The sequence below is a fragment of the Streptomyces sp. NPDC032822 genome (assembly GCF_055578825.1).
In genome coordinates this window covers 396649-452718 of the sequence record NZ_JBVIOL010000007.1, presented here as the reverse complement: position 1 = coordinate 452718, position 56070 = coordinate 396649, and the positions used below count along the sequence as shown (strand labels likewise).

Here is a 56070-nt window from a genome sequence, read left to right as displayed (position 1 = left end):
GGACGTCCCGACGGTGGCCCACTGCGAGGACCCGGATGATCAGCTGCCCGTCCTCGACCGTGTACACGACGCGGTGGTCACCGACGCGGAGCCGCCGGCGGGCGTTGTGGCCTTGGAGCGCTTTGATGTCGAAGTCAGCGGTGTCGTGCGCGTCCAGGGCGCGTGGGAGTTCGATGAGCCGGTGCAGGATCCGCAGGGCATCGGGGCGCGGGATCTTCAGCAGGTCGCGTTGAGCGTGCGGCGTGAACCGCGTGACGTGACTCATCGGCGTCAGGCCTGCTGAGCGCGGAGCAGGGCGGCCATCGCTTCGAGAGGGACGGAGCCGTCCAGCCCTTCGGACTCCGCCTCGTCGGCCAGCCGGTTCAGCCACTCGTCCTCGGCCCGTTCCGCCAGGTCGCGCAGTCGCCGGTACTCGTCGATGTCGATCAGCACCGCTTCCTGCCTGCCCCGGCGCGTGACGATCGTCGGGGTGGCCTCCCGGTGGGCTCGGTCCATGGCGTCTGCCAGATGCTTGCGTACCTCAGCCATGGACTCGATCACAGGCTCACTCATGTACTGAATGTGTCAGGTGTACATCTGGCGCGGGTCTCCTGGCGTCGCCTCAGGAGCTTCCCGGTGTGAGGCCGCGTTCCAGGACATCCAACGCGCGGTCGAGGAGGTCACGGAGATCGTCCCGGAAGTCGGTCTCGGCCCAGTACTGGGTGATCTCCGAGAGCCCGCCGATCAGCGACATCGTGTAGACCCGGACCTCCAGGCTGTTCTCCGGACGGCCGGTGCGTTCCGCGACGGCCGCGGAGAGCATCCTGCCGGTGACCGACATGCTCTCCACCATGCGGGAGCGCACCGCGGGCACCTCGACCATCAGCCGTGACCGCAGCCGGATGACCGCGGGTTCCTCGCTCTCCCCGGCGTCGACGGCCTTGTGCATGAGGTACCGCAGGGAGTCGGCCCAGGACTCTCCCTCGGGCCGGGACCGCAACTCCTCCAGGAGGATCGGGTCGTACTCGTCCGTGAGGACGATGTCCTCCTTCGTGGGGAAGTACCGGAAGACCGTGGACGGCGACACCTCGGCGCGCTCGGCGATCTGCTCGATCGTCGTGGCGTCGTACCCCTGCTCCTCGATCAGCGCGTAGGTCGCGTCGCGGATCGCCGTCCGGGTCTTGATCTTCTTCCGCTCACGAAGTCCCAGCTGGGGACGGTCGGTGGGGGGAGAGGTGTGTGCGGGCGTCATGACGCTCATTGTCGGGCATCGGCCCGCGCACCGGCCATGTCCGGGCTCGGCCCGCTCTGTGCGATGGGGGTGCTCGGCAGGAACGCGGCGGCCAGCAGCGCCGACACCAGGGCGGCCACCCCGCACACCAGCAGGACGATGCCCATGCCGTGGACGTACGCGCTGTTCGCGGAGGCCGCGAGGTCGGCCGCGCCGGTCCGCCCGGCGACGAGGTGGGCCGCGACCACGGAGTCCTGGGCGGTGTCGGCGGCCCCCGCCGGCAGGCCGGTGACGTCGAGCCGGTCGCGGTAGGCACCGGACAGCAGGCTGCCGAGCAGGGCGATACCGATCGCGGCGCCGACCTGGCGGAGCGTCATGAGCAGCCCGGAGCCGCTGCCGGCGCGGTCGCGGGGCAGCGCGCCGAGCGCGCCGGTCATCGAGGGGACGACGGAGAAGCCGAAGCCGAGCCCGGCGACGGACAGCCACAGCGCGGTGAAGCCATAGCCGGAGTCCACCGTCGTACGGCTGCCGAGAAGGGCGGCGAACGCCAGGACCACCAGGCCGGCGCTGGTCACGGACCGGGCGCCGAACCGTTCGACAACGCGTGGCGCGGTGCGCGCGGCGACCAGCAGGCCGCCCATCATCGGCAGCAGCCGGACACCGGTGCCGAGGGCGTCGTGGCCGAGGACGGCCTGGAGGTAGGGCGGCAGCACGAAGAGCAGGCCGGACAGGACGAACATCACCAGGGTCGCGGCGACCGTGTTGAACAGGAAGCCGCGCTGCGCGAGGAGCGTCATGTCGAGCATGGGCCGCTCCATCCGCCGCTCGCGCAGCACCAGACCGGCGAGCAGGACGAGTGCCGCGCCGAACATGGCGAGGACCAGGGGGTCGCCCCAGCCGCGGGTGGGCGCCTCGATGATCGCGTAGACGAGGGCGCCGAGGCCGCCCGCGGTGAACGCGGTGGAGGCGGTGTCGACCTTGGGGGAGGCGGGGTCGCGGGTCTCCGGCAGCAGGAGGACGCAGGCGGCGATGCCGATCGCGGCCATCGGGACGTTGACGAGGAAGACCGAGCCCCACCAGAAGTGGTCGAGCAGCCAGCCGCCGATGATCGGTCCGAGCGGCAGGCCGAGCGCGGAGGCGGCGGAGATGATGCCGACGGCCTTGGTGCGCTCGTCGGGCCCGAAGAGCGAGGGCAGGACGGACAGGGCGAGCGGGGTGACCAGCGCGGCACCGACGCCCATCACCGCACGGGCGACGATCACCGCGTTCACGTCGCCGGCGAGGGCGCCCACGACGGAACCGGCGAGGAAGATCCCCAGCCCGGTGATCAGCATGGACCGGCGCCCGAACCGGTCGCCGAGGAGTCCGGCGGGGAGCATCAGCGCGGCGAAGACGACGACGTACGCGTCGGCCATCCACTGCTGTTCGCCGGTGCCGGCGCCGAGTTCGCCGGCCATCGTCGGCAGCGCCACGTTGAGGATCGTCATGTCGAAACCGAGGGTGAGCATGCTGGCGACCAGGGCGGCCAGGGCCCACCAGCGACGTGGATCGGGTGTGACGGCAGGAGGAGTGACAGTAGCCATAAAATGAGAGTAGCTCTCAAAAGGTTGTGACTGTCAATCGTCGGTCGCCTCTTGGGGAACGCGAAAACGGCCACGGCTCGAAAGCCGTGGCCGTCGTCTCCGGGGTGCTCCCCGGGGAGGGCTACGCGTGCTGGTACGCCACCAGGGAGATTCCGACGTAGTGCGCGACGAACGCCGCCAGGGTGAAGGAGTGGAACACCTCGTGGAAGCCGAACCAGCGCGGTGACGGGTTCGGGCGCTTGATGCCGTAGATCACTCCGCCCGCGCTGTAGAGCAGGCCGCCCACGATGACCAGGACGAGGACGGCGATGCCGCCGGCGCGCATGAAGTCGGGCAGGAAGAAGACGGCCGCCCAGCCCATCGCGATGTAGCACGGCGTGTAGAGCCAGCGTGGGGCGCCGACCCAGAAGACGCGGAAGACGATGCCCGCCGTGGCCGCCGCCCAGATGCCCCACAGGAGCACCTCTCCCTTGCCGCCGGGCAGGAGCAGCATCGTCAGCGGGGTGTAGGTGCCGGCGATGATCAGGAAGATGTTGGCGTGATCCAGCCGCCGCAGGATGCCGTCCATCCGGGGGCTCCAGTCGCCCCGGTGGTACAGCGCGCTGACGCCGAACAGCAGACAGGCCGTCAGGGCGAAGATCCCGCAGGCGATACGGCCCCTGGTCGAGTCGGCGAGGGCGGTGAGGATCAGACCCGCGACGAGTACGGCCGGAAACATTCCGAGATGGATCCAGCCGCGGAGCTTGGGCTTGACCGGATGCGGCAGGGAGAGCGCGACGGGGCCGCGGCCTGCTGGCGGCGTGTCCGTGGGCGCGTCGGGGACGGACGCAGTCATAGGGGGCATCGTACCTACGGAACCGTAAGTACGGAGTCAGCGCGACGCGTTGACCGAACAAGAGTGGCCATCGTCTCACGCGCACCGGGCGGCGCCCTCGCGTCAAGGAACCGCCAGACGAATCCCATGGGGACGTAAAACGGCGGCTCTACACGTGGCGATCCTCACTCCGCTCACCTGTGCGGCCCTCTGGACAGATGGGCGCGCTCGTCGGATGATCAAATGAGTGCGGTCGGCACCGGATGAGCGCCAGGCAGATCGAACACCGTGAAGCGTCCGGGTCGCAGCCCCCACGGGGCATACAAGGACAGAATCCCTCACTTAGGAGCAATCGTGGCGCGCGACATCGCGGCTCCCCCCGTCGTTCCCACCACCCACAAGGAACTGGTCTCGTGGGTGCACGAGATCGCAGAACTGACGCAACCGGACAGTGTGGTCTGGTGCGACGGATCCGAGGCCGAGTACGAGCGCCTGTGCGAGGAGCTCGTCGCGAAGGGCACCTTCCGGAAGCTCGACCCGATCAAGCGCCCCAACTCGTACTACGCCGCCTCCGACCCGACCGACGTCGCCCGGGTCGAGGACCGGACCTTCATCTGCGCGGAGAAGGAAGAGGACGCCGGCCCGACCAACCACTGGAAGGCTCCCGCGGAGATGCGCGAGATCTTCCAGGGCGAGAAGGGCGTCTTCCGCGGCTCGATGAAGGGCCGCACGATGTACGTCGTGCCCTTCTGCATGGGCCCCCTCGGCTCCGACCTCTCCGCGATCGGCGTCGAGATCACCGACTCCGCCTACGTCGCCGTGTCGATGCGCACCATGACCCGCATGGGCCAGCCGGTCCTGGACGAACTCGGCTCCGACGGCTTCTTCGTCAAGGCCGTCCACACCCTGGGCGCCCCGCTGGCCGAGGGCGAGACGGACGTCCCGTGGCCCTGCAACAGCACCAAGTACATCTCGCACTTCCCCGAGAGCCGCGAGATCTGGTCCTACGGCTCCGGCTACGGCGGCAACGCCCTGCTCGGCAAGAAGTGCTACGCCCTGCGCATCGCCTCCGTCATGGCCCGCGACGAGGGCTGGCTCGCCGAGCACATGCTGATCCTCAAACTCACGCCGCCCCCCTCCGCTTCCGGCCGGGTCGAGCCGAAGTACGTGGCCGCCGCCTTCCCGAGCGCCTGCGGCAAGACCAACCTCGCGATGCTGGAGCCGACCACCCGCGGCTGGACCGTGGAGACCATCGGCGACGACATCGCCTGGATGCGCTTCGGCGAGGACGGCCGTCTCTACGCCATCAACCCCGAGGCCGGCTTCTTCGGCGTCGCGCCCGGCACCGGTGAGCACACCAACGCCAACGCGATGAAGACGCTGTGGGGCAACTCCGTCTTCACCAACGTCGCCCTCACCGACGACAACGACGTCTGGTGGGAGGGCATGACGGAGGAGACCCCGGACCACCTCACGGACTGGAAGGGCAAGGACTGGACGCCGTCCTCGGACACCCCGGCGGCCCACCCGAACGCCCGCTTCACCACCCCCGCCTCGCAGTGCCCGATCATCGCGCCCGAGTGGGAGGACCCCAAGGGCGTGCCGATCTCGGCGATCCTCTTCGGCGGGCGCCGCGCCACCGCCGTACCGCTGGTGACGGAGTCCTTCGACTGGAACCACGGCGTCTTCCTCGGCGCCAACGTGGCCTCCGAGAAGACCGCCGCCGCCGAGGGCAAGGTCGGCGAGCTGCGCCGCGACCCCTTCGCCATGCTGCCGTTCTGCGGCTACAACATGGGCGACTACATGGGCCACTGGGTCGACGTCGCCAAGGGCAAGGACCAGGCGAAACTCCCGAAGATCTACTACGTCAACTGGTTCCGCAAGAACGACGAGGGCAAGTTCGTCTGGCCCGGCTTCGGCGAGAACAGCCGCGTCCTGAAGTGGATCGTGGAGCGCCTGGACGGCACGGGCGAGGGTGTCGAGACCCCGATCGGCGTGCTGCCGGCGAAGGGCGCGCTGGACACGGACGGTCTCGAACTCTCCGAGTCCGACCTCGACTTCCTCCTCACCGTCGACAAGGAGGTCTGGCGCGAGGAGGCCGCCCTGGTCCCCGAGCACCTCAACACCTTCGGCGAGCACACGCCGAAGGAACTGTGGGACGAGTACCGGGCGCTGGTGCAGCGGCTGGGCTGACGGTCCCCCAAGAACGCCGCGGCCGGCTCCGATCGTGCCCTGACCAGGAATATCGTCACGGTCGGCCGCGGTGCGTCACGGCGAAGTCGCGCACAATGGAGTGTGTGGCTCCAGGCCTGTCGTTGTTCCCCGTCCGCCCCGACGGGGGTGGCAACGGCAGGCCTTCGCCGTTTTCCGGTGCGGGTTCCTCGTGGCCGACCGCGCCCACGAGGCGGAGCCGCATGCGGATACGGCCCGCCGCCCCTCTGCGGCGCTGCGCGCCGCCAGGGGCGCGGGGAACCGCGCGACCGGCCACGGACTGCCCGCAGCCGCCCGGCCCCCGGACCGGCTACGGCGGGCGCATCGCACGGCGACAGCCCGGCGCTTCATCACGGACGAGAACAACACCCGCCGCTCAAGCGAACGCAGTGCCATGGCGCCCGGTCCGCGCGTCGCTGCGGGTGCACGCGGACCGGGGCCGTTCAAGGGAGCCGCAGGGCTCAGTGGGCCGCGAGTTCCCGCGGGTCCAGGGCCGCCGCGTGGGCGTCCATGCGCTCGGCGGACAGGATCGCCGCCGCGGTGTCGGCGCGGGAGGCCGCGACGAGCAGGGCGCGTCCGGCGAGGTCGTGCGCCCGCTGGTGCAGGGGTGCGAGGTTCGCCCGGCCGGTGGCGGCCGTGCGCGGTGCTCGGGCCGGCATGCGGCCTCCCCGGAGCCGGGTCACCTGGTCGGTGAGCCGGTCGGTCGCGGTGTCCAGGTCGGTGGACGGTGCCAGTGCGCGCAGTTCGTCGGTGACGGTGAGCAGCGCGGCGAGATGGCCCGCGAGCTGGATGTCCAGCTCTTCCTCACGGGAACGGTGGGGGAAGTCGGAGGTCGTGCCGGCCATCGTGCTGTGGACCGACTTGGTGCGGATCGGCTCGTACATGGGATGGCCTCCTGGGTAATCAGGAAACCATCCTAGCTTAGATTTCGTCTAAAGTTGAGTGATCGGGGAGATTCCCGGCCCGGGGCGGTTTACCGCCTGCTCAGGGCTGGCCGTACCCGTCCAGGAACGTCCCGATCCGGGTGATCGCCGACCGCAGGTCGGTCACCGTCGGCAGGGTCACCACCCGGAAGTGGTCCGGTTCGGGCCAGTTGAAGCCGGTGCCCTGGACGACCATGATCTTCTCCTGCCGGAGCAGGTCCAGGACCATCCGCCGATCGTCCTTGATCTTGAAGACCTTGGGGTCGAGGCGCGGGAAGAGATACAGCGCCCCCTTGGGCTTCACGCAGCTCACCCCCGGGATCTGGGTCAGCAGTTCGTGCGCCACGTCCCGCTGCTCGCGCAGCCGCCCGCCCGGCAGTACCAGGTCCTCGATGGTCTGCCGGCCGCTGAGCGCGGCGACCACCCCGTGCTGGCCCGGCATGTTCGCGCACAGGCGCATGTTCGCCAGGATCGTCAGGCCCTCGATGTAGGAGTCGGCGTGCGCGCGCGGCCCGGAGATCGACATCCAGCCGACCCGGTAGCCGGCGACCCGGTACGCCTTGGACATCCCGTTGAAGGTGAGGGTCAGCAGGTCCGGGGCGACCTTGGCGGTCGGGGTGTGGGTGGCCTCGTCGTAGAGGATCTTGTCGTAGATCTCGTCGGAGCAGACCAGCAGGTTGTGGCGGCGGGCGATGTCGGTGAGGCCGCGCAGCATCGCCTCGTCGTAGACCGCGCCCGTCGGGTTGTTCGGGTTGATGACGACGATCGCCTTGGTGCGGTCGGTGACCTTCCGCTCCACGTCGGCGAGGTCGGGCATCCAGTCGGCCTGCTCGTCGCAGCGGTAGTGCACGGCCGTGCCGCCGGAGAGGGACACGGCGGCGGTCCACAGCGGGTAGTCCGGGGCCGGTACGAGCACTTCGTCCCCGTCGTCCAGCAGTCCCTGCATCGCCATCACGATCAGCTCGGAGACGCCGTTGCCGATGAAGACGTGCTCGACGTCGGTCTCGATACCGAGGGTCTGGTTGTGCATGACGACGGCCCGGCGGGCGGCGAGCAGGCCCTTCGCGTCGCCGTAGCCGTGCGCCGAGGAGACGTTGCGGAGGATGTCCTCCAGGATCTCGGGCGGTGCCTCGAACCCGAAGGCGGCGGGGTTGCCGGTGTTCAGCTTGAGGATGCGGTGACCGGCCGCTTCCAGCCGCATCGCCTCCTCAAGAACCGGGCCCCGGATCTCGTAACAGACATTGGCGAGCTTGGTCGACTGGATCACCTGCATGTCTGGGAGCTTACGGCCCGGTAACGCTGGGTGGGTCGTGTTTTCCGCCACGCCACCCGTGGCCGGAATCAACTCCTTGCCCACCCGCCCCTCCGGCCTAACAATGCGCATGACAAAAACGCCGGGTGGCCGGAAGACCTCCGGTCGCCCTCAGCCGTTCCAGAGGGGACCCCCCGCATGAGAAAGCCTCTCGTCGCCGCGCTTTTCGCCCTGGTCATCGCCGGGGCCGGCGCGGCACCGGCGGTCGCGGCTCCCGCGCCCGCCACGACGGCGGTCACCGCCGCCGCGTCACCGGCCGTGGACGCCAAGGCCGCCTCGCCGACGCTCAAGGCCGTGACCCTCGCCGGGACCGTCGCGCTCAGCAACTGTTCCGGCTCGGTCGTCCGCTTCCCGAACTCCCTCGACACCGCCCCGGCCCTGGTCCTCACCAACGGCCACTGCCTGGAGAGCGGCTTCCCGGAGCCCGGCGAGGTGATCGTCAACCAGGCGTCCACCCGCACCTTCGGCCTGCTCAACTCCGCCGGCACCCGGGTCGCGACGCTGCGTGCCAACAGGATCGCCTACTCGACGATGACCGACACGGACGCCACGATCTACCGCCTCACCACGACCTACGCGGCGATCCGCAGCTCCTACGGCATCAGCGCGCTGACCGTGCAGAACACGCACCCCACCGCCGGCACCGCGATCACCGTCGCCTCCGGCTACTGGAAGCGGCTCTACAGCTGCTCCGTCGACGGGTTCGTGCACACCATGAAGGAGGGCGACTGGACCTGGAAGGACTCGGTCCGCTACACCTCGGCCTGCAACACCATCGGCGGCACCTCGGGCTCACCGGTCGTCGACCAGGCCACCGGCAACGTCGTCGCCGTCAACAACACCGGTAACGAGGACGGCGAGCGCTGCACGGTCAACAACCCGTGCGAGGTCGACGCGAGCGGCAACGTCACCGTCCGCCAGGGCATCAACTACGCCCAGGAGACCTACCAGTTCCCGGCCTGCTTCACGACCGGCAACGTGCTCAGCCTGAGCGCCTCCGGATGCACCCTGCCCAAGCCGTAGCGGCTCAGTGCCCGGCCGGGGCGGTCCTGCGTACCGCCCGCCCCGCCAGCACGTCCGTCCGCCGGCCGTCCGCCATGACGAAACGGCCGTCGACCAGGACGTACGGGATGCCCGTCGGGAGCACCCGCGGGTTCTCGAAGGTCGACCCGGCCGCCACCGCGGCCGGGTCGAACAGCACCAGGTCCGCCCGGTAGCCCTCGCGGACCAGCCCGCGGTCCGGCAGTCGCAGCCGGGCCGCCGGGCGGCCGGTGAGGTGGGCGACGCACTCCTCCAGCGAGAGCACGCCCAACTCCCTTACGTACCGGCCGAGATAGCGGGGAAAGGTGCCGTACGCGCGCGGGTGCGGCTTGCCGCCCTGGAGGATGCCGTCCGAGCCGCCGGTGTGGACGGGGTGGCGCATGATCGCCCGCACGTTCTCCTCGTGGCCCACGTGCTGGAGGATCGTCGACCCCAGCCGGTCGTCGAGGAGGAGGCGGCGGGCGGTCACCCAGGGGGCTTCGCCGCGCAGCGCGGCGGACTCCCGGACCGTACGGCCGACGAAGTCCGCGAGAGCGGGGTCCCGCACGCCGGAGATCTCGATCGTCTCCCACTCCACGGGCACCCCGTGACAGCCGTCCGCGCCGACGACCTCCAGATGGTGCCGGATCCGCTCCGCCGTCCCCTCGTCCGCCAGCCGCTTCAGGATCTCCGCCGGGCCGCCCTCGCTCGCCCAGCTCGGCAGCAGGGCGACCAGCGTGGTCGAGCCGGGCGTGTAGGGGTAGGTGTCGAGGCTGATGTCGGCCCCGGCGGCGAGCGCCTCGTCCAGCAGGGACAGCAGCTCCGGTGCGCGGCCCTTGTTCACGCCGAAGTTCATGGTGGCGTGGGCGAGATGGAGCGGGCAGCCGGCCTCCCGGGCCAGGGCCACCATCTCCTCGTACGCCTCCAGCGCCCCGGCCCCGTACGAGCGGTGATGGGGGCAGTAGTAGCCGCCGTACGACGCCACCACCCGGCACAGCTCGGTGAGTTCGGCGTCCTTGGCGTACATGCCGGGCGTGTAGGTCAGGCCCGAGGACAGGCCGACCGCGCCCTGCTCCAGGCCCTCCGCGACCAACCGCCGCATCCGGTCCAGCTCTTCGGGTGTGGCCTCCCGGTCCTCCCAGCCGACGGCGAGCGCGCGGACCGTGCCCTGGGGGATCAGGTAGGCGGCGTTGACGGCGATGCCCTGCCCGTCGACACCGGAGTCCAGCCGGTCGAGGTACTCGCCGACCGACCGCCAGTCGAAGTCGAAGTCGATGTCGTCGCCGTCGCCGTTCCAGCCGGTGATCGCGCGGCGGACCTCGGCGAGCGTACGGTCGTCGACCGGGGCGTACGACAGCCCGTCCTGGCCGAGGACTTCGAGGGTGACGCCCTGCGCGGCCTTCGCGCTGTGGTCGGGGTCCCGCAGCAGCGCCAGGTCGCTGTGCGCGTGCATGTCGATGAAGCCGGGGGAGAGGACCAGCCCCTCCGCATCCAACTCCCTTACCGCCTTCGGCCGTTGGCAGCCCGCCGCCGCGGCCTCCTGGACGATCGACACGATCCGGCCGCCGTCCACGACCACGTCGGCGCGGTACGAGGGGCCGCCCGAGCCGTCCACCACGTCCGCGTCCCGGATGACGAGCTCTTCCACGTCCGGTCTCCCTAGAAGAACGTACGGATGTAGTCGACGACCGTGCCGTCCGCCTCGGCGAGCGGGATCAGCTGCCACTTGTCGAAGGACGTGCACGGGTGGGACAGCCCGAGGCCGACCCAGTCGCCGACCTCCAGATCCGCCTCCGGGCCCGTCCGCAACCAGGCGTGCTGGTCGGACAGGGACGTCACCTCGATGCCGGTCGCCGGACGCTCGACACCGCCCCCTTCCCCCTCCCCGTTCCTGCGGACGACCTGGGCGACGGGCAGGTCGAGGTCGTACGCCGCGTCCCGCTTGCCCGCGTTCAGGAAGGCCTGCTCGGCGGAGGGCCGGGACACCACCTGTGCCCAGAGCCGGAAGGCGGGCTCCAGGGCACCCTCCTCGGGCACCCGGTTGAAGGGGGTGATCTTCCGGTAGTGGCCGTCGTCGTGCGAGACGTAGGCGCCCGAGCGCAGCACCTTCAGGACCGGGAGGGAGAGTCCGGGGATCTCGGTGAAGACGTCGGCCACCGCGTCGAACCAGGCGCTGCCGCCCGCGCTCACCACGATCTCCTCCGCTCCCGTGCCCGCGAACCGGCCCGCCTTGTCGAAGTCCGCGGCGAGGGCGACCAGCCGCCGGAGCCAGCCGCGCACCCGCTCCGGGGTGGCCTGCGGGACCTCGCCCTCGTAGCCCGCCACGCCGACCAGCCGCAGCGTCCGCGTCCCCGCCACGGCGTCCGCGACCGCCGCGCACTGCGCCTCCGTACGGACGCCGGTGCGGGCGCCCTCGCCGGCGGCCAGCTCGACGACGACGTCCAGGGGGCGGCGCGCTCCGCGCAGGGCCGCGTCCATCAGCTCGACACCGCGCACGGAGTCGACGTAACAGATGACGCGGAAGTCGTCGTCGGCGTCGAGCTCGGAGGAGATCCAGCGCAGGGCGGGCGCGTCCACCAACTCGTTCGCGAGGAAGACCCGTTGGACGCCGAACGCCCGGGCCACCCGTACCTGGTGCGGCACGGCGAGGGTGATGCCCCACGCCCCGTGCTCGATCTGCCGCTGGAACAGCCGGGGGGCCATGGAGGTCTTGCCGTGCGGTGCGAACGCCAGGCCGTGGCGGGTCGCGTATGTCTCCATGAGCCGCAGGTTGTGCTCCAGGCGCTCGGCGGAGAGGGCCAGCACCGGGGTGGCGAAGCCGCCGGTGAAGAGGTTGCGGCGCTCGGCGGCCAGCTCGCCGACGGTGCGGCCGTCGGCGTCCGGAGGGAGGCCCTTGAAGCGGTGGTCGACGCGTTCCTCTGCCAGGCGGGCGAGCGCCTCGGTGGCCATGGAGCCTCCCTGATCAGGTGCGTTGCATTTCTTGCAACGCTCGTTGCGTATATTGCTTACGGCTGTCTAACATCTCGCCCAACGCGGGGTCAACGGGGCCGCCGCCCCGCACCAGGTTCGAGGAGCTACGACGATCGTGACCAACACCGGACCCCGCAATGCCTTTGACGTCGTGGACGTCGTCGCGCTCGGCGAGTCCATGGTCACCTTCCTGCCCTCCGGCCCCGGCCGCCTCGCCGACGTACCGTCCTTCGAGCGGGCGATCGGCGGGGCCGAGTCCAACGTGGCGTGCGGGCTGGCCGCCGCCGGACACACGGCGAGGTGGGTCAGCCGGGTCGGGACCGACGGGTTCGGGCAGCACCTGGTGCAGCGGATCGCCGGGTACGGGGTCGACGTCTCCGCCGTGCACCGGGACCCGGCGCGCCCGACGGGCATCTACTTCCGCACCGCGGGCGACCGTTCCACCGACGCCCACGAGGTCGCGTACTACCGGGCGGGCTCGGCGGCCTCCGCGATGTCCGCGGCCGGCCTGGACCTGGACGTGGTCCGGGCGGGCCGGATCCTCCACCTCTCCGGCATCACCGCCGCCCTCTCCGACAGCTGCCTGGACCTGCTGCGCGAGCTGACCGCCCCCCGGCCCGGCCGCCCCCTGGTCTCCTTCGACGTCAACCACCGGGCCGGCCTGTGGCGGGACGCCGACGGACCGCGGGTGCTGCTGGAGCTGGCCCGCGGGGCCGACATCGTGTTCGTGGGTGAGGACGAGGCGGAGGAGGCATGGGGAGTGACGGGAGGGCCGTCGGCCCTGCGTGAGGCGCTCCCCGAGCCGGGGGTGCTCGTGGTGAAGCAAGGAGGGAGGGGGGCTGTGGCATTCGTTTCCGGTGCGGCGCCGTGGGGGCCGGCCGCGCCCCGCGACGGAGCCGCACACCGACACGGCCCCGCGCCCCTCGGGTCGGACGGCGGCCCATGGCCGCAGATCGCCGTCCCCCCGGTTCGTCCCATCCCGCGAGCACCGGCGAGAGACGGTCACCCCCGGCCCGTCCCCGCCCCGGGTGTCCTTGTTCCCGCCCCGCACGTGGACGTCGTGGCGGCGACCGGGGCCGGTGACGCCTTCGCCGCCGGATTCCTCTCCGCGACCCTGCGTGAACTGCCCCTTCGGGACCGTCTCCGGCACGGCCACCTCTGGGCCGCAGCCACCCTCACCGCCCCCGGTGACCTGGCCGCGCCCCCCGCCCGCGACCACGCCGACCGGCTGGCCGCCCTGGACGAGGACGCGTGGGGGACACTTCGACTCGGCCCCGGCTGGACACAGGCCGCACACCGGGCCGACCAGGAGGTACGTACGCCATGAGCCAGACCGTCGACCGCGCGCTCAGCATCCTGCCGCTGCTCGCCGAGGGCCCCGCCGACCTGGGGCAGGTCGCCGACCGCCTCGGCGTCCACAAGTCCACGGCCCTGCGCCTCCTGCGCACCCTGCACGAGCACGGCATGGTCTACCGCCAGTCCGACCAGCGCTACCGCCTCGGCGCCCGCCTCATCGCCCTCGCGCAGGAGGCGATGGAGAACCTCGACATCCGCGAGATCGCCCACCCCCACCTCGTACGCCTCAACGAGCAGTGCGGACACACCGTGCACCTCGCCGTCCACGAGGAGGACGAGGTCCTCTACATCGACAAGGTGGAGAGCCGCTACCCGGTGCGGATGTACTCGCGGATCGGCAAGCCCGTCGCCATCACCGTCGCCGCCGTCGCGAAACTCCTCCTCGCCGACCTGCCCGAGGCCGAGCGCCGGGTGCGCGCCGACCAGCTCGACTACCCCCTGTACACGGCCCGTTCCACACCCAACGCCCCCGCTTTCCTGCGGGAGTTGGAGAAGGTGCGCGAACAGGGCTGGGCCACCGACCTCGGCGGCCACGAGGAGTCCATCAACTGCATCGCCGCACCGATCCGCGGCGCCGACGGCCGGGTCGTCTCCGCGATGTCGGTCTCCGCGCCGAACGTCGTCGTCACCGCCGACGAACTCCTCACCCTGCTGCCGCTGGTCCGCCGTACCGCGGACGCGATCAGCGGCGAGTACTCCGGCAGAACACCAGCAAAGGACACCGTATGACGGACAAGATCGCGCTCACCCCGAAGACCCACACCGCCCCGCCCGCGAAGTTCTCCCACGGGGTGCGGAAGGGCAACATCCTCCAGGTCGCCGGCCAGGTCGGCTTCCTGCCCGCCGAGGAGGGCACACCGCCCACGCCCGCCGGGCCGACCCTGCGCGAGCAGACCCTCCAGACCCTCGCCAACGTCAAGGCGATCCTGGAGGAGGGCGGCGCGAGCTGGGACGACGTGATGATGGTCCGCGTCTACCTCACGGACGTCGACCACTTCGCCGAGATGAACGCCCTCTACAACGCGTACTTCGAGGAGCAGGCCCTCACCGCTCCGCCCGCGGCCCGCACGACGGTCTACGTCGGCCTCCCCGCCGGGCTGCTCGTCGAGATCGACGCCCTCGCCGTTCTGGGCTGACACCCGCTCGACTCCCGCACGCCGTACACGGCATGGCACCCCCCGGGTGTGCCATGCCGCGATCCGCCCTGCCCGAAAGCCGTATGCGCCTACCCAGAGGACCCCCATGTCCCATCCGCTCGCCGCCACCGCTCCCGCCGAGACGCCACCCCACACCGGTGGCCTGCTCCTCCTGCTCGACGGCACCGCGGGCCTCCTCACGGTGGCCGCCCTCGGCATCGCGCTCCTGCTGTTCCTGATCATCAGGATCCGGCTCCAGCCGTTCGTCGCCCTCCTCGCCGTCTCCATAGCCGTCGGTCTGCTCGCCGGTCTCTCGGTCACCGAACTCTTCGGCACGGTCCAGCGGTCGGACGCCGTCTCCACCATCGAGTCCGGTATGGGCGGCATCCTCGGTCATGTCGCGATCATCATCGGCCTCGGCACCATGCTCGGCGCGATCCTCGAAGTCAGCGGCGGGGCCGAGGTGTTGGCGTCCCGGCTGCTGAACCTCTTCGGCGAGCGGCGGGCACCGCTCGCCATGGGCCTGACCGGCCTGATCTTCGGCATCCCGGTCTTCTTCGACGTCGGCATCTTCGTCCTCGCGCCGATCGTGTACGCGGCGGCCAAGCGCAGCGGCAAGTCGATCCTGCTCTACTGTCTGCCGCTGCTCGCGGGTCTGTCGATGACCCACGCCTTCCTGCCCCCGCACCCCGGCCCGGTGGCCGCCGCCGGTCTCCTCCACGTGGACCTCGGCTGGGTCATCCTGATGGGCATCGTCTGCGGTGTCCCGGCGGTCCTCGCGGCCTGGGCGTACTCGGCCTGGATCGGCCGGCGGATCTTCGTCGCCGTTCCGCAGGACATGGTCGAGGCGGCGGCCGAGGCCAGGCTCGCCGTGCTCGACGAGCAGCGCGAGTCGGGCGTGGAGCCGCAGGAGAAGCCGGTACCGCTCGGCACGGTCCTCGGCATCATCGGCACCCCGCTGGTGCTGATCCTCGCCGCCACCTTCTCCTCGATCGCCCTGGACCCCTCCACCACCCGCTCGGTGATCGAGTTCTTCGGCAGCCCCTTCGTGGCCCTGACGATCGCCCTGCTCCTCGCGTACTACCTCCTCGGCATCCGCCGCGGCTGGTCCCGCAAGTCCCTGGAGACGGTGTCGACCTCGTCGCTGAAGCCGGTCGGCAACATCCTGCTGGTCGTCGGCGCCGGCGGTATCTTCGGCGCGGTCCTCAAGGCCAGCGGCGTCGCCCAGGCCCTCTCCGACACCTTCAACGACGTCGGCCTCCCCGTGATCGCCCTCTCCTACCTGATCTCCGTCGTGCTGAGGGTCGCCCAGGGCTCGGCGACGGTCGCCATCGTCACCACGGCCGGCATCGTGGCCCCGCTGCTCGCCGCGGGCGACCACTCCCAGGCCTTCGTCGCCCTCGTCATCATGGCCATCTCGGCCGGCTCCATCTTCGCCTCGCACGTCAACGACGGCGGCTTCTGGATGGTCGCCAAGTACTTCGGCATCAGCGAACGGGACACCTTGAAGACGTGGACCGTGCTGGAGACGGTCCTGTCGGTGGCCGGGTTCGCGGTGGCGGCGGTGCTGAGCCTGTTCGTTTAGCCCGGTCTGGCCCGTACTCGCCGGGTAGTCGCCGTGTAGGCGTCTGATAACGAAGTGGGGGCCGACTGTGTCCGACACAGGATCGTCGACCATACTGCCCGCTGTGGAGCAGCGCATAGGTTCGAGCAGCCAGCCCCCGGAAGGCGCCGGATTCGACCCGGCTTTCATCCCCGGGCTCACCTCACCCGCGTCCGGCGACCCGGCGGGCACGAAGCCGGCGGATGCCGAGCCGGCGGACGCCGAGCCTGAGGAGGTCGGGCCTGAGGAGGTCGGGTCGGAGACAGCCGACAAGGCCGCGTCCGGCGAGGCCGTGTCCGAGGATTCGGCCGCCGAGGAGGACGCGCCCGAGGCGGCGGACGACTCCGTCGAGACAGACCGGGAGTCCGAGGAGTCCGACGGTCCCGTCTTCGAGGCGGCCGACCGCCGCGCGAAGATCGTCGCCGACCACAAGGGCGTACGACTCGCCCTCGACGACCAGAAGTGTGAGTTCCGCTGGGACGAGATCGGCGCGGTCGAGACGGAGTCCCCCCGCTTCGGCAAGCGGTTCACCATCACGGTCCACACTCCTGACCGCCGCTGGTACCCGATCGAGATCGAGGCGACGGCCAGGAGCCGGTTCACCGAGTGGGAGTCACAGCTGGACGCGGTCCTCGACGCCTACTTCGAAGAAGGTGCGGAAGAAGGCGCGGAGGACATCGCGGAAGGCACCGGGAAGGACGTCGAGGGAGACGTCAAGGAAGGCGCCTCCTAGCGGCCGGTGGCCGGCCGTTAGCCGCTAGCCGCAGTACTGGGCCTCCTTGCCGATGGACCGGTACATGCAGTCCGAGTTCTCCAGGAGTTGGAGCACGGCGTCCCGGTTGCGGGCGGTCTCCCGGTCGATGACCTCGTCGGGCGGGTAGAAGCCGCCGCCGGAGCCGGACGACGGGTACATCTCGAAGGTGTACGCGAAGATCTTCTGGGAGCCCCAGAGATAGTCGTCGATCGAACCGTCCGTGATGTACAGATCGCTGGACTGCTCCGGCGTGTAGCCGTTGCTGGCGGCCATCTTCCCGCCGACGCTCGCGAACGCGTTGCGGTCGTCGGCCGTCATGCCGGTGGTGGTGTCGGCGCTGGTGTAGCCGAAGGGCCACAGGACCAGCTCGCTGTAGGTGTGGAAGTCGATGCCGGTCCTGATCTGCTGGACCCCGCCGACGACCCGGCTGCGCACGAAGTTCGCGACGACCTTGACCTCGGGCGCCGACTCGGCGGCCGGTCCCCGGTAGGTCTCGGAGGACGTCGACCCGGACGAGCCGCCGCAGCAGCCCCAGCGGTAGTTCCAGTTGCGGTTGAGGTCGGTGCCGACGTACGACGAACCGCTGTTGGGCTGCCGGTTCTTGCGCCACGACCGGTACGAGCCGGTGGCCACGTCGTACTCGCCGCCGTCCGGGTTGAGATCCGGGACGATCCAGATCTCACGGTTGTTCACCATGCTGGTGACCCGGGAGTCGGTGCCGTAGTCGGAGGTCAGCTCGCGCAGCAGGTAGAGCGCCATCTCGACGGTGAGATGCTCCCGCGCGTGCTGGTGGTGGGTGAACAGCACCTCGGGCTCGGACTCGTCGGTGGCGACGTTGTCGCTGATCTTGATGGCGACGATGTTCCGGCCCTGGTACGAGGTACCGATGACGCGCTGACTGGCGATACCGCTGTTCGCCGAGACCAGCGAGTTGATCTCGCTCGTCATCTCCGCGTAGTTGTGGTAGCGGGAGTCGGCGGAGGGGAAGTCGAAGAGGCGTACGTCGTCCTCGCCGCTCGACCGGTCCGGTACGGCACCCGAGGGCGTGACCTCGTAGCCGAGTCGCCTGAGCTTGTCGACCTGGTCCGCGCGGCCGGAGATGAAGACCGAGTGGTCGTCGGCGTCGTCGACGCTCACGCCGGACCGCTGAAGTGCCGTACGGGACTCGGCGTCCGAGTGCATGTGCACTTCGTACGGACGGATGTCGTCCGCCGACGCGGCCGGTCTGTCGGTGCTGTCGGCGTTCGCGGAGAGCGGGGCCGCGAGGGCGAGGGCGAGCACGGCGGCGAGAGCGGCGTACCGTCTGCCGCCCCGGGTGCCCGAGCCACGGATACGAAGTCGCATGAAGTCTCCTAGGTTCTCCGGGAATTCCGGGATCTCCGGAAGTGGGGAGTGGAGCGGGGGGTGGTGGTTCAGCGACGTGCGGGTGCGTCCGTGCGGGTGTGTGGCTCATCGTCTGCGTCTGGCATGAGCAGGTCAAGAGCGAATAAAGACGCGATGGCGTGAACCGTGCGGCGCGAAGGGCCGCGCAGTGTACGCGCGTCAACGGCCCGCGGCGCGGTCCCCGGCGAAGTGCACCCGTGGGTGTGACCGCCGCGTGCATATATGCCGGACTTCGGGACAAGGTGAGGCATTCACACACCCCCAGAGACTGGCTGATCATGGGCGGATCAGCGCCACGACGGGACGGACACCCGCCGGTCGAGACGATCCGCTTCGTCGACCGGCGCCGCGAACAGGCCGAGGGCGAACTGCTGACACGGGCGCGGCCGGTCACGCCGACCGGGCCCGGCGGCGTCGGCAGGACCCGCCTCGCCGTACGCGTCGCGGCCCGCGTCGAGCGCGCCTTCCCGGACGGCGTGCGCCGCGTGCACCTGGCCGGACCGCGCGACCCGGATCTCACCCCGCGCACCGGTAGACCGACCCCCACGAAAGGCACCCCATGCCCCACCGACCCGCGCCCACCCCCAGCGCGTTCGACCACCGCATGTCCGTCGTCGGCACCGACGACGAGTTCCTCGCCGCCGCGCTCCCCTTCCTCGCCGAAGGCCTCGCCGCGACCGGCGAACCCCCGCCCGTGGCCATCGTCGACCCCGACAAGCTGGACCTCCTGCACGACGCCCTGGGCAGCGACATCAAGGACGTCGGCCTCATCCCCCACACCGAGTGGTACACGGGATCGGCCGCCAACGCCGTGGCGCAGGGCGCCGGTTATCTCGCCGCGCACGCCGGCCCCGGCGGTCGCGTCCACCTCCTGATGGAGCCCGTCTGGAACGGCCGCGCCGGCCGCACCCCGCGCGAGACCGCCGAGTGGATCCGCTACGAGACCCTCGCCAACCTCCTCTTCGCCCCGTTCGCGACCACCGTCCTGTGCGCCTACGACACCCGCACCGCGGGTCCCGCCATCGTCGGCGCGGCCCGCCGCTGCCACCCCGACACCGGCGTGTACGAGGACCCGGCCCGGATCAGCGCCGAGCTGGACGCCGTACCGCTGCCGGAGCCCCCGGCCGACGCGGAGCCGCTGGGGCGGCCGGACACCGAAGCCGTCCGGCGGCGGGCGCGGGCGCGTGGACTGGGCCTCGCGGACGCCGAGTTGTTCGCGGAGTCGGTCATCGCGGCGGCCACCACCGTCGGTCCGGTCGCCGGCACCCTGCTGTGGGGCGAGGCCCCGTCGTGCGTCTGCGAACTGCGGACCGCGCGCCGCGTCGACGACCCCCTCGCCGGTTTCGTCCCGCCGCCCACCGGCGACCTCGAACCGGAGCAGGGGCTGTGGTTCGCCCGCCAGGTGTGCGCCTACGTCGACGTCCGCGACGACGGGCGCGGGACGACCGTACGTCTCCAGTACGTATAACCGCCCTGGTCGGAACGTCCGTACCGGGTGAACGAGCACGCAAAGCCACCGTCTTCCTTCACCGCACGCCCCCTTGTGCCCCCGCCCTCTTTACGCTTTCTTGATCGGCATGGCGGACACCACGGACAACACAGCGACAGGACCGGCCACCTCAGCACCCCGGAAGTCCAGTTGGAAGTACATCGGCCCGGGAATCGTCGTCGCCGCCACCGGCGTCGGTGCCGGCGACCTCGTCGCCACCCTCATCGCGGGCAGCAACTTCGGCTACACCCTCCTGTGGGCCGCCGTCATCGGCTGCCTGGTGAAGATCTCCCTCGCCGAGGCGGCGGGCCGCTGGCACCTGTCGACCGGCCGCACCCTCTTCGACGGCTGGGCGAGCCTGGGCCGCTGGACGACGTGGTTCTTCGTCGTCTACGTCGTGATCTGGGGCTTCGTCTACGGCGCCGCCGCGATGTCGTCGAGCGCGCTGCCCCTGCAGGCCCTGTTCCCGGACGTGATGGACCTGAAGGCGTGGGCCGTCCTGTGCGGTCTGGTCGGCCTGGTCTTCGTCTGGTTCAACAAGTACGCGGTCTTCGAGAAGGTCATGACCGTCCTGGTGGGCGTCATGTTCGTCGTCACCGTCTACCTGGCCATCCGCGTCACCCCCAACCTGGGCGACGCCTTCGCCGGCCTGCTCCCCGTCCTCCCCGACGAGAAGGACTCCGTCCTCAACACCCTCGGCCTGATCGGCGGCGTCGGCGGCACCATCACGCTGGCCGCGTACGGCTACTGGGTCAACGCCAAGGGGTGGACCGACACCGGCTGGATGAAGGTGATGCGCCTCGACAACCGCGTCGCCTACATCACCACCGGCATCTTCGTCATCTCCATGCTCTTCGTCGGCGCGGAACTCCTGCACTCCACGAACGTGTCCATCGCCGGCGGCGACAAGGGCCTGATCCAGCTCAGCGACATCCTGGAGGACAAGTACGGCACGGCGACCGCGAAGTTCTTCCTGATCGGCTTCTTCGCGACCTCCTTCACCTCCCTGATCGGCGTCTGGCACGGCGTGAGCCTGATGTTCGCGGACTTCGTGGCGCGTTTCCGCGCGGGCAGGGGCTCCGGCGCCTCCGAGAGTTCCGGCGCCTCCAAGGGCTCCGCTTCGAGCACGGCGGTCGCCTCCGGTGAGCGGGAGCGGTCCTGGCCCTTCCGCGCGTACCTGCTCTGGCTGACCTTCCCGCCGATCGTGCTGCTCTTCCAGGGCGAGCCGTTCCGCCTGATCATCCTGTACGGCGTGCTCGGCGCGGCCTTCCTCCCCTTCCTGGCCGGCACGCTGATGTGGCTGCTGAACTCCGCCCGCACGCCACGGGAGTGGCGCAACGGCCCGATCAGCAACGCGATGCTGTCGATCGCCGGGCTGCTGTTCCTGGTCCTGTGCGTGAAGCAGATCTGGGACCAGCCGTGGGCGGAGTTCTTCTAGCCCGGCCAGGTTCAGCCGAGCTCGTCCCACCGCGGGCTGAGGGCGATGGCCCGCAGCTGCTCGACCGTGAGGGCGGGCGTCTTGCGGGTCGCGTCGCTGTTCTGGTCGGCGCTGTTGAAGGCGCTGATCACGACCCGCATGCCGTTCGCCCGCATGGTGTCGGCGGTCCACATGAGGACCCCCTCGCCCTCCTTCTCGCCGGGCCCCTGCCGGACGGCGACCCGGATGCCGTCCGGCAGCGTCTCGGAACCGGTGCCGGAGCCGTAGAGCTCCTCCGCGACGCCCCGCATGTCGGGCTGGACGTTGACCTGGACGAAGCTCCTGCCCTTGCCGTCGTCGACGACGAGGTAGGCGTACTGGGCCTCCTGGCCGCCCTTGGCGACCACCTTGAAGCCCTTGGGCAGCAGCCCGGTGAGGGTCTGCCGGATGGCCTCGGCGTCGGCGCCGGTCGGAACCAGCCGGGTCGTCGAGGGCCCGGGCTTCGCCGCGTCCGCGGGCATCGCGTCGACCGCGCGCCGCCACACCGCGGCGGTCACGACCTTCTTCAACCGGTCCTTGGACAGCGGAGGGTCGGGCCTGCTGATCGGGGCGTCCTTCTCGGCGGCGGCGTTCCACTCGCTCGCCGTCACGTACTGCCCGGCGGGCGTGATCAGTTCGGCGGTCCACAGCTTGGTGTCGACGCGCCGGTCGGGATACTCGTACCCCTGGATGATCCTGAGCACCGACCCGTCGGCCAGCCTGCTGGTCCCGCAACTGTCGTACGACGACAGCTCCTTGTCCGGGCACTCGGTGATCTCACGGGCCCGGTCGCTGCCCGGCTCGACCCGGTCGAGGCCCAGGGAGAACGCCCCGGCACCCTTGCCGTCGTCGAACACGACGTGCGCGTACGGCGGCAGGTCCTCGTCCGTGCCGCGCGCGTCCGTCCCGCTGAACTCGCCCTCGGGGAACAGCTCCTGGAGCGTACGGATCATGTCGGCCCGGGACATGGGCAGGGGCGAGGCCGTCGCGCTCGGGGAGACGCCGGGCCCGGCGGCCACGGAGCGCTGCTCCTTGCCCCGCAACGATCCGTCCCCGTCCCAGGGCAGCCCGGGCAGGAGCAGCGTCCCGCCCACACCGACGAGCGCGAGGCCCGCCGTCCCGCCCGCGACCGCGGCCCGGCGGCGCAACCGCAGCCGGCGCCCGCGGGCCTGCCCGGCGGCGGCGAGCGCGGCGCCGTCGGGGTCGAAGGTGTCGCCGGCCTGGCGCAGTGCGGCGCCGAGCCGGTCCTCGAAGGGGTCGCTGTACTGCTGGTCGACGGGCATGACAAACCACCGTTCCGGCGTGGTTGGAAGGAGGGACGTAGGGGTGAGTGGGGAAGGGACGGTGATCAGGGCTGTGGTCAGAGGTGTGGGTCAGAGGTGTGGGTCAGGGGCCGTGGGTCAGGGGCTGACGTACTCGGAGAGGTTCTCGCCGAGCAGCTCGCGCAGCCGGCCGAGCGCGCGGGTGCACCGGGTGCGTACGGCCGCCGAGCTGGCGTTCATCGCGTCCGCGGTCTCCTCGATGGACCGGTCCTCCCAGTACCGCAGGACGATGACCGCCCGGTCCTTGGCGGGCAGCCGCGCCAGCGCCTCCAGCAGTGTCAGCCGCAGGGTGACGTCGCCGGGTGCGCCGTCCGCCCGCTCGGGCAGCACGTCGGTGGCCCGCTCGGTACTGCTGCGGCGCCGCTGATGGGCGAGGAACGTCCGGGTGAGGACGGTCTGCGCGTACCCGGCGGGATTGCCGACGCGGGTCACCCGGTGCCAGCTGATGTACAGCCGGCCCAGGGTCTCCTGCACCAGGTCCTCGGCGAGATGCGTGTCCCCCGCGGTGAGCAGGCACGCGGACCGGTACAGGTGCGCCGCGCGCGCCGCGGCGAACTCCGCGTACTGATCCGCCAGGACCCTTCTCATGAACTCCCCCTGCTGCCCGCCCCGAACGCGTCCTCACCCTATTGATGCGGTGAACCCCACGAAATGTTTCACGACGCCTGCCCGGGACGCCGACGGGTAGGTTGCGTGCGTATCCCCTGGCGCGAGGAGCGGTGAACGATGAACCACGCGGCGCACGGCCCGCAACCGCCGACCGACCCACAGCAGCCGCACGGCGGCCGGATCCCGCCACCACCCCCCACCCCTCCGGGCTTCGGCCCGCCACCCCCGATGACCGGGGCCGGGGCCGGCCCCGCCACAGGCACCGGCCCGGAGTTCCTCGCGGTCGACCGGGACAGCTCGATCGTGGTCGACGGCTCGGGCGTCACCTTCGAGATCAACGGCCACGAAGCGGAGTTCCCCTGGCCGGAGGTCCGCAGCGTCCACTACAAGGCGAGCCCCTCGGGCAAGTCCCTGATGATGGCGGTCGTCCACGTCGACGGCGAAGTGTACGAGTGCGTGGTGGACGCGAGACCGAGAGCGCTGCTGGGGGAGTGGTTCGGGCAGCTGGCACGGGTGTTGGGGTATTTCCGGCCGATGGGGTAGGTGGGGTGGGGTGGTGTGGGGCAGGTCAGAGGAGGTGGTCTGCCTTCCCGGCCTTGATGTCGAGGATCATGGTGCGGAGGGCTTCGCGGGAGTCGGTGAGGTAGGTGTCCTCGGCGCCGGATATGGCGATGTAGGCGTTGCCGGTGGGGTCGGTGCCGAGGCGGAAGCAGTTGTTGCCTTCACCGCAGAACGGCTCTTCCCAGGCGATGTTGTCGGTCACGGAGTCTCCTACAGTTCACGGGCGATCTTGTGGATGACGTCACGTGATGTTTCCGGACTCACCGACGAGGCGTCCATCCAATCCAGATGCGCACGGTACTTCGTCAGCTGCGCCTCGGCATGGGTGAATTCCGGCCCGTGAGCCGAGTCCAACTGCACGGTGTCCAGTTGGGGCACAGCCCCGTCCGCGTAGAGCAGGGCGTGTCCCGCGCCGGGAAAGTCTCCCTTGGACGTGGGGATCACGCGGACCTCTACGCCATCTCGTTCGGATTGGGCGACCAGATGCTTGAGCTGCTGCCGGGTCGCTTCGGTGCCGCCGTACGGCATGCGCAGAGCGACTTCATGGACGTAGGCGACATACGGCAGCGGGTTCGGCCGCTCGAAAGCCTGCTGACGCTCCATGCGGTGCGCGACGCGCAGTTCGATCTCCAACCGGCTCAGCGGCGGCAGTACGGCAGTGAAGACGGCTCGGGCGTACTCCTCGGTCTGGAGCAGTCCTGGAGCATGCATGACCTGAGCGGTCCGAACACGGACGGCGTGCCACTCCAACTCGGCAATGTCCAGAAGCCCGGAGGGGAGCGTCCCGCGGTGACGCTCCCACCAACCGCGCTCCTTCCGGACTGCCATGTCCACCAGAGCGTCAACGTAACTCGCCTGTGTGCAGGCGTAGTTGCAGGCCAGGGTGCGAATGCGTTCGGGGGAGAAGGGCCGGATACCCGACTCCATGTTGGACAGCCGCGTCCTGTCGATCCCCAGGAGGCCCGCCGCGTACTCCGTGGTGGCGCCCGCTGCCAGCCGCATCTTGCGCAGCTCGGCGCCGAGGCGCTTCTGCCGTTCCGTTGGCGTGGTTCTGGTTGGCATGGCCACAGTCTGCCTGGACCGGGGTGAGTGCGTCCACGCACTAGAGGGGTAATTGTCTCTGAATAGATGGACAGTGTGACTCCGCTGTCTCTACAGTCTGTAACGCGCCAGCTACTTAAGGCGGTTGGAAGCGCATCGCGTGAGCCTGCCCGCTACCTCCTCCCCTGGGAGGGGTGGGCCCGCGTCAGGGAGACATGCCACCGGCCGCCGTCATCACCCACGACAGTCCGCAGTCCACGCACATCGGAGGAGTCCCGCCATGCCCATTTCCCGCTGCCCCGTGGCCCCGGCCTTCGCGGCCGACCCCACCGCTCCCGTGCCCGAAACCCTCTCCTACAGCTTCACGCTGCCTTCGGCGTTGGCGAGCCCGGCCCTGGCGAGAGTCGCGACGAGGGAGATCCTCAAGGCCCACGACCTGCACGACATGCTGGACCCGGCGCTGCAAGCGGTCGGCGAACTCACGGCAACGGCAGCCCAGTTCACGGAGTCACCGACCTTCTACCTCTCCCTCCGCTACCGCTCCTCCACCCTCCGCCTGATCGCCTACGACAGCCACCCCCGCCACACCCACCCCCGCCTCGCCACGGCCTGCGACACCCGCCGCCGATTGGCCCTCCGCGTCCTGGCCTGCGTCTGCCGTGCCTGCGAGGGGACTTGGGGCTTCGGCGAGGCCCGAGAACCCGGCGGGGGGACGCGGATGTGGGCGACGCTGCCGAGGGAGAGCGCGGCGGCGTACGGGCGTCCTGGCGGAAGGGGATGTTGAGCCAGGGGCTGCCGGGGTCGGACATCAGGATCTGATGGGCAGTGACCATGTCCTGGTACCACTCCCCGAACTCCTCGTCGTCGAAGTGGAGGCATCGTCCGAGGACGTAGCCGGCGGAGAAGTTCTGCCATGACCTGTGCGACGGTGCCGCCGTCCGACCGGCCTTGATGACGATGGCCTCGGCCTCCTCCAGATTCCCGAACCGGGCGCCGAGCCCCCATCGCGCCATCTTCGAGGCCCGTCCGAGATCCCACGCGTCGACGGAAGTGACATACCGGCCCTCGTCGAGCACCCCGTCCGCGCGCATCCGTGCCTCGTACCGGGTGATACGCCCGATGAGCCGCTGTACACCGTCGACGCGCGCCCCGGTGTCGGTCTCGGACCGAGGATCGATCTTGGTGACACCGTCGTCAGTGACCACGGTCGAGCCGTCGGCGCTGGCGCGAATGACGTTGGCGGCAGCCTGACGCCAGTACCCGATCTCGACGTGTCCACCGAAGTCGCGCGCGATGGTCCGGCGCAGGCGGAGTGCAAAATCCCATGCTGAGCTGTGCGATTCGCAGGCGATCAGTTTCCGGAGAGCGGAAAGCCACTCGTTCCGAGTGGTGATACCCCACCACTCGCGAAGACGTTCGCGCTCTGTGTCGTAGCCCTTGCCGTGTCAGGCCATGGCGTTCCAGAGGCTGCCGTTGTTCAGGCACAGCAGAACGCCACAGGCGAGCCCATGGGCGACGGGCCCGTGCAGCGGGCCGCCGACCCGGAGGGCGCGCAGCCGCATGGAGGTGTCCGGAGCGCCGAGTCGCTCGGCGACCCGGGACCACTCCGTCGAACCCGGTGGGCCGTAAGGCACCACGACTTCGCACGGGCTGCCGGGGTTGACCGCGATCGAGGCCGGCGAGTCCTGACTCCAGACCCGGGCGATCCAGCTCAGTGACGCGCTCGAATACACCACGTCCGGTTGCGGCGCCGGCAGCATTCCGTCGGTGAACAACTCCCACCGCCAGGTATGGGTAAGTGGGTCACGGAAGTACAGTCGAGGTTTTCGCTCGGGCTCCGTGTCAAGGCGCGCACGATCGGCTCGATAGTAAAGCCGCACGCGCGCGAGTACATCGTAGTAGGCGGCCCAATCGCCACGGGCCTTGGTCTCGAACAGGGCCCGCTCGATCTCGGTCGGTGCGGTCCAGGCGGGTGATGTGAGGGACCCGAAGCCGACGGGTGGAGGGCCGAAATGCACAGGAGTATCCTCAGGAATCTGTTCCGAACTCTGTATCCAGACGTTCGCGCCAGTCGCTGTCTCCGAGACCGGAACCCACCAGAACGTCGCGAAAGTCACGGCGTGCGAATTGTGCCCAGTTGAGCAACCGATCCACGTCACTCCGTCCGCCGATTAGAGTTGCCGCAATAATCCTCTCCGACTCTGCCCCAGAAAATCCTTCTTCTTTCTCCAGGTCGGACGCAAGTTCAGCAAGTAGATCCTCGACTGCCTGCCGGTCTTCTGGCGTGTAGTCCTTGGAGATCCGGAACTTGATTCGCGGGGTCAGTTGCATTGCTTCACCCTTTCCTGTGGTGATTAGAGCTGGGGGGCGAGTAAGTAGTCGCCCACTTCGATGTATCCAGCATCGCGAAGCTGTTCGAGTTCTCTAACAAATACGGCTGGACCGCCATCTGGACCTTTAAGGTAACCAGGTTCCTGTGGAGATGCCAAATATGCATCCCTTCTTTCGCTGATGATCTTCTGGATCCAGGCGTCATTTATATCGCGAGACCAGCCCTCGGGTATGTGTAGAACATCGTGCCCTTCCCAATCGCGGGCAATCTTGGTATCCCATCTTCGTCCAATTACGGCAATAGGTCCGTTCCGGTCCGACGGTTCTGTCCGTGAGCTTGCAGGCGGACATTCATCTGGTGCAAGCCCTAAGTGATCGGAGAAAGTCTGAGGGTTTCGAACGTATGCTGAGGGGTTGGGGGTGGGCGCAAGGCCGAGGATATCTGGCGTCAGGTACCGGGCAGCTTCCGGCTCGTAGTAGCGGAAGTAGTTGTAGTGGAGGCCGGTTTCGGGGTCGTAGTACTGGCCGGGGAAGCGCAGGGGCGTGTACGTGGTGCTGTCGGCGGCCCAGGCGGTGGTGCCCCACAGGGTGCTCCGTGTCCGCCAGGCGATCTCACCCTGTTCGTCGACGAGTTCGCTGGGTGTGCCGACGAGGTCGGTGATGATGGCGAAGAAGCGGGAGTCGATTTGCCCCTGCGGGGCATCCGCGGCCGTGATGCGTTCGGTCTGGGCGATGGGGTGCAGGCCCCGGTGGTCCCAGGTGAGGGTGACGGGGTTCGGGAGTTGCGGGGACGTCGTCGTCTGCTCGCACAGGGTCGTGCCGTCCCAGGTGAAGTCCACGCGTTCGGCGACGGTTTCGCCGTCGGCGGCCAGGCGGAGTTTCGCCGTGCGGCGGCCCAGGGGGTCGTAGGTGTAGCACCAGCGGGTGCCGTCCGGCGTCACCGCGGACGTCAGGCGGTCCTCGGCGTCCCACTCGTACCGCCACGTGTCCGGTTTGCGGGACAGGCGGGTCTTCTGACGCAGGGTGATGCGGCCGAGGGCGTCGTGTTCGTAGCGGACGTCGCCCGCGCGGGTGATGCGCGTGCCCGTGTACTCGCGCGCGCCTCTCGCCTCCCTGCCGGGGTGAGTCTCCGGCCACGACGCCGAGGCCTGGTTGCCCGCCGTGTCGTAGGCGTAGGTCTCTGTCCAGTTCGCCGCGTGTACCGCCGTCACCCGGCCTGCCGTGTCCAGGTCGAAGCGGCGGGTACCGGAGAGCTGGTCGTCGATGGCGGTGACGTTGCCGTCGGCACGGTACGTGTACGCGCGTGACTGGACGGTGTGGCCACCCGCGCCTGTCACGTCCTGCGTGGTCACGCGGCCGAGTTCGTCGAAGCCGTGCTCCAGGGTGACCGTCTCGCCGATGTGGCGTGCCAGTTCGCGGCCGGACACGTCGTAGGTGAAGTCGATAGCCCGGCCGGAGGCAACCATCCCGGTGCGGCGGCCTGCCTCGTCGTACGACCATGTCGTCGTGGCGCCGATCGGAGTCGTACGGCCCGTTCGGCGGCCCAGTTGGTCGTATGAGTACGTCAGCTCGCGACCGTCGACCGCCTCTGAACGTAAGCGGCCGTAGCGGTCCCGCAACCGGGTCAGAGTGGTGCCGTCCGGGCCCGTGGACTGGGCGAGTTGGTCGGTCATGTCGTACGCGTACGTCGTGACCCGGCCGGACGCGTTCTTCCGTACCACCCTGCCCAGGTCGTCGCGCTCGAACGTCACGACCTCGCCCAACACGTTCGTGCGGGAGGCCAGTCGGTCAGCCGCGTCGTACGTGTACGTGAGGGTGCGGGCGTCGAAGTCCGTTTCCGTGGCCAGGCGTCCGGCCGCGTCGTAGTCGTATGTCCAGGTCAGGCCCTGGGGGTTGGTGACCTTCGTCAGCTGCAGATCGAGGTTGTGGTCGAACTCGTAGCGGACACCGTCCGGGCCCGTGCGTGCCGTCAGGAGGTCGAAGTGCGTGTACTCGAAACCCGAGACTCCGCCCATCGCGTCCGTGTGACTGGTGCAGTTGCCCTCGCCGTCGTATGTCCAGGTCTCGGCCGTGCCGTCCGGTGCCGTACGGCGGGACAGGCGGCCCTCGACTGTCCACTCCAGGCGGGTCACCGCGCCGGTCGGGTCCGTGATCGTGATGGGGCGGCCGAAGGCGTCGCGTTCGTAGCGTGTGACCGCGCCGAGTGGATCCGTGATCCGCAGGGGGAGGCCCGCGCGATCGCATTCGACCGATGTCGTGTGCCCCAGTGGGTCGGTCACCGAGGTGAGGTGGCCCGCTTCGTTGTGGGCGAAGCGGGTGGTCCGGCCAGACGGGGTGGTCACCGAGGTGCGGTTGCCGCGTTCGTCGTAGGTCTGGCGGACGACCGTCCCGTCCGTCCTCACCACCTTCGTCGGAAGGCCGAGTTCGTTGTAGTCGGCCCTCGCCTCGCGTCCGTCGGGGCGGGTCAGGGCGAGGAGGTTGCCTGTCTCGTCGTAGCGGAACGTCGTGCGGTGGCCCAGCGGGTCCGTTCTGGACAACAGGCGGTTGTAGCGGTCGCGTTCGAAGCGGGTGACCGCACCGAAGGGGCCGGTCTCGGCGACCACTTGGCAGGCGTCGTTGACGACGTAGCGGCTGGTGTGGCCCGCAGCCGTGGTCGCGGTGGTGACGCGCAGGCCGGTGTCCGGGTCCCTCTCGTCGTAGGAGAGCCGCAGGGACATGTGCCCGTGGGTGCCGCCCTCGGCGATACAGCGGTCCCGGTCGTCGTACGCGTAGGTGTAGGCGCGGTCGTTCGTGTCCGTCCAGGAGGTGACGCGTCCGGCCTCGTCGTAGGTGAAACGCAGGGGCAGGTCCGAGGAGTTGACGACCTCCGTGAGGTTGCCGTCGGTGTAGCCGTAGCGCATCAGGGTCTGGCCGGTCGCCGCCAGGTGGAGGGCCGTGACCCTGCCCTCGAACGTGGAGACGCGTACGTCGTACCCGGCGCTGGAGACGATCCCCAGCGGGATGCCCTCGGTGTCGTACTCGAAGGTGATCCAGTTGCCGTTGCGGTCGTCGATCTGCTCCAGGACCGCGAGGTCGTCGCCGCGGTCGGCGAAGTGCCAGGTGCGGTGCGTCTGTGGGTCGGTGACCGTGTAGCCGCCCTCCACGCGGTCCAGCGGCCATCGCGGGCCGTGGCTGGGGAGGGTGGGGAGGCCGGGCGCCGGATGAGGATAGGCGAGGAGGAGGCCGTCCTCGGTCACGAGGACGACGCCCTCAGCGTCGATCTCCAGGCGCTGGTCGAGCGTCGAGGACCACGAAGGGCCGAACCGACGGCCGTAGTGGTAACCCGATTCCACGCGGCGCTTGAAGACGAGGGGAAGGGCGCCCGGCAGTGTCACGTCCGTCTGCGGCAGGTACATCTTGCCGGTGGTGAGGTCCACCGGGTCCGTGGGGTCCTTGGCCACCTGTTCGCCGGGACTCTCGGTGTCGTGCTCTTCAGGGCGGGTTCTGGCGGTGTCCGCCGCAGAGTTCTCGGCGCCCCTTTTCCCGTCGTGGCGCGCTGCCCGTTCCGCGGCCTCCTCCACCGCGGTTCTCAGTCCGGCCCGTCCCGCCCCGGCGCCCTTGGTGCCGGCCGCTTCGGGCAGCAGCCGGCCGAACCACTCGGACGGGTCCTTCCTGAAGTCCTCCCACGCCGACTTCGCCGCTCGCTCCGGATGCGCACCCGCCGAGACCAGGCCCGACAGCGTCATGCTGACGTTCTGGAGGTGTTCGGCAGGGTGGGTGAGGTTGTAGGGGTCCACCGGGTTCAGGCCGCGGGTGAAGTTGACCAGGCCCGCGGTGCCCTTGGCCACACCGACCACGAAGTGGGTGATCTCGGTGTTGACGGCGCCGAGGCCGTCGTCCCAGCCGGACTTGAGGCGTGCGAGAGGCGGCGGCTCGGCGGGCGCGTGAGCGAGGGCGGCGCGCACCGAGGTCGCGGCGGTGCCGGCGGCAGCGTTTCGCTGGCGGCGGGCCTCGCCGAGGATCTCGTGGGCGCGTTGGACGGCGGCCTTGTCGTCGGCGTCCTTGCCCGCCCGGTAGAGGGTGATTGCCTCGCGGGCCTGCGCCTGTGCCCACTCGACCGTGTCCGCGTACACGGTCAGGGCTGTGGCCGCCCGGTCGCAGGCGTCCGCCGCGTGCAGCCACTTGACGGGATGCATGGCGAACTTCTCACGGAAGGTCTCGGCGGCCTCGCCCTTCCAGGCCGAGGAGTCGAGCTTCCGCATGCCCTGGCCCACGGTGTCGAAGGCGGTGTGGAAGTCCTTCAGGTGCCCGGCCGTGTTCCTGATGTCGGCCGGGTCGCCGTGGACCAGTCGGAGGGGCTGATCCGACTGGCCTAGCTGCTGCTCGTCCGGGGTGGCACCGAGGTCGGAGGCGATGGTGTCGCCGACGGAGTCGACCTTGTCGGCCCAGTCGTGGGCGCCGAGGTCGTCCAGGCGGTCGCTGACGGCGTTCGTACCCTGGTCGATTCCCTTGCCGACGAGCTTCTTGCCCACGTCGAGGCCGTCTTCCAGCTTGCCGAGGCCGGAGTCGACGAAGTCTCCGACCCCCATCAGCCGACGTCCCCGTCCTGTCCGTCGTCCTGTCCGAGGGTGTCGTCCAGCATCCGCTCGTACTCCGCGTCGCCCACCCCAGCAGCGATCCGCAGGTTCTCCGGGGACAGCCCCGGTGCCGGAGCGATCGTGTGGGAGGTCAGCACGTCCCGGCCGGCGTCCTTCCAGCCCCGCTCGCCGTTCTCCCGCGCCTCGTCGAACGACTTCGCGCTGAACTCGGGGTCCGCGAGGGCACTGTTCCGGTGTAGCTCCTGCCAGCTCATCCCCGTGATGTCGTCCTCGGTGGCGTACGGGTTGCCCCCCGCCGAGTTGGCGACGACCTTCATCGCGCCCTCGACGTACTGGTCCGTCTCGTAGTAGGTGCCCGCCGAAAGCTTCACGCCCTCCGCGAAGTCGTTCCCCTCGGCGACGAGCGCGCGCACGCCCCACTCCCAGCGCTCACAGAACGACGTGAAGGCCGACGACAGGTCACCGTGCCCCAACTTCAGCCCCGAAAGCTGGAGTTCGGAGAAACCACGGCCCACCCCGGCGAGGCTGTCGATGCCGAGTTCCCTGAGCTCCTCCAGGGTCAGCGTGATGCCCTTGGCGATCTCGCCGAGCCCGACGGCCTGCAGATCCCCATCCCCGTCCCCCGTACCGCCCGTGCCCCCGTTCACCATGACTCCTTCTCGTCCATCTCCGTGGTCTCCGCATCCACCGCCGCCGCGCCCGGCACGATCCCCGCGACCGGCGGAAACAGCACGCCCTCGCCCTCGCTCCCCACGTCCAGGGCCACCCCGCACGGGACGCCCGTCGACGGGACCGCCGCATCGAGCAACCGGGCTCCAAGGACGCGGCGATACGGCCACTCCCGCGAGCCTTCGCCCCTTGCGGTGGCGAATCGAGCCAGCGCCGACTCGTCCGAGAAGGCGTAGATCCAACGGATTTCGCCATGTTCGCCGGTCAGTGGTGACTCGTCCTCGGCGATCGGGACAAGTACGGCGGTACGGCGGAACTCGCCGAGCAGTGCGGCGAACTCGCGTCGCCTGCGTGCTGCTTCGGGGGGCTCTTCCGGGGTGGCTCCGGCACTGGTGGGCGGCTCGGGCGCCCCGGCGGAGGTGCGGGACGGCCGTACGTGATCCGTTGGAGGCGAGCCTGTCCGCGGGTGGTCGACTCCCGGTGTGACCCGTGCCGTCATCTCGGCGTAGTCGGACAGACGCGACCGGGGTAACTGCCCGGCTGCCGCGTCGCTCTCCGCTGGAACCGCCACGCGGGGAATCATCACATCGGCCTGTCGGCGGGGGCAACGCGGACACTCCGCCGGGGGGGCAAGGATGGCCGGTTGTCGATCAGCGGGCTCAACGACGGGTTTCACGTCGACTGGGATGGCCACCACTGGGGGTGCAAGTTGGTTCGGACCAATTCGGCTGTCAAGGGAACCGTCAAGGAGGCGGGCTCAACTCACCCCGTGGCGAATGATCTTGTGGCACATGCACCCCATCTGGACTGAAATAGCCCCCTTTTGGGCTCCCGACTGGACCAGGAAGTCACAGAAACGCTGTTCTCCGGTCACAGGGGCGTGGTTACAGTGCTCGGGAAGTCACGCAGTGAAGTCGACTGGGTGCGCCCGGGTAGGGCCGGGCGGGCCGACGGGCATGGGATTCGGGGAGCTGCGCGTGCCAACTGCCATCGCCGTGACCAGTGCCGACATGGCGCTGCCGCCGCAGGACGAGCGAACCATGCCCGCCGTGGTCCTGTCGGGCCTGGACAGTGAGCCGCTCGACCGGTCGCTGGCCGTCCTGCAGTCGCTGATCGACCAGCACGGGCATGTGATCGTCGTCAGCTCGCAGGCCGTTCCGCCGGAAGTGGAACGGCGGCTGCACACCGTACGCTCCCTGCTGGAGAGCGACCGGATCGCCCTGTTCCGTCCCGAACTGCCACCCCTGGGACTCGCCGTCCTGGCCCGTCAGTTGAGGCAGCTCGCCTCCTGCGACCTCAGCCCGGGCGTGCTCGCCTCGGCCGGCCGGCTGCTCACCCACTATCTGCACGCCGGAGCGCTCCTCGGCTCCGTCACCAAGCTCGACCGGGTCCCGGTGAACCTCAAGGCACACGCCAAGTCCTGGGTGCCGGGCAGCCAGTTCGGCGTCCTCGCGCATCCGGAGCCGCAGCTGGTGCGGATGGGGCCCGACGCCACCCTCGCGGGCCCGGAGTTCGCCACGTCCATGCTGGTGGCCAGAGGCCAGCTGCAGAGCGACTGGGTCACCGGCTCGCTGGCCAAGGAGTGGAAGGTGCAGGGGCTGCGCGAGAACCCGCTGCCCGCCGAGTCCGCGCGGTGGTGGGGGACCGGCAAGCTGATCGAGTTCTGCACCTTCCTGCCCGATCTGTCGGTCCTTTACCAACTGGTCACCTCGGTACGGCAGAACAGCTGCCACTGGTGCGGCATCGACGTCATCGGCGACCGCTGCGTCTTCTGTTCCGCTACAGCGCCCGCGCAACCGGTCGCACAGAGCCAACTGAACCAACAGAGTCAGCAGCGCCAACTGAACCAGCAGCACCAACTGCCCGCCGGATGACCCCACAAGGGCCGCCGCCCCGCACCCCCCGACTCCGCTCGACCGAACCCCCAATGAGGTTGCACGGCTCATGAACTCCCGTCAGCGCCGCGGCGTGATACTCCTGCTCCTGTCGGTCCTGTGCGCCCTCGGCGCGTTCGCCGGCGTGCTGTCCGTCATCAACGACGTGAAGTCCAAGGTCGGGCCCGAGGTCACCGCGTACCGGCTGAAGAGCCAGGTGGAGCCGTACACCAGCCTCTCCACGACCCAGTTCGAGAAGACCGCGATGCCGGAGCGCTGGCTGCCGGACACCGCGGTCACGAACCTCGCCGACATCCGCGGCAAGATCGCCGTGACCACCCTGCAGAAGGGCTCCCTGCTGCAGAGCGACATGATCGTTGACCAGCCCGCCCTGCAGCCCGGGCAGCAGGAGGTCGCCATCATGATCGACGCGGCGACCGGGGTCGCGGGAAAGATCACGCCGGGCTCCACGGTCAACGTGTACGCCACCTTCGAGGGGCAGCGCGAGGGCGACCCCGACCAGTCGAAGATCATCGTGACGAACGCCCGGGTCATCGACGTCGGCAAGCTGACCGCCCTCGAACCCGACCGGAGCGACGACACCCGGCGGGAGACCGAGGCCCGCCCGATCACCTTCGCGCTCACCACCCTCGACGCCCAGCGCATCACGTACGCCGAGTCGTTCGCCGAGGAGGTCCGGCTCGCACTCGTCGCACCCGGCACCGACACCACCGTCCCGGAACAGGACCGCAGCTACGAACTCGGCAAGGACAAGTGAGAGGCCGCCATGCCCACGAGGATCCTGCCGGCTGTCGGCGACGCGGACGCGGTCCGGTCCATTACGACCCTCCTCAGCCAGCTCCCCGACGCCGAACCGATGGCCCCGGTGGCCGACTCCACCCAGCTCATCGACACCCTCGCCCGCCTCGCCGCCGAGTCCATCGACGAACTGCCCGAGGTCGTGGTGGTCCACGAGCGGATCGGCCCCGTCCCCGCCCTCGAACTCATCCGTGAGGTCGCCCTGCGCTTCCCGGCCGTCGGCGTCATCCTCGTCACCACCGACGCCAGCCCCGGCCTCTTCCAGGCCGCCATGGACTACGGCGCCCGCGGCCTGGTCGCCCTGCCGCTCGGGTACGAGGAACTGGCCGTCCGCGTCCACGCGGTCGCCCAGTGGTCGGTGGGCGTACGGCGTCACCTCGGCGTCGGCGGCGACGTGTTCACCGGCGTCGGCGGCACCGTCGTCACCGTCAGCGGGGCCAAGGGCGGCGTCGGCACGACCCTCACCGCCATCCACATCGCCCTCGCCGCCCAGGCGTCCGGCCGCCCCACCGCCCTGGTCGACATGGACCTCCAGGCCGGCGACATCGCCTCCTTCCTGGACGTCCAGTTCCGCCGCTCGGTCGTCGACCTGGCCGCCATCACCGACATCTCCCCGCGGGTCCTCGCCGACGCCGTCTTCTCCCACGACACCGGCCTCGCCCTGCTCCTCGCCCCCGGCGAGGGCGAACGCGGCGAGGAGGTCACCGACCGCGCCGCCCGCCAGATCGTCAGCGCCCTGCGCTCCCGCTACGAGGTCGTCGTCGTCGACTGCGGCGCACAACTCGGCGGCGCGGGCGCGGCCGTCGTCGAGATGGCCGAGACGGCACTCCTGGTCACCACCCCGGACGTGGTGGCGGTCCGGGGCGCCAAACGGGCCGTACGGATGTGGGACCGGCTCCAGATCCGCAAGGCCGAGGAGACCACGGTCGTCGTCAACCGCCACACCCGCGGTACGGAGATCCAGCCCCCGCTCATCCAGAAGATCACCGGCACCGCCGTCGCCGCCACCGCGATCCCCGCCAACTTCAAGGAACTCCAGGGCGCGGTGGACGCCGGCCGCGTCCACGAACTGGACAACCGGAGCACGGTGAAGCGGGCCCTGTGGACCCTCGCCGGCGAGCTGGGGCTGATCAAGGGCTCCGAGGCACCCGGCCACCGGGCCGGCCGGGCCAAGGGCGGCGACCGGGCCGCGGTCGGCTTCCGCCGACGCCGGGAACTGGGGAGATAGGCATGGACCGCCCCGCACGCGAGGACGACGGCCAGGTCACCGTCGAGTTCCTCGGCATGACCCCGCTGATCATCCTCACCCTGGTGCTCATGTGGCAGTTCGTGCTGCTGGGGTACACCTACACGCTCGCGGGGAATGCTGCGGACGAGGCGGCACGGGCGGCGACGGCGGTTCCGGACGGGGGTGCGCGGCAGGCCGCGTGTCAGCAGGCGGGCCTCGACAAACTGCCGGACGCCTGGAGCGGCGAGGTGTCGTGCACGACCGGGGGCGGCTATGTCAGAGCCACCGTCACCCTGCACGTCCCCGTCCTCTTCCCGGGCTCGATCGGCTTCCCCTTCGACGTCGACGGTCACGCGGGAGCCGTGGAGGAGGTGAAGGACTGAGATGGCGTACCACGGCAACAGGCGCGACCGCGGTCAGGTCGCCCTCGAATACCTCGGGTTCATCCCGATCCTGGTCCTCGTCGCGCTGGCCGGCGTACAGCTCGGGATCATCGCGTACGCCGCCCAGCAGGCCGGCACGGCCGCCCGGGCCGGGGCCCGCGCCGCCTCCCTCGACAGGGGCGCCCAGGAGGGCTGCCAGAACGCGGTCAGCGACTGGCTGGCCGACGGCACCGCCTGCTCCGCCGGGTTCGGCGGCGACGAGGTGACCGTCACGGCCACCGTCGACATCCCGTCGGTCGTCCCCGGCTGGACCTTCGACCCCGCCCGGAAGACCGCCACCATGCCGCTCGACCACTGAGGAAGCACCCATGAGCCTGCGGTCACGCATCAACTCCCCCGAGGAGAACGGCAGCCGGGGCGAGGACGGCCACCTCGTCGCCTCCTACCGGGCCAAGCTGCTGGAGGAGATCGACCTCGCGGAGATGAGCTCGCTGGCCGCGGCCGAGCGCCGGGCCCGCCTGGAGCGGGTGCTCGGGCACATCATCAGCCGCGAGGGCCCGGTCCTGTCCACGGTCGAGCGCTCCCAGCTGATCCGCCGGGTCGTCGACGAGGCGCTCGGCCTCGGCATCCTGGAACCGCTGCTCGAAGACGCCTCCATCACCGAGATCATGGTGAACGGGCCGGACGCGATCTTCGTCGAACGGGGCGGCCGGGTCGAGCAGTTGCCGCTGCGCTTCCCCTCCCACGACCAGCTGATGCAGACGATCGAGCGGATCGTCTCCACGGTCAACCGGCGGGTGGACGAGTCGAACCCGATGGTCGACGCCCGCCTGCCGTCCGGCGAGCGCGTCAACGTGATCATCCCGCCGCTGTCCCTCACCGGCGCCATCCTCACCATCCGCCGCTTCCCCCGCTCCTTCACGCTCCAGGAGCTGGCCGGCTTCGGCTCCCTCGACGAGCACATGCTGTACCTGCTGGCGGGCCTGGTGCACGCCCGGTTCAACGTCATCGTGTCCGGGGCGACGGGCACCGGGAAGACCACCCTGCTGAACGCGCTGTCGGGCCTCATCCCCGACACCGACCGCATCATCACCATCGAGGACTCGGCCGAACTCCAGCTCCAGCAGCGGCACGTGGTCCGACTGGAGGCCCGCCCACCGAACGTGGAGGGCCAGGGCCGGGTCACCATCCGCGACCTGGTCCGCAACTCGCTGCGCATGCGACCCGACCGCATAGTCGTCGGTGAGGTCCGCGGCGGGGAGTCCCTCGACATGCTCCAGGCGATGTCGACGGGCCACGACGGCTCGCTGGCCACCGTGCACGCCAACAGCGCGGAGGACGCGCTGATGCGGCTCAAGACCCTGGCGGCGATGTCCGAGACCGAGATCCCCTTCGAGGCGCTGCACGACCAGATCAACAGCGCGATCGACGTGATCATCCAGCTGACCCGGTTCGCCGACGGCGTCCGCCGCATCACCGAGATCGCCCTCCTCGACAGCCACGGCAGCGAGCCGTACCGCCTCGCCACGGTCGCCCGGTTCAACGCCCGGCCGATGGCCGCCGACGGCCGGATCTACGGCCGTTTCCAGTACTTCCCGCTGCCGCGCAGCACCGCCGACCGCCTCTACATGGCGAGCCAGCCCACACCCCAGGCCTTCGGCGTGGCCCAGTCGTCAGCCGAGCTCGCCACCCGAGAAGCCAGGTAGGAACCACCCCCATGGATCTCCAGACCCTCGACACGCTCACCACCGGCGTCGCGCTGCTGACCTGCGTGCTCGCCGTGATCGGCGTCCACACCTACGCCAAGGGCAGGGCGCAGCGGGCCGCACTCGTGGAGCGCCTGTCGGCCGCCGGCCAGATACCGGTCACCGGCCGCCGGCGCCACTTCCGCAACCTGGACCGCCGGGTACGCCGTACCGACCTCGGCCGGAAACTCGAACTCCGCCTCGCCGCCACCGGCCTGGACATCACCCCGGGAGAGTTCTTCGCCGGGATGCTCGCCGCGGTCGCCGGCCTCTGGCTGGTCGGGCAGGCCACCCTGGCCCCCTTCTTCGGCCCGATCGCCGGACTGCTCGGCATCTGGGCGGCGCTGCAGTTCCTCAGCTGGCAGCGGCAGAAACGCATCGAGAAGTTCATCAACCAACTCCCCGAACTGGCCCGCATCCTGGCCAACGCCACCCAGGCGGGCCTGGCCCTGCGGACGGCGATAGGGATGGCCGCGGAGGAGCTGGAGGCCCCGGCCGGCGAGGAACTCGCCAAGGTCGCCAACCAGTTGGCGGTGGGCGCGACCCTGGACGACGCGCTGGGCGAGATGGCCGAGCGGCTGCCCTCCCGCGAACTGGTCGTCCTGGTCACCACCTTGGTCCTGTCCAACCGCGCGGGCGGCCAGGTCGTCAGCGCCCTGCGCAACCTCACCGAGACGCTGGAGGAGCGCAAGGAGACCCGGCGCGAGGTCCGCACCCAGCTGGCCCAGGTGAACATGACGGCGTACGCCGTGCCCGTCCTGGGCGTGGGCTCGCTCTTCCTGATGAACGGCGTCAAGGACGGCGCCCTGGAACGCATGACGGGCTCACCGGTCGGCCAGGGCGCCGTCCTCATCGCGTTCTCGTTCTACGCCGTGGGGTTCGTCCTCATCCGCCGACTGTCCCGCATCGACGTCTGAGCGCCGGGGAGAACACACGATGGCACTCCTGCTCGCCCTGCTGATGGGCCTCGCCGTCTGGGGCATGTTCGCCGGCATCCGCATGTACCGGGCCGACGCCAAGCTCCCCAGCGACCTGATGCTGGCCCTGGAGGTCGGCTCCACCCGCACCGGCGCCGTGGACTCGCTGATCGACCGCATGGGCATGCGCTACGCCCCCGCCGTACTGCGCCTGATGGGCCCCGCCCAGGTCGCCAAGTACCGTCGCAAGATCGACCTCGCGGGCAACCCCGGCGGCCTGACGATCCACCGCTACGCCGCCCGCCGCGCGGTCTACGGCGCCCTCGGCGGCGTCGGCTTCCTGGTGTTCCTGCTGCGCGGCGACCTCCTGGTGGCCCTGTTGCTGCTGGCCTTCGGCGCCTTCTGGACGGAGGTCGGCATCTGGGCGGCGATCCGCATCCGCAAGGACGTCATCGAGCGCACCCTGCCGGACTTCCTGGACGTGCTCGCGGTGGTGGTGAGCGCCGGACTGGGCTTCCGCCAGGCACTCGATCGGGTGGCATCGCGGTACGAGGGCCCGTGGGCCGACGAACTCCGCATCACCCTGCGCCAGATGGACCTCGGCATGAGCCGCCGCCAGGCCTTCGCGGAACTGCGCCGCCGCAACGACTCCGACCAGGTCGCGATGTTCGTGACGGCCCTCCAGCAGGGCGAGGAGCTCGGCGCGCCGATCGTCGACACCCTGGTCTCCCTGGCGAAGGACATGCGCCGCACGGACGCCCAGAACGCCCGCCGCAAGGCCGCCCGGGCGGTCCCCAAGGCCACGATGATGATCACGACGTTCATGGTCCCGGCCACGATGCTCCTGCTGGGGGCGGGACTGCTGCTGGGCTCGGGCACGGACTTCGGGTCCATTACGGGGGATTAGGGGGCATGGTGAGGGCCAACGGACGCGCGGCCGCACCCGAGCAGGACAGCGGTACGGGTGGTGCGGGCGGTGCGGGTGAGAACACCGAGAACCCGACCGAAGGCCGGGCGCACCCGCACGCCCCCGCCCCCGTACCCGCCCCCGCGCTCCAGGTGAACGCCCTTCAAGCCATGTGCCGCCAGGTCTTCGGCTTCCGCCTCGCCATGATCGCCCTGGCCGCCCCCGCCGCCCTCCTCAACGCCCACCCCGGCCTCGGCGTCCGCCTGGTCGGCGGGGCCGTCGTCCTCACCTTCATGGGCTCCTACGTCCTGTTCCGGGACTGGGAACGCTTCGGCCCCCGCCTGCTGCGCCACCCCACCCTGCTGGCCGCCGACACCGTCCTGGTCTCCCTGCTCCTGATCTCCGCGGGCCCGGACACCACGATCGCCTACGTCAGCGTCTGCACACCCCTCCTCGCCGGCCTCCTCTACGGCTGGCGCGGCGCGGCCCTGTTCGCCTCGTTCCAGGCCCTGATCCTGCTGCTGGTCCACGCGACCCTCAAGGACGGTCCACAGGCCGCCCTGGCGGACCGGCTGCTCCTGCCCGGCCTCTGCGTCATCACCGGCGCCTTCGGCTCCACCCTGCGCAACCTGATGCTCCGCTTCGGCACGGCGACCCAGGCACTGGCCACCGTCCGCGCCCGGCTCGCCGTCACCGAGGCGGTCGGCGCCGAACGGGCCCGGCTGGCCCGCGAGATGCACGACTCCGTGGCCAAGACCCTGCATGGCGTGGCCCTCGCGGCCGACGGCCTGGCCCACTCGGCGGGCTCGGCCGACATGGACCCGGCCCGGGTACGGCAGCAGGCCGAACTCGTCGCCCGCGCCGCCCGCCGCGCCGCCGCCGAGTCCCGCGAACTCCTCACCGACCTGCGCCGCGAGACCGACCCGGCCCGCGCCACGGACGTCCTGTCCGAACTGGCCGCCCGCACCACGGAATTCACCGCCCGTACGGCCCTCCCGGCCACCTACCACCCCACCGGCGAGGCCACCGGCCCACCACCCCTGGCCCCGCCCGCCGTGGCCCGCCAACTCCTCACCATCGCCACGGAGGCCATGGAGAACGCCCACCGCCACGCCGCGGCCACCCGCGTGGACGTCCACGCCGGCGTCCACGGCGACCTGCTCCGCATCAGCGTGCACGACGACGGCCGCGGCCTCCCCCCGGACACCAGCCTCGAACACCTCCGCAGATCGGGCCACTTCGGCCTGGTCGGCATGGTCGAGCGTGCGGTGTCGGTCGGCGCCCGCATCGACATCGGCCGGGGAGAGGACACGAGCGGCACCCGGATCCTGGTGGAACTCCCCCTCTCGGCCCTGACCCCCACCCTCGCTCCCACCCCCACTCCATGAAAGGAGGCCGAGACATGCCGGACCGACAGACGTCCCCCCGCACCCCCCTGCGGATCGTGGTGGCGGACGACAACCCGGTGGTACGCGCGGGCCTCACCGCCCTGCTCTGCGGACACCCCGGCATCACGGTCGTCGCGGAGGCCGCCGACGGCCACGAGGCCTGCGAGGCGGCCCGCCTCCATCGCCCCGACGTGGTCCTCCTGGACGTCCGCATGCCCCGCATGGACGGCCTCACGGCCCTTCCCCACCTGGTGGGGATCGCCCCGGTCCTGATGCTGACGTACAGCGCGGAACCGGACGTGGTCCGGGAGGCCCTGCGCCTAGGGGCCGGCGGATACCTGGTCCACGGCGAGTTCACGGTGAACGAACTGGTCACGGCCGTACGGTCGGCGGCGATCCAGAAGAATGCGACTGCATACGAAAATCCGGACGCAATCACTCCACCCCAGAACACCGAACAACCCACTCGACCAGCCCTGTTCGGCCTTCGAGGGATTCCGTCCCCACGTATTTCCCGCAAAGTACTTTCACAACTGCAACCAAATGTGGGACAGTCGTCGAAGGTGCGGTTCCGGCTGAGTACCAGGGAGGTGGAGATCATGGACCTCATCGCGTCCGGGATGAACAACCAGCAGATCGCCGCCACCTGCTTCATCAGCGAGAAGACGGTCAAGAACCACATCAACCGGATCTTCGCCAAGCTCCACAGCACCAGCCGCTCCCAGGCCGCCGCGAAGTGGCTCGGCACGGCACCGAGTTCCTACCAGGAGCTGGGGTGACCCGTGACGAACCGGAATTGGGCCCAGGGACCCTCGGCAGGACAGGCGGTTCCGGCTTACGTTGGTCCCCTCGCTTGCCGGTCGGCCGCTGTCGGAGGGGAACACCATGAGCAACTGGATCAACACGACCGTCACCTACCTTCGCACCCGCGCGGCCCGGGACGACCGGGGTCAGACCGCGGTGGAGTACCTGGGGATCATCGCGGTGGTGGTGGCGATCGTGTTGGCTATTACGGGGACGGACATCGGCAACACGATCTACACCGCGATCACGGACAAGATCAACGAGGTCATCGGCGGCTGACTCGGCAGCACAGGTGGAATGACGCAGGGCAGGCCTTTCCCATCTACATCACGGTGGTGGCTGGTCTGCTCTTTCTCGCGTTCGCGTACCTCGCGGTCGGGCAGGCCGCGGCGAATCGGAACGGCGCACAAACGGCTGCCGACGCGGCGGCTCTGGCGGCGGCCCTGGACAGGCGCGATCAACTCGCCGCCAAGTGGGAGGAAGATGTACTCGATCCCACTCGGTGGCAGGACATCTTCGACGGTGAGGTGCCAGGACTCGTCGACTCCTGCGGGCGCGCCCACGAGCTTGCCGCGCAGAACGACGCAGCCGTGAATGGCTGTGGATCGCCGGTGCCTCTCGAATTCACGGTCGAGGTGCAGACCAACAAACCTGTCGGGGACTCCATCGTTCCGGGTACGGACAATCTGAAATCCACTGAATCCGCCACCGCTGTGATCGATCCGCTGTGCACGTTCGAGCTTCCCGGGGAGGATGCCGGGGATGACGTACTGCCCCAGCTCACCTGTCGGGACAGGGACTGGGAGCTGGATCCGGAGGACCTCATCGATCTCCCGGCCCCAGAGGATCTGTTCGACGTCCATCTGGCCGACTGACAAGCGAACGACGAGTGACGAAGGAAGCGGAGAGATGAGCAATCGGTTCACTGCGAGGGCCCGCAGGGGGATGGTCGCGTTGACCGTTGCGGCCGGACTGGCAGTCGGTGTGGCCGGCTGCGGCGGAGGTGGCGGCGACGACGACAAGAAACCGGAGACATCGGCGTCGGCCTCCCGAACCGGCGGGTCTGCTCCGAGTGCTCAGGACGGCGAGTCCGGTGAGCCGCTGGCAGAGCTGAAGGGGTCGAGCGGGCTGCTGCTCCAGATCACTTCCGCCGCACGCGATTCTGGTGGTTTCGTCACCATCGACGGCATCTTGAAGAACGATGGAGCCGAGCGCATCACCGTGCCCCCTGCGGTGAGGGGAGACGAGACGGAGATCCTTCGGCATGGCATGTCGCTCGGAGGCGCGACCCTCATCGACAGCAAGGACAAGAAGCGCTACTACGTGTTGCGCGACACCGATGGCCGTCCGCTCACGACGACCGGCTTCTCGTCGCTCAAGTCGGGCGAATCCATTGCGGTGTTCATCCAGTTCCCGGCGCCGCCAACGGGCTCGTCCGAGGTGACCTTCCAGCTGCCGACCTTCGCCAGCGCCACGATCACGATCTCTGGGTGAGGCCCACCATGAACCCCACGGCCCCCCGCCTCACCCTCGCCGTCCTCCTCGCCGGCGCCCTCCTCACCCCCACGGCCGCCCACGCCGACGACTCGCCCAGCGTTCCGCCCGGCACCGAGCCCTCCGCGGCCGCCCCCGTCAACGTCGACTCCAACGACCCCGACCTGAAGCTTCCCGAGGGGGCCACTCTCGCTGAGGCCAAGGTGTTGGACATCAAGCAGGTCGTCGAGGACCAGAGCGGTGACGAGCGCCGCGAGGACACCAACGCGGACGTGAAGTTCGCGCTCCAGGCGGAGGTGCTGTTCGGCAAGGACAGCGCGAAGCTGAGCGCGGAGGCGAGGGCCCGTATCTCCGGGATCGCCGCGGAGATCAACACGCAGAACGCGACGAGGATCCGCGTGTTCGGCTTCACGGACAACCTGGGCTCCTCCGCCCACGGAGACGTCCTGTCGAAGAAGCGCGCCAACGCCGTACAGGACGTCCTGGGCCAGGAGTTGAACGACCCGAACATCACCTTCGAGGTGCGCGGCTACGGCGAGCAGTACCCGATCTCGTCGAACGCGACGGAGACCGGCCGCAAGAAGAACCGAAGGGTCGAGGTCTCCTTCCCGCGCTCGGCGGACTGAGAAGCGGGCGAACCCGTGCACGAGCGGCAGGCAGGAGAGCAGCCCGCCGGTCGCGGACCCCATCGGCACGAGGAACGGCAGCGCGACACCGTCGCCGGACGCCGCAGTGGTGTCGGCAGGTACACCCTCCGCCGGGTGTGCAGGGCCATCGTGGGACGACGAGGACGCTCGTAGCGTCGTCGGCATGACGGACAACGCGACACATCTCACGGATCTGACGCACGGCGACATGCCCTCGCGGCGCCACGCGCTGCGGCTCGCCGCATCGGCAGGCGGCGCCGCCCTCGCGGTCGGCGTGGGCGCGGGGACCGCCGGCGCCACGGGACGCACCCGCCCCGGCACGGGCACCGGCACCGGCACTCACACCCGCACCGGCATCCGCACATACGTCCTGGTGCACGGCACCCACAGCGCCGGCGCGTTCTGGACCGCGATCGGCAGGGAACTGGCGCTGCGCGGGCACCGGGTCGTCGCGGTGGACCAACCACTGCACGGCACCGGGAAGTTCATCCCGGAGGCCTACCAGGCACAGGATCTGCGGGCCCTGGCGACGGAGCCCTCACCGGTCGCCGCACTCACCCTGGACGACTTCGAGCGACGGGTGACGGGCGCCGTACGCCGTGCCGCGCGTCTCGGCGGTCCCGTCGTGCTCGTCGGCCACAGCATGGGAGGCCTCTCGGTGAGCAGGGTCGGCGACGCCGTGCCCGGACTCCTCGCGCACCTCTGCTACCTGGCCGCGTTCTGCCCGAGCCGCGAGATGCCGTCCCTGGACGCGTGCGCGACCTCGCCCGAAGGGCAGCTCTCCATCACGCCGTTGGAGCAGATGATCGGGGACCCGGGCAAGCTGGGGGTGCTGCGCCTCAACTGGCGTACCTCCAGCCGTCGCGATCTCGCCGTCTTCAAGGAGATGATCTGCGCGGACCACACGGACGCCGAGTTCCTGAGGGTGCTGGAGGGCATGCAGACGGACGAGTCGGTGACGGCGTACGCGGACCGGGCGGTGGGCCGTGCGCACACCTGGGGCCGGGTTCCCCGTACGTACATCAGGTGCGGCAAGGACCGGACCGTGTCACCGGAGCTTCAGGACCGCATGATCGCGGAGGCCGACGCACTCACCCCCGACAACCGCTTCACGGTGCACAACCTCCCGAACGCCGGCCATCTCGGCCCGTCCGACCCGACCCGGGTGACGGACCTGCTCCACAACCTCCCGCTGTAGCCCTACGAGTCCCCCCGCACCTCGTCCCGCACCACATCCCGTACCTCCACCCGCGCCCCCACCCGCAGCCCCCACCCCGCCATCGCCCCGGCCTCCGCCTCCAGCACCTGCCGGGCCCGGGGCCGCGGCAGTCCCAGTCGGCCCGGCCGCATGGTGCGTACGGCGATCACCTTGAGGTTCCGGTCCAGGTACGCCACGTCGATGGGCATCCGCATCCGGAAGGTGTGCACGCTGTTGGCGGGCGTCAGCAGCAGCGCGCCGTCCACCGAGTCCCGCCCCAACAGCCCCTTGGTCCGGGCCCGGTAGGACGCGGCGATCTCCAGCGGGACATCGACGACCGCCCCGTCCGTACCGCGCACGACCAGCCTGCCCCGCCCGTCACGCCCACCCCGCCCGCGCCACCCCATATCCGAGCCACCCCTTCCGCCTCATCCTCATCCTCCTCTTCCTCCATGCCCCCTCCATACGGGACCCGGCGACTGCTGTGGCCGACAATCGCCCGCCAGACGGAGACGAGGCACTGCGATGCGGAAGATCGTCCTGATGATGGGGGTCTCCCTCGACGGCTACATCGAGGGACCCGGCCGTGTCATCAACTGGCATCGCGTCGACGCGGAACCGCGCCGGCACATGAACGACACGATCGGGCGGCGGGGCGGCCCGCTGCACGGCCGGGTGGTGTACGAGCTGATGGCCGCGTACTGGCCCACCGCCGACACCGTGATCCTCCAGCCCGCCGGCGACGAACCGGTCCCGGGTTTCGCGCGGTTGCGCGGTTCGCGTGCCAGGGCGAGAACGTCCACGACCCGCTGGTGCTGCCGGTGCCCGGGGAGAGCGTGGCCGGTCAGGCCGGGCGGTGATCCCCCGTCGAGCCGTCGACGAGTTCGCGCAGGATGTCCATGTGGCCCGCGTGTCTCGCGGTCTCCTCGATCAGGTGGACCAGCACCCAGCGCAGGGACACCACGTCGGCGGGCCGCCAGGACGGGCTGCCCAGGTCGTCCAGTGAGCGGGCGGCGATCATGCGGTCGGCGGCGGTGCGGGCGCGGCCGTAGAACTCGACGATCCGGTCCGTCGGGTCGTCCTCCGTGCGCATGTCCTCCTCGGTGTTCGGGTCGAACCAGAGCGGCTCGACCTCACCGCCGAAGGTCTCCACGAACCAGCCGTACTCCACGGACGCCAGATGCTTCACCAGGCCGAGGAGGCTGCTGCCGGACGGGGTGACCCGTCGCCGCAGCTGCTCGTCGTCCAGGCCCTCCAGCTTCCACAGCACCGCGTCCCGGTGGCGGTCCAGGCTCGCGCGCAGCGTCTCCTTCTCCCCGCCCGCGAAGGGCATGCCGGAAGCACCCCGCACAGCCTCTGTTCCGTGATCGTCCTGGCTCGTCATGCGCGAAAAACTAGCAGCGCCCACTGACAACTCCCTGCGACGATCGGCCCATGAACCGCCTCCTCTCGGACCGCTTCCCCTCGGACCGCTCCTCATGAACCGCTTCGAGGAGCTCGTCGCCGAAGGCGCCGCCGTGCCCACCGACGGCTGGGACTTCTCCTGGTTCGAGGGGCGGGCCACCGAGGCGCGCCCCTCCTGGGGCTACGCGCGCTCCAAGGCCGGCCGGCTGGGCGCCGCGACCGCCGCGCTTGACCTCCAGACCGGGGGAGGGGAGGTCCTGGACTTCGCTCTCGGGGCCGCCCCGAAGGCGCCGGCGCTCATCGTCGCCACCGAGGGCTGGCCGCCGAACGTGGCCAGGGCCACCGCCCTGCTCCGCCCGCGCGGTGTCGCCGTCGTCGCCTCGCCGGACGACGCGCCGCTGCCTTTCGCGGACGCGGCCTTCGACCTTGTGGTCAGCCGCCACCCCGTCCGCCCGAACTGGCCGGAGATCGCCCGTGTTCTGGAGCCCGGAGGCACCTACTTCGCCCAACACGTGGGCCCCGCCAGCGTCTTCGAGCTGAGCGAGTACTTCCTCGGGCCGCTGTCGGAGGGACAGCGCGCCGGCCGTCGTCCCGACCGCGAACGCGTCGACGCCGAGGCCGCGGGTCTGGAGATCGTCGACCTGCGTGCCGAGCGCCTCCGCATGGAGTTCCACGACATCGCCGCCGTCGTCCACTTCCTGCGCAAGGTGGTGTGGATTGTCCCGGGCTTCACCGTCGAGGAGTACGAGCCCCGGCTCCGTGCCCTGCACGGACGGATCGAGTCCGAGGGCCCCTTCGTCGCGCACAGCAGCCGCCACCTCTTCGACGCCCGCAAGTCGGCGCCGTAGATCCGGCGGAGCCACGCGGCCGGTTCAGGCGTGCGGCCCCGTCGTGACCTCCCCGATCACCAACTCCGCCGTCGCCTCCAGCACTTCGCCCACCCGCTCCGCCCGCTCGCCCAACTCCCTTTCCTGTCGCGCCGTCAGGCGGCCGAGCGGCTCCACCGTGACGGTCGTCCGCCGTCCCCGGCGCCGCTGGTGCCACACCCCGGCCACCACGCCGTCGACGAGCAGCACGGGATGGTTGCCCGCCTGGCCGCCCGCCAGGGCCCGTCGGTACGCGGCCCCGGGGAACAGGAGTTCACGCGGCTGCGCGGCGATGCCGTACGCGTCGAAGTAGGGGAGCAGCCGTACGCCCCGGACCGACCCGTCGGGGAAGTCGGTGTCGCCGGCCGCCACCCACGCCGGTGCGCCCTCGAAGTCGACCTCCTCGATCTCACCCGCCCCCGCCAGCTCCCGGAACAGCCCGCCGGCCCAACCGGCCGGTGCGGCGAGCCACTTGGCGAAGTACGCCGGCGTGGCGGGCCCGTAGGCGCGCAGATAGCGGCGTACCAGCTCACCCACCGCCTCCCGGGGCGGCAGCGGGTCGAAGTACGGCGGGCGGGTGTACGTCACCTTGCGGCCCTGGTTCGGGCCGAAGCACAGGGCACCCGACTGGCCGGCCCGGTGCAGGACCTGCCGCCAGCGCGGCCACAGGCCCTGGAAGGCGGGCATCACCGGGTCGCCGGCCCAGGGGCCGGTACGGGCGACGACCGCCTCGGTCAGTTCGTCGACGGTCAGGCACACGCCGTCCAGGGCGTCCCCGATCGCCGCGACGATCTGCTCCTCCTGTTCGCCGGTGACCCGGACGTCGGCGGCGAAGGGGCTCGCGCCCGAGGGCACGGCCGTCAGCGCGGCGCTCCACAGCGGCAGTTCGCGCGCGGCGAGCAGATGCACGGTCCCGCGCGGGCCGTGTGTCTTCACCAGGGACCGTTCCTCCCACAGCGCCGCCCGGACGTCCGCCCGGGTCGTCCCGGTGCCCCGCACCCCCACCGACATCTCCGCGGCGGACAGCACCTGCGCGTGTGTGGCGAGCATCGCGGCGACGATGTCGACGACCGGGGCGGCGGCCTCGGCGGGCGTGGCCAGGAACTGGCGTTCCAGTCGCCGGGCGCTGGCCTGGTCCCACGTGATTCTCAGCGTCATACGCCGACGGTAGGACCGAACGAGGTCGGATCCTGTCCTAGTTCGCCTTGTGCCGGTTCGGTGATGGTTTGCCGGAAAGGCGTAATCTTACCGCTTCGCCCCGTACATCCATGGCTCCACAGGGTTTCCACATTGTTATCGCAGGTCTCTCGCCTCGACCTCGCCTCTCCCGTAAGTTCGGACCAAGGTAATTCGCGTGAGCAAAGCGGCGCGGACGGCACCGTGCGGCGGAGGGGGCCGCGCGGTGCCGCGTCAAGGCCGCGCACACCCCGGGGTCACCCGGGAGAGGGAAGCGCACCAAACCTCCCGGATCTCCCCGCCACCCACCCGATTCCCCTGGGAATCCGCTGCGTTCCGGCCATGGAGCGGCCCTGAAGGGGCCCCGAACGGCCATCTGGCCGTCGCCGCCCGACTGCGGAGAGTAGTTGTGGCACGCCGATGCGCGCAGCATCACTTACGAAGGGTTATGGTGGAAACCCCCCCTCGGGCCGGTCCGTATCCCCCCCACGGACCGGCCCGTTTTTTGTGCCCGGACGGGGTACCCGCCCAAGACGCCCGAGGGGCACCGGGGCACCCGAACCCACCCGCATCCCAAGGGACACGCCCGCGATACCCTTCGGTCCGCGGGGACCGCCACCGTTCGGAGGGGCTGACAATCACGTGAACCTGCGCGACAAGCTGCGCGGCCTGCTCGTCAGGCTGTACGCACGCCGGGTGGAGGGTCACCTGGACCACGCCCAGGTGCCCAAGCACATCGGCGTCGTCATGGACGGCAACCGGCGCTGGGCCAAGGCCGCCGGTTCCACCACCGCCCAGGGTCACCGCGCCGGTGCCGACAAGATCGAGGAATTCCTCGGCTGGTGCACCGAGACGGACGTCGAGGTCGTCACCCTCTGGCTGTTCTCCACGGACAACTTCGACCGGCCGCAGGAAGAGCTCGTACCGCTCTTCGGCATCATCGAGGACGTCGTCCGCTCCCTGGCCTCCGACGGCCGCTGGCGCGTGCACCACGTCGGACTGCTCGACCTGCTGCCCGAGGGCATGCAGCGCACCATCAAGGAGGCCGAGCAGGCCACCGAGAAGGTCGACGGGATAGTGGTCAACGTCGCCATCGGCTACGGGGGCCGCCAGGAGATCGCCGACGCGGTCCGCTCGATGATCCTCGACGCCGCCGACAAGAGCACCTCCATGGAGCAGCTCGCCGAGTCGGTGACCGTCGACGCGATCGGCCGCCACCTCTACACCGGTGACCAGCCCGACCCCGACCTGGTGATCCGTACCAGCGGCGAACAGCGGCTGTCCGGATTCATGCTGTGGCAGACGGCCCACTCGGAGTACTACTTCTGCGAGGTCTTCTGGCCGGCCTTCCGCAAGGTCGACTTCCTGCGCGCCCTGCGTGACTACGCGGCCCGCCACCGGCGCTACGGCGGCTGAGGCGCCGGTCCCGGCGGAAGCCCGACGTACCCCGTTCGGGGTGGAAGTAACAAGGAGTTCACCAGTGCGCCGCCCTATGTGCTGGCATGGCGGCGCATGTTCGAGGGCATAAGCCAAGCAGGTCGACGCCCGAACCACGGGTGTCGTATCTCAGCGGACGGCACGGGGCCGTCCGCCCGGGAGGCCCTTTGCACCAGCCCGACCGTGCGGTGACTGCGCGGACGACGCGGAGGGCCGGTTCTCGGCCCGTGCAGGGCGGCCGAGTACCGGTCCAGCTCCACTCCGTCGCTCCCCGACCTCATCCGAGGGGGTACGTCCTTCCGTGGTGACCAGCACAAAGCGCCGTATGCCAGACCGGCGCACCTATGTTCTCGACACCAGCGTCCTGCTGGCCGACCCGAACTCCCTGACCCGCTTCGACGAGCACGAGGTAGTGCTCCCCATCGTCGTGGTCACGGAACTGGAGGCCAAGCGGCACCATCCCGAGCTCGGCTACTTCGCCCGGCAGGCACTGCGCCTGCTGGACGACTACCGGGTGAAGTTCGGTCGCCTCGACGCCCCCATCCCCATCGGGGAACTCGGCGGCACCGTCCGTGTCGAGCTCAACCACTCGGACCCCAGCGTGCTGCCTTCGGGCTACCGCCTGGGTGACAACGACTCCCGCATCCTCGCCGTGGCCCGCAATCTGCAGGCCGAGGGGTTCGACGTCACGGTCGTGTCGAAGGACCTCCCGCTCAGGATCAAGGCGTCCTCGGTCGGTCTCCTCGCTGAGGAGTACCGCGCCGAACTCGCCATCACGGGCTCCTCCGGCTGGAACGGAATGTCCGAACTGACCCTGCCCGGCGAGCAGGTGGACATCCTCTTCGAGGAGGGACACGTCTATGTGCCCGAGGTCGCCGACCTCCCCGTGCACACCGGTCTGACCATCCAGTCGGAACGGGGCAAGGCCCTCGGCCGGGTCGGCGCCGACGGCAACATCCGCCTCGTGCGCGGCGATCGGGAGGCCTTCGGCATCAAGGGCCGCAGCGCCGAGCAGCGCATCGCGCTGGATCTGCTGCTCGACCCGGACATCGGGATCCTGTCCATGGGCGGCCGGGCCGGCACCGGCAAGTCCGCGCTCGCGCTCTGCGCCGGCCTGGAGGCGGTCCTGGAGCGCCGCCAGCACAAGAAGGTGATGGTCTTCCGGCCGCTGTACGCGGTCGGCGGACAGGAACTGGGCTATCTGCCCGGCTCCGAGGCCGACAAGATGGGCCCCTGGGCCCAGGCGGTCTTCGACACGCTGTCCGCGGTCACCAGCCGCGAGGTCATCGAGGAGGTCACCGCGCGCGGGATGCTGGAGGTACTCCCGCTCACCCACATCCGCGGCCGTTCCCTGCACGACGCGTTCGTGATCGTGGACGAGGCGCAGTCACTGGAACGGAACGTCCTGCTGACCGTTCTGTCCCGGATCGGCGCGAATTCGCGGGTCGTTCTGACCCACGATGTGGCGCAAAGGGACAATCTGCGGGTCGGCCGCTATGACGGCGTCGTCGCCGTCGTGGAGAAACTGAAGGGGCATCCGCTCTTCGCCCACGTCACGCTGACGCGGTCCGAGAGGTCCCAGATCGCGGCCCTTGTGACCGAAATGCTGGAGGACGGACAGGTCTGACCCGCACGCCCCATCTCGGGGTGGTTACGCGACAGTTGGCGTCGCCCGGAAAGGCAAGGAGCCTAGCCGGGCGGCGCTTTCGCGTGTGGAGGTTTCTCGAAATCCCCAGGGGCAAACGGGATGTGAGCTTTCACACGCAACTCGGAATTGCCTTGCGCCGTCCGGTTACGGCAGAGTCTCACTCCTGTCAGGCCCCGCATACGACACACCTGTGCCCCCAGCGGTACGGCACCACAGCAACACCACACCAATTCCATAGCGTCGTCGTATGCCGCCCGTGTCACCGCGTGCCGCTCCCCCAGGGGAGTTGCCCACCGGGCCCGCGCCTCCGTGACCCAGCAGTGGGGAGGCCAGTGCCAGGGGCACGATTGCGTCCGCCAGGGTCACCGGGGCGGACGATGCTGGAAGGAAACCGTGTGAGCCCGATTTCGGTCCGGGGATTCGCAGTGGCCTCTGCCACCGCGGTCACCGCAGTCGGAAGCGTCGTCGGTGTTGCCTCGGGCAGCACCGCGCAGAACAACGACGCCGCCGACGCGACGGCAGCCGACTCGACGCTCCTCGCGGACATCCCCGCGGGTCAGCAGGCCCAGGTGCAGACCGCGTCCCTGACGCAGCAGGCAGACACCCAGGCCATCGCCGCCGATGCGAGCGCCAAGAAGGTTGCGGAGGAAGCGGCCCGAAAGGCTGCCGCCCAGACCGCGATCGACAAGAAGGAAGCGGCCGAGAAGGCCGCCCAGGCGGCCAAGGAGCGCGCCGAGGCCAAGACCAAGGCCAGCAGGGACGCCTCCAGCTTCCCCGTGCAGAGCTCGTACACCATCGCGCAGATCCAGGCGATGGCCCAGGCCGTGGTGCCGAGCGGCCAGTACCAGTGCTTCAGCAACATCGTGGACCACGAGTCCAGCTGGAAGTACACGGCCGTGAACGCCTCCTCCGGCGCCTACGGTCTCTTCCAGGCACTGCCCGGCTCCAAGATGTCGTCCGTCGGCTCCGACTGGCGGACCAACCCGGCCACCCAGATCAAGTGGGGCCTCAACTACATGGACAGCCGCTACGGCAGCCCCTGTGAGGCCTGGTCCTTCTGGCAGGCCAACAACTGGTACTGAGCCGTTTCCCGCTCAACCTCGCAGAGCCCCTTCCCGTCATACGGGGAGGGGCTTTCGCCATGTACGGTCGGTGCGGACGAATCCGGGGGGACCGGTGGGGAGCGACGGGGGAAGAGGACGGATCATGTCGCGAGTGCCAGGGTGGCTCGGTCGGCTCGGCGCCGGACTGACCGAGATGGGTGAGCGGTTCGGCGAGCGCCGCGCCGAGGCGGAGCGCGAGCACGCCGAGGCGGAGGAGCGCGACCTGCCCCCCGACCACCGTGCGGCGCCCGCGGACCCCACGCCGGTGGTCGCGGTGGTCCGCCCGGATCCCGCACAGGCCGTGCCGTGGGGAGTCCGGGTCGCCGCCGAGGCCGGCTGGCGACTGCTCGTCCTCGCCGGCACCGTCTGGGTCCTCATGCGGATCATCAGCGCCGTACAGCTGGTGGTGCTGGCCTTCGTGGCGGCGCTGCTCATCACCGCGATGCTCCAGCCGACGGTCGGACGCCTCCAGCGGCTCGGCTTCCCCCGCGGGCTCGCCACCGCGCTCACCGCGATCCTCGGCTTCGTCGTCATGGGGCTGATCGGGTGGTTCGTGACCTGGCAGGTCATGGAGAACATCGACAACCTCTCCGACCAGGTCCAGGACGGCATCGACGAGCTGCGCAAGTGGCTGCTCAACAGCCCCTTCCACGTCACCGACAAGCAGATCAACGACATCGCCGAGAACCTGCGCGAAGCGGTCGGCGCCAACACCGACCAGATCACCTCGGCGGGCCTGGAGGGCGTCACCGTCGTCGTCGAGGCGCTCACCGGCATCCTGCTGGCGGCCTTCTCCACACTGTTCCTCCTCTACGACGGCCGGCGCATCTGGGAGTGGACGCTGAAGCTGGTGCCCGCGGCGGCCCGGCCGGCCATGGCGGGCGCGGGCCCGCGCGCCTGGCGCACCCTGACGGCGTACGTCCGCGGCACGGTGCTCGTGGCGCTCATCGACGCCATCTTCATCGGCCTGGGCATCTACTTCCTGGACGTCCCGATGGCCGTCCCGCTCGCCGTCTTCATCTTCCTGTTCGCCTTCATCCCGCTCGTCGGCGCGGTGGTCTCCGGCGCGCTCGCGGTGGTCGTCGCGCTGGTGACCCAGGGCGTCTTCACGGCCGTCCTGGTACTGGCGGTGGTCCTGGCCGTCCAGCAGATCGAGGGCCACATCCTCCAGCCGTTCATCCTCGGCCGCGCGGTCCGCGTCCATCCCCTCGCCGTCGTCCTGTCGGTCGCCGCGGGCGGCATGGTCGCCGGGATCGGCGGCGCGGTGGTGGCGGTGCCGCTGGTGGCGGTGACCAACACGGTGGTCGGCTATCTACGGGCGTACTCCCACGAACCGGCGCTGAGGACGTCCCCGAAACCGCGGGGCGCCACCGCGGTGCGGACATCACCGGCGGAGCCCCCGCCCACGGACCCGCCACCAACCGCCTGACGCCTTCGTGGCGCCTGCCGTCCGGCTCGCCCTCGTGCCGGGCGATGTCGGCCATGCGCGGGAGCACCGGCTCGACGTCCGGTGCGGGCCGAGTCGGCTCCGTGTTCCTCTTCCGTGAGACACCGGGCGTACGGCTTGCGGGAGTGGAGGACTCGGCCGAGTCGGTCGGAGGTGGCTGTCGGTGGCCGTGGGCCGGAAGAGACGGCCCCGTCTCGCCCGGTGGAGGCCCTTCAGCGCCGTCCCGCGCGAGGCGCTGGGGGAGCTCGACCCGGTGCTCCTGGATGAAGGGCACTGTCTGCGCGAGCAGGCTCTCGGCATCTGCCGGGAGGCGGGCCGCGCGGACGCCGCGGTGACCACCACCGCGGCCGGGCTGTCCACGCTGGTCCGGATCGTCTCGGGCGGCCCCGGCGTCACCCTGCTCCCGCGCACCGCCGTCCCGGTCGAGACGGCCCGCGACGACCGGCTCCGCGCCGCCCGCTTCACCGAACCCGCCCCCGGCCGCCGTATCGCCCTCGCCCTGCGTACCGGCGCGGCCCGGGGCGCGGAGGACTCGGAACGGGCCGCCGCGTTGCGGGAAGCACGGCGACTGCCGCCCGTACGGGTGGGGGATGCGGCGGAGAACAAGGCGTGAAAACCGGTGTGGCGATCGTTCAAATGAGCACCGGACAAAGGCAGTCGGGCATCCGGAAGACGCAACTTCCGCCAGTCGGCGACAGCACGCGATACCCCGTCCGGAATATGCGCCCGGCCTGATACACATTCCTCCTTCAGCGCTACGCGTCAGGCGTGTGTGCGAAAGGCCGAGGGGTGTGATGTCGGGCTACGAGTTGCTCGCGCCGGCCCTGGCCGGATGCGGCCAGGGCGGCTTCACCGGGGAGCTGCGGATCGCCGGATCGCCCGGCGGCACCTTCCATCTCCGGGACGGACTCGTCGTCGCCGTGGAGTCCCCGGGCGCGCCGGGCCCGGAGGCGCTGCTGCTGCGGTCCGGGCGGGTCAGCGGAGAACAGTGGACCGAGCTGGTGCGGGAGTCCGGCGGCTCGCGCTGGCCGGCGACCGCGCTGGTCGCGCACGGCTACGCGGGGGCCGCCCAGCTCCGGGTGGTCTGCTCGATGGCCCTGCACGACGCGGCCTTCGCGATCGTCGCGGGCCGGGTCGAGGACTGTGAACGCGCCCTGGTGGACGAGCCGTTCGCGCAGGTCCCGGTGGGGGAGCGGCCCGCACGGCTGCTGCGGGAGGCGACCCGCAAGATCGCCGCCGTCGCCGCCCTGCCCCG

54 protein-coding genes and 2 pseudogenes (2 of these 56 cut by a window edge) are annotated in these 56070 nt (G+C 70.3%); 33 read left to right on the top strand and 23 right to left on the bottom strand.

Annotated features, from left to right (window positions below; all coding sequences use genetic code 11):
• From ACZ5VD_RS22595 to trhA, 5 genes are all read right to left on the bottom strand, one after another.
• A protein-coding gene (locus ACZ5VD_RS22595; protein WP_468547375.1) for a type II toxin-antitoxin system RelE family toxin crosses the window boundary here: on the bottom strand, positions 1-265 show its 5' portion. It extends 14 nt beyond the left edge of the window; the window shows 265 of its 279 coding nt (coding positions 1-265); the start codon lies at positions 263-265; the stop codon falls past the left edge of the window.
• 5 nt (positions 266-270) lie between these two features.
• On the bottom strand, positions 271-552 hold the full coding sequence (locus ACZ5VD_RS22590; RefSeq protein ID WP_468683049.1) for a type II toxin-antitoxin system Phd/YefM family antitoxin: 282 nt from the start codon (positions 550-552) through the stop codon (positions 271-273).
• Positions 553-601: 49 nt separating this feature from the next.
• Positions 602-1231, bottom strand: coding sequence for a TetR/AcrR family transcriptional regulator (locus ACZ5VD_RS22585; protein ID WP_468547373.1), 630 nt, complete (start codon positions 1229-1231; stop codon positions 602-604).
• A 5-nt stretch (positions 1232-1236) separates the two neighbouring features.
• Positions 1237-2793, bottom strand: a complete 1557-nt coding sequence (locus ACZ5VD_RS22580) for an MFS transporter (protein WP_468683047.1) — start codon at positions 2791-2793, stop codon at positions 1237-1239.
• A gap of 121 nt (positions 2794-2914) precedes the next feature.
• Entirely contained in the window at positions 2915-3628 is a 714-nt protein-coding gene (gene trhA, locus ACZ5VD_RS22575; protein ID WP_468547371.1) for a PAQR family membrane homeostasis protein TrhA, read from the bottom strand.
• Between the two features lie 333 nt (positions 3629-3961).
• Between trhA and ACZ5VD_RS22570 the strand changes: the two genes are divergently transcribed.
• Entirely contained in the window at positions 3962-5800 is a 1839-nt protein-coding gene (locus ACZ5VD_RS22570) for a phosphoenolpyruvate carboxykinase (GTP) (protein ID WP_468547370.1), read from the top strand.
• A gap of 479 nt (positions 5801-6279) precedes the next feature.
• Here ACZ5VD_RS22570 and ACZ5VD_RS22565 read toward each other — a convergent pair whose 3' ends face one another.
• Both ACZ5VD_RS22565 and ACZ5VD_RS22560 read right to left on the bottom strand, forming a co-directional pair.
• Positions 6280-6702, bottom strand: a complete 423-nt coding sequence (locus ACZ5VD_RS22565) for an SCO4983 family protein (protein WP_468547369.1) — start codon at positions 6700-6702, stop codon at positions 6280-6282.
• Between the two features lie 100 nt (positions 6703-6802).
• Entirely contained in the window at positions 6803-8014 is a 1212-nt protein-coding gene (locus ACZ5VD_RS22560; RefSeq protein ID WP_468547368.1) for a pyridoxal phosphate-dependent aminotransferase, read from the bottom strand.
• Positions 8015-8191: 177 nt separating this feature from the next.
• On the opposite strand from ACZ5VD_RS22560, the gene ACZ5VD_RS22555 reads away from it, so the two are divergent.
• On the top strand, positions 8192-9076 hold the full coding sequence (locus ACZ5VD_RS22555; RefSeq protein WP_468547367.1) for a trypsin-like serine peptidase: 885 nt from the start codon (positions 8192-8194) through the stop codon (positions 9074-9076).
• Between the two features lie 4 nt (positions 9077-9080).
• On the opposite strand, the gene ACZ5VD_RS22550 is transcribed toward ACZ5VD_RS22555, so the two are convergent.
• Positions 9081-10721, bottom strand: a complete 1641-nt coding sequence (locus ACZ5VD_RS22550; protein WP_468683045.1) for an N-acyl-D-amino-acid deacylase family protein — start codon at positions 10719-10721, stop codon at positions 9081-9083.
• 11 nt (positions 10722-10732) lie between these two features.
• Entirely contained in the window at positions 10733-12022 is a 1290-nt protein-coding gene (locus ACZ5VD_RS22545; protein WP_468547365.1) for an amino acid deaminase, read from the bottom strand.
• A gap of 136 nt (positions 12023-12158) precedes the next feature.
• Here ACZ5VD_RS22545 and ACZ5VD_RS22540 point away from each other — a divergent pair, with 136 nt between their 5' ends.
• From ACZ5VD_RS22540 to ACZ5VD_RS22520, 5 genes are all read left to right on the top strand, one after another.
• Positions 12159-13370 carry a sugar kinase gene (locus ACZ5VD_RS22540; protein ID WP_468547364.1) on the top strand — a complete coding sequence of 404 codons (1212 nt, stop codon included), beginning with the start codon at positions 12159-12161 and terminating at the stop codon, positions 13368-13370.
• Complete coding sequence (locus ACZ5VD_RS22535) at positions 13367-14128, top strand: IclR family transcriptional regulator (RefSeq protein WP_468547363.1); 762 nt, start codon at positions 13367-13369, stop codon at positions 14126-14128. Before ACZ5VD_RS22540 ends, ACZ5VD_RS22535 begins: the two co-directional genes overlap by 4 nt.
• A complete protein-coding gene (locus ACZ5VD_RS22530) occupies positions 14125-14535 on the top strand; it encodes a RidA family protein (RefSeq protein ID WP_468547362.1) in 411 nt (136 codons plus the stop codon). Before ACZ5VD_RS22535 ends, ACZ5VD_RS22530 begins: the two co-directional genes overlap by 4 nt.
• A gap of 106 nt (positions 14536-14641) precedes the next feature.
• Positions 14642-16120 carry a GntP family permease gene (locus tag ACZ5VD_RS22525; protein WP_468547361.1) on the top strand — a complete coding sequence of 493 codons (1479 nt, stop codon included), beginning with the start codon at positions 14642-14644 and terminating at the stop codon, positions 16118-16120.
• A 103-nt stretch (positions 16121-16223) separates the two neighbouring features.
• Complete coding sequence (locus tag ACZ5VD_RS22520) at positions 16224-16871, top strand: hypothetical protein (protein ID WP_468683044.1); 648 nt, start codon at positions 16224-16226, stop codon at positions 16869-16871.
• Positions 16872-16895: 24 nt separating this feature from the next.
• Here the strand turns inward: ACZ5VD_RS22520 and ACZ5VD_RS22515 are convergent, their stop codons facing one another.
• A complete protein-coding gene (locus ACZ5VD_RS22515) occupies positions 16896-18236 on the bottom strand; it encodes a M14 family metallopeptidase (protein ID WP_468683042.1) in 1341 nt (446 codons plus the stop codon).
• Positions 18237-18834: 598 nt separating this feature from the next.
• Between ACZ5VD_RS22515 and ACZ5VD_RS22510 the strand changes: the two genes are divergently transcribed.
• Both ACZ5VD_RS22510 and ACZ5VD_RS22505 read left to right on the top strand, forming a co-directional pair.
• Positions 18835-19743, top strand: coding sequence for an anti-sigma factor RsbA family regulatory protein (locus tag ACZ5VD_RS22510; RefSeq protein WP_468683040.1), 909 nt, complete (start codon positions 18835-18837; stop codon positions 19741-19743).
• 109 nt (positions 19744-19852) lie between these two features.
• On the top strand, positions 19853-21202 hold the full coding sequence (locus ACZ5VD_RS22505; protein ID WP_468547357.1) for an Nramp family divalent metal transporter: 1350 nt from the start codon (positions 19853-19855) through the stop codon (positions 21200-21202).
• Between the two features lie 11 nt (positions 21203-21213).
• Here the strand turns inward: ACZ5VD_RS22505 and ACZ5VD_RS22500 are convergent, their stop codons facing one another.
• Together ACZ5VD_RS22500 and ACZ5VD_RS22495 are read right to left on the bottom strand one after the other, a co-directional pair.
• Positions 21214-22503: a hypothetical protein gene (locus ACZ5VD_RS22500; RefSeq protein WP_468683038.1), complete on the bottom strand. Its 1290-nt coding sequence runs from the start codon at positions 22501-22503 to the stop codon at positions 21214-21216.
• Between the two features lie 117 nt (positions 22504-22620).
• Positions 22621-23130 (bottom strand): SigE family RNA polymerase sigma factor, encoded by a 510-nt coding sequence (locus ACZ5VD_RS22495; protein WP_468547355.1) that lies wholly within the window; start codon positions 23128-23130, stop codon positions 22621-22623.
• Between the two features lie 138 nt (positions 23131-23268).
• Here ACZ5VD_RS22495 and ACZ5VD_RS22490 point away from each other — a divergent pair, with 138 nt between their 5' ends.
• A complete protein-coding gene (locus ACZ5VD_RS22490; protein WP_468547354.1) occupies positions 23269-23694 on the top strand; it encodes a hypothetical protein in 426 nt (141 codons plus the stop codon).
• A gap of 25 nt (positions 23695-23719) precedes the next feature.
• On the opposite strand, the gene ACZ5VD_RS22485 is transcribed toward ACZ5VD_RS22490, so the two are convergent.
• Together ACZ5VD_RS22485 and ACZ5VD_RS22480 are read right to left on the bottom strand one after the other, a co-directional pair.
• Positions 23720-23914 (bottom strand): hypothetical protein, encoded by a 195-nt coding sequence (locus ACZ5VD_RS22485; RefSeq protein WP_468547353.1) that lies wholly within the window; start codon positions 23912-23914, stop codon positions 23720-23722.
• Between the two features lie 8 nt (positions 23915-23922).
• Positions 23923-24774 carry a helix-turn-helix domain-containing protein gene (locus ACZ5VD_RS22480; protein WP_468683036.1) on the bottom strand — a complete coding sequence of 284 codons (852 nt, stop codon included), beginning with the start codon at positions 24772-24774 and terminating at the stop codon, positions 23923-23925.
• 259 nt (positions 24775-25033) lie between these two features.
• On the opposite strand from ACZ5VD_RS22480, the gene ACZ5VD_RS22475 reads away from it, so the two are divergent.
• The gene (locus ACZ5VD_RS22475; protein ID WP_468683034.1) at positions 25034-25537 is read left to right on the top strand and encodes an ATP-binding protein; all 504 of its coding nucleotides are present in this window, start codon (positions 25034-25036) and stop codon (positions 25535-25537) included.
• A gap of 46 nt (positions 25538-25583) precedes the next feature.
• Here the strand turns inward: ACZ5VD_RS22475 and ACZ5VD_RS22470 are convergent.
• The 6 genes and pseudogenes from ACZ5VD_RS22470 to ACZ5VD_RS22445 all read right to left on the bottom strand — a co-directional run.
• Positions 25584-26108, bottom strand: a pseudogene (locus tag ACZ5VD_RS22470) (DUF1266 domain-containing protein); the annotation flags it as partial.
• Between the two features lie 90 nt (positions 26109-26198).
• Positions 26199-26771, bottom strand: a complete 573-nt coding sequence (locus ACZ5VD_RS22465) for a hypothetical protein (protein ID WP_468683032.1) — start codon at positions 26769-26771, stop codon at positions 26199-26201.
• Between the two features lie 10 nt (positions 26772-26781).
• Positions 26782-27084, bottom strand: a complete 303-nt coding sequence (locus ACZ5VD_RS22460) for a hypothetical protein (protein WP_468547351.1) — start codon at positions 27082-27084, stop codon at positions 26782-26784.
• A gap of 23 nt (positions 27085-27107) precedes the next feature.
• A complete protein-coding gene (locus tag ACZ5VD_RS22455) occupies positions 27108-31652 on the bottom strand; it encodes a putative T7SS-secreted protein (protein WP_468683030.1) in 4545 nt (1514 codons plus the stop codon).
• The gene (locus ACZ5VD_RS22450) at positions 31652-32311 is read right to left on the bottom strand and encodes a hypothetical protein (RefSeq protein WP_468547349.1); all 660 of its coding nucleotides are present in this window, start codon (positions 32309-32311) and stop codon (positions 31652-31654) included. The genes ACZ5VD_RS22455 and ACZ5VD_RS22450 overlap by 1 nt, the downstream gene beginning before the upstream one ends.
• Positions 32305-32901 (bottom strand): hypothetical protein, encoded by a 597-nt coding sequence (locus ACZ5VD_RS22445; protein WP_468683028.1) that lies wholly within the window; start codon positions 32899-32901, stop codon positions 32305-32307. Before ACZ5VD_RS22445 ends, ACZ5VD_RS22450 begins: the two co-directional genes overlap by 7 nt.
• Positions 32902-33286: 385 nt before the next feature.
• Here ACZ5VD_RS22445 and ACZ5VD_RS22440 point away from each other — a divergent pair, with 385 nt between their 5' ends.
• The 15 genes from ACZ5VD_RS22440 (at position 33287) to ACZ5VD_RS22370 (ending at position 45734) form a co-directional block, all read left to right on the top strand.
• The gene (locus ACZ5VD_RS22440) at positions 33287-34204 is read left to right on the top strand and encodes a hypothetical protein (RefSeq protein ID WP_468683026.1); all 918 of its coding nucleotides are present in this window, start codon (positions 33287-33289) and stop codon (positions 34202-34204) included.
• Between the two features lie 70 nt (positions 34205-34274).
• Entirely contained in the window at positions 34275-34982 is a 708-nt protein-coding gene (gene cpaB, locus ACZ5VD_RS22435; RefSeq protein WP_468547346.1) for a Flp pilus assembly protein CpaB, read from the top strand.
• Between the two features lie 9 nt (positions 34983-34991).
• The gene (locus ACZ5VD_RS22430) at positions 34992-36251 is read left to right on the top strand and encodes an AAA family ATPase (protein WP_468547345.1); all 1260 of its coding nucleotides are present in this window, start codon (positions 34992-34994) and stop codon (positions 36249-36251) included.
• Positions 36252-36253: 2 nt separating this feature from the next.
• Entirely contained in the window at positions 36254-36634 is a 381-nt protein-coding gene (locus tag ACZ5VD_RS22425; protein ID WP_468547344.1) for a TadE/TadG family type IV pilus assembly protein, read from the top strand.
• A 1-nt stretch (position 36635) separates the two neighbouring features.
• Entirely contained in the window at positions 36636-36992 is a 357-nt protein-coding gene (locus ACZ5VD_RS22420; protein WP_468547343.1) for a TadE/TadG family type IV pilus assembly protein, read from the top strand.
• Between the two features lie 10 nt (positions 36993-37002).
• Positions 37003-38340 (top strand): CpaF family protein, encoded by a 1338-nt coding sequence (locus ACZ5VD_RS22415; RefSeq protein WP_468547342.1) that lies wholly within the window; start codon positions 37003-37005, stop codon positions 38338-38340.
• Positions 38341-38351: 11 nt separating this feature from the next.
• A complete protein-coding gene (locus ACZ5VD_RS22410) occupies positions 38352-39296 on the top strand; it encodes a type II secretion system F family protein (RefSeq protein ID WP_468683024.1) in 945 nt (314 codons plus the stop codon).
• 19 nt (positions 39297-39315) lie between these two features.
• Positions 39316-40203: a DUF5936 domain-containing protein gene (locus ACZ5VD_RS22405; RefSeq protein WP_468547340.1), complete on the top strand. Its 888-nt coding sequence runs from the start codon at positions 39316-39318 to the stop codon at positions 40201-40203.
• Positions 40204-40208: 5 nt separating this feature from the next.
• A complete protein-coding gene (locus tag ACZ5VD_RS22400) occupies positions 40209-41591 on the top strand; it encodes a sensor histidine kinase (protein ID WP_468683023.1) in 1383 nt (460 codons plus the stop codon).
• A gap of 14 nt (positions 41592-41605) precedes the next feature.
• Entirely contained in the window at positions 41606-42370 is a 765-nt protein-coding gene (locus tag ACZ5VD_RS22395) for a response regulator (RefSeq protein WP_468683021.1), read from the top strand.
• 106 nt (positions 42371-42476) lie between these two features.
• Positions 42477-42674 carry a Flp family type IVb pilin gene (locus ACZ5VD_RS22390; protein WP_468683019.1) on the top strand — a complete coding sequence of 66 codons (198 nt, stop codon included), beginning with the start codon at positions 42477-42479 and terminating at the stop codon, positions 42672-42674.
• Positions 42671-43270 (top strand): pilus assembly protein TadG-related protein, encoded by a 600-nt coding sequence (locus ACZ5VD_RS22385; RefSeq protein ID WP_468683086.1) that lies wholly within the window; start codon positions 42671-42673, stop codon positions 43268-43270. The genes ACZ5VD_RS22390 and ACZ5VD_RS22385 overlap by 4 nt, the downstream gene beginning before the upstream one ends.
• Positions 43271-43304: 34 nt before the next feature.
• A complete protein-coding gene (locus ACZ5VD_RS22380) occupies positions 43305-43889 on the top strand; it encodes a hypothetical protein (RefSeq protein ID WP_468683016.1) in 585 nt (194 codons plus the stop codon).
• Positions 43890-43897: 8 nt separating this feature from the next.
• Entirely contained in the window at positions 43898-44515 is a 618-nt protein-coding gene (locus tag ACZ5VD_RS22375; RefSeq protein ID WP_468547334.1) for an OmpA family protein, read from the top strand.
• A 184-nt stretch (positions 44516-44699) separates the two neighbouring features.
• Positions 44700-45734, top strand: a complete 1035-nt coding sequence (locus ACZ5VD_RS22370; protein WP_468683014.1) for an alpha/beta fold hydrolase — start codon at positions 44700-44702, stop codon at positions 45732-45734.
• A gap of 2 nt (positions 45735-45736) precedes the next feature.
• On the opposite strand, the gene ACZ5VD_RS22365 is transcribed toward ACZ5VD_RS22370, so the two are convergent.
• Together ACZ5VD_RS22365 and ACZ5VD_RS22360 are read right to left on the bottom strand one after the other, a co-directional pair.
• On the bottom strand, positions 45737-46141 hold the full coding sequence (locus tag ACZ5VD_RS22365; protein ID WP_468547332.1) for a DUF192 domain-containing protein: 405 nt from the start codon (positions 46139-46141) through the stop codon (positions 45737-45739).
• A 437-nt stretch (positions 46142-46578) separates the two neighbouring features.
• A complete protein-coding gene (locus ACZ5VD_RS22360) occupies positions 46579-47118 on the bottom strand; it encodes a DinB family protein (protein ID WP_468547331.1) in 540 nt (179 codons plus the stop codon).
• Between the two features lie 94 nt (positions 47119-47212).
• Here ACZ5VD_RS22360 and ACZ5VD_RS22355 point away from each other — a divergent pair, with 94 nt between their 5' ends.
• Positions 47213-47986 (top strand): methyltransferase domain-containing protein, encoded by a 774-nt coding sequence (locus ACZ5VD_RS22355; protein ID WP_468683012.1) that lies wholly within the window; start codon positions 47213-47215, stop codon positions 47984-47986.
• A gap of 24 nt (positions 47987-48010) precedes the next feature.
• Here the strand turns inward: ACZ5VD_RS22355 and ACZ5VD_RS22350 are convergent, their stop codons facing one another.
• Positions 48011-49162: a winged helix DNA-binding domain-containing protein gene (locus ACZ5VD_RS22350; RefSeq protein WP_468683009.1), complete on the bottom strand. Its 1152-nt coding sequence runs from the start codon at positions 49160-49162 to the stop codon at positions 48011-48013.
• A gap of 660 nt (positions 49163-49822) precedes the next feature.
• Between ACZ5VD_RS22350 and ACZ5VD_RS22345 the strand changes: the two genes are divergently transcribed.
• From ACZ5VD_RS22345 to ACZ5VD_RS22320, 6 genes and pseudogenes are all read left to right on the top strand, one after another.
• The gene (locus tag ACZ5VD_RS22345) at positions 49823-50596 is read left to right on the top strand and encodes an isoprenyl transferase (RefSeq protein WP_468547328.1); all 774 of its coding nucleotides are present in this window, start codon (positions 49823-49825) and stop codon (positions 50594-50596) included.
• Between the two features lie 322 nt (positions 50597-50918).
• Positions 50919-52244: a PhoH family protein gene (locus tag ACZ5VD_RS22340; protein ID WP_468547327.1), complete on the top strand. Its 1326-nt coding sequence runs from the start codon at positions 50919-50921 to the stop codon at positions 52242-52244.
• A gap of 416 nt (positions 52245-52660) precedes the next feature.
• Positions 52661-53347 (top strand): aggregation-promoting factor C-terminal-like domain-containing protein, encoded by a 687-nt coding sequence (locus ACZ5VD_RS22335; RefSeq protein ID WP_468547326.1) that lies wholly within the window; start codon positions 52661-52663, stop codon positions 53345-53347.
• 124 nt (positions 53348-53471) lie between these two features.
• Positions 53472-54797 (top strand): AI-2E family transporter, encoded by a 1326-nt coding sequence (locus tag ACZ5VD_RS22330; protein WP_468683007.1) that lies wholly within the window; start codon positions 53472-53474, stop codon positions 54795-54797.
• A gap of 238 nt (positions 54798-55035) precedes the next feature.
• A pseudogene (locus ACZ5VD_RS22325) lies at positions 55036-55428 on the top strand (LysR substrate-binding domain-containing protein); the annotation flags it as partial.
• A gap of 181 nt (positions 55429-55609) precedes the next feature.
• Positions 55610-56070: the 5' portion of a MarR family transcriptional regulator gene (locus ACZ5VD_RS22320; protein ID WP_468547324.1), read on the top strand. The gene runs 385 nt beyond the window's last position; only the first 461 of its 846 coding nucleotides appear in the window; the start codon lies at positions 55610-55612; the stop codon falls past the right edge of the window.

Excerpts from the sequence above, each read along its gene's own strand:
- ACZ5VD_RS22590 (WP_468683049.1), bottom strand. The coding sequence starts at position 552 with ATGAGTGAGCCTGTGATCGAGTCCATGGCTGAGGTACGCAAGCATCTG.
- ACZ5VD_RS22585 (WP_468547373.1), bottom strand. The coding sequence starts at position 1,231 with ATGACGCCCGCACACACCTCTCCCCCCACCGACCGTCCCCAGCTGGGA.
- ACZ5VD_RS22580 (WP_468683047.1), bottom strand. The coding sequence starts at position 2,793 with ATGGCTACTGTCACTCCTCCTGCCGTCACACCCGATCCACGTCGCTGG.
- trhA (WP_468547371.1), bottom strand. The coding sequence starts at position 3,628 with ATGACTGCGTCCGTCCCCGACGCGCCCACGGACACGCCGCCAGCAGGC.
- ACZ5VD_RS22565 (WP_468547369.1), bottom strand. The coding sequence starts at position 6,702 with ATGTACGAGCCGATCCGCACCAAGTCGGTCCACAGCACGATGGCCGGC.
- ACZ5VD_RS22560 (WP_468547368.1), bottom strand. The coding sequence starts at position 8,014 with ATGCAGGTGATCCAGTCGACCAAGCTCGCCAATGTCTGTTACGAGATC.
- ACZ5VD_RS22555 (WP_468547367.1), top strand. The coding sequence starts at position 8,192 with ATGAGAAAGCCTCTCGTCGCCGCGCTTTTCGCCCTGGTCATCGCCGGG.
- ACZ5VD_RS22545 (WP_468547365.1), bottom strand. The coding sequence starts at position 12,022 with ATGGCCACCGAGGCGCTCGCCCGCCTGGCAGAGGAACGCGTCGACCAC.
- ACZ5VD_RS22535 (WP_468547363.1), top strand. The coding sequence starts at position 13,367 with ATGAGCCAGACCGTCGACCGCGCGCTCAGCATCCTGCCGCTGCTCGCC.
- ACZ5VD_RS22530 (WP_468547362.1), top strand. The coding sequence starts at position 14,125 with ATGACGGACAAGATCGCGCTCACCCCGAAGACCCACACCGCCCCGCCC.
- ACZ5VD_RS22525 (WP_468547361.1), top strand. The coding sequence starts at position 14,642 with ATGTCCCATCCGCTCGCCGCCACCGCTCCCGCCGAGACGCCACCCCAC.
- ACZ5VD_RS22515 (WP_468683042.1), bottom strand. The coding sequence starts at position 18,236 with ATGCGACTTCGTATCCGTGGCTCGGGCACCCGGGGCGGCAGACGGTAC.
- ACZ5VD_RS22510 (WP_468683040.1), top strand. The coding sequence starts at position 18,835 with ATGCCCCACCGACCCGCGCCCACCCCCAGCGCGTTCGACCACCGCATG.
- ACZ5VD_RS22505 (WP_468547357.1), top strand. The coding sequence starts at position 19,853 with ATGGCGGACACCACGGACAACACAGCGACAGGACCGGCCACCTCAGCA.
- ACZ5VD_RS22500 (WP_468683038.1), bottom strand. The coding sequence starts at position 22,503 with ATGCCCGTCGACCAGCAGTACAGCGACCCCTTCGAGGACCGGCTCGGC.
- ACZ5VD_RS22495 (WP_468547355.1), bottom strand. The coding sequence starts at position 23,130 with ATGAGAAGGGTCCTGGCGGATCAGTACGCGGAGTTCGCCGCGGCGCGC.
- ACZ5VD_RS22490 (WP_468547354.1), top strand. The coding sequence starts at position 23,269 with ATGAACCACGCGGCGCACGGCCCGCAACCGCCGACCGACCCACAGCAG.
- ACZ5VD_RS22480 (WP_468683036.1), bottom strand. The coding sequence starts at position 24,774 with ATGCCAACCAGAACCACGCCAACGGAACGGCAGAAGCGCCTCGGCGCC.
- ACZ5VD_RS22475 (WP_468683034.1), top strand. The coding sequence starts at position 25,034 with ATGCCCATTTCCCGCTGCCCCGTGGCCCCGGCCTTCGCGGCCGACCCC.
- ACZ5VD_RS22460 (WP_468547351.1), bottom strand. The coding sequence starts at position 27,084 with ATGCAACTGACCCCGCGAATCAAGTTCCGGATCTCCAAGGACTACACG.
- ACZ5VD_RS22455 (WP_468683030.1), bottom strand. The coding sequence starts at position 31,652 with ATGGGGGTCGGAGACTTCGTCGACTCCGGCCTCGGCAAGCTGGAAGAC.
- ACZ5VD_RS22450 (WP_468547349.1), bottom strand. The coding sequence starts at position 32,311 with ATGGTGAACGGGGGCACGGGCGGTACGGGGGACGGGGATGGGGATCTG.
- ACZ5VD_RS22440 (WP_468683026.1), top strand. The coding sequence starts at position 33,287 with ATGGGATTCGGGGAGCTGCGCGTGCCAACTGCCATCGCCGTGACCAGT.
- cpaB (WP_468547346.1), top strand. The coding sequence starts at position 34,275 with ATGAACTCCCGTCAGCGCCGCGGCGTGATACTCCTGCTCCTGTCGGTC.
- ACZ5VD_RS22430 (WP_468547345.1), top strand. The coding sequence starts at position 34,992 with ATGCCCACGAGGATCCTGCCGGCTGTCGGCGACGCGGACGCGGTCCGG.
- ACZ5VD_RS22425 (WP_468547344.1), top strand. The coding sequence starts at position 36,254 with ATGGACCGCCCCGCACGCGAGGACGACGGCCAGGTCACCGTCGAGTTC.
- ACZ5VD_RS22420 (WP_468547343.1), top strand. The coding sequence starts at position 36,636 with ATGGCGTACCACGGCAACAGGCGCGACCGCGGTCAGGTCGCCCTCGAA.
- ACZ5VD_RS22415 (WP_468547342.1), top strand. The coding sequence starts at position 37,003 with ATGAGCCTGCGGTCACGCATCAACTCCCCCGAGGAGAACGGCAGCCGG.
- ACZ5VD_RS22410 (WP_468683024.1), top strand. The coding sequence starts at position 38,352 with ATGGATCTCCAGACCCTCGACACGCTCACCACCGGCGTCGCGCTGCTG.
- ACZ5VD_RS22405 (WP_468547340.1), top strand. The coding sequence starts at position 39,316 with ATGGCACTCCTGCTCGCCCTGCTGATGGGCCTCGCCGTCTGGGGCATG.
- ACZ5VD_RS22400 (WP_468683023.1), top strand. The coding sequence starts at position 40,209 with ATGGTGAGGGCCAACGGACGCGCGGCCGCACCCGAGCAGGACAGCGGT.
- ACZ5VD_RS22395 (WP_468683021.1), top strand. The coding sequence starts at position 41,606 with ATGCCGGACCGACAGACGTCCCCCCGCACCCCCCTGCGGATCGTGGTG.
- ACZ5VD_RS22390 (WP_468683019.1), top strand. The coding sequence starts at position 42,477 with ATGAGCAACTGGATCAACACGACCGTCACCTACCTTCGCACCCGCGCG.
- ACZ5VD_RS22380 (WP_468683016.1), top strand. The coding sequence starts at position 43,305 with ATGAGCAATCGGTTCACTGCGAGGGCCCGCAGGGGGATGGTCGCGTTG.
- ACZ5VD_RS22375 (WP_468547334.1), top strand. The coding sequence starts at position 43,898 with ATGAACCCCACGGCCCCCCGCCTCACCCTCGCCGTCCTCCTCGCCGGC.
- ACZ5VD_RS22370 (WP_468683014.1), top strand. The coding sequence starts at position 44,700 with ATGACGGACAACGCGACACATCTCACGGATCTGACGCACGGCGACATG.
- ACZ5VD_RS22365 (WP_468547332.1), bottom strand. The coding sequence starts at position 46,141 with ATGGGGTGGCGCGGGCGGGGTGGGCGTGACGGGCGGGGCAGGCTGGTC.
- ACZ5VD_RS22360 (WP_468547331.1), bottom strand. The coding sequence starts at position 47,118 with ATGACGAGCCAGGACGATCACGGAACAGAGGCTGTGCGGGGTGCTTCC.
- ACZ5VD_RS22355 (WP_468683012.1), top strand. The coding sequence starts at position 47,213 with ATGAACCGCTTCGAGGAGCTCGTCGCCGAAGGCGCCGCCGTGCCCACC.
- ACZ5VD_RS22350 (WP_468683009.1), bottom strand. The coding sequence starts at position 49,162 with ATGACGCTGAGAATCACGTGGGACCAGGCCAGCGCCCGGCGACTGGAA.
- ACZ5VD_RS22330 (WP_468683007.1), top strand. The coding sequence starts at position 53,472 with ATGTCGCGAGTGCCAGGGTGGCTCGGTCGGCTCGGCGCCGGACTGACC.